This window comes from Polaromonas sp. P1_G1 (assembly GCF_056405595.1).
In genome coordinates, this window is the sequence record NZ_JBFUBU010000044.1 from 1 (window position 1) to 53,495 (window position 53,495).

The following is a 53,495-nucleotide window of genomic DNA, read 5'->3' on the forward strand; positions in this document are numbered from 1 at the left end:
GAGACCCCGCCGTAGTCGAGCACCGCAGGTTGCCCGAAGCGAAGCGTAGGGACCCAGACTGCGGGTCGCCTTTCTTTTGCTTACTTTTCTTTGGCGAAGCAAAGAAAAGTGAGTCGCCGCCGGGCGACCCCGGCCAGCAACACTCAGCAAAGAGCACAGAAGCAGCGCCCCGCCGGCGCAAGACCCAACCAACATCCCTAACCCTTGATACGATGAGCCCCCACCCGCCCGAGGCGCGGCGCGGCGCGGCGCCTCAAAAAGGACACCAAATGAAACTCATCGGAATGCTCGACTCCCCCTACGTCCGCCGCGTAGCCATCTCCCTTCAACTGCTAGGCCTGCGCTTCGAGCACCAATCAATCTCGGTATTCAGCACCTTCGAAAAATTCCGCGCCATCAACCCGGTGGTCAAAGCCCCCTCGCTGGTCTGCGACGACGGCATGGTGCTGATGGACTCCACGCTGATCATCGACTACGCCGAAGCACTGGCAGCCCAGGCACCCGCCGGCAGAAGCCTGATGCCTTCCACGCTGGCCGAGCGCCAGCAGGCCTTGCGCGTGATCGGCCTGGCCCTGGCCGCCTGCGAAAAAAGCGTGCAGATCGTCTACGAGCGCCACCTGCGTCCCGCCGAAAAACTGCACCAGCCCTGGGTGTCGCGCGTGACCGGCCAGCTGCTGGCGGCCTACGGCGAACTTGAAGCGCAACTGCAGCGCAAACCTCTGGCCGTGACGAGCGACACCATGGGGCAGGACGGCGTGACCGTGGGCATCGCCTGGCACTTCACGCAGGCCATGCTGCCCGAGGTGGTCAGCGCGGCGGGCTACCCGGCTTTGCGTGAGTTCTCGGCGCGGGCCGAGCAGTTGCCCGAGTTCATGGCCGCGCCGCACAGCGAGCATGTTTACCAAAACCCTTAGGATGGGCGGCAATTCAATCCAGTCAACTACCATTCTTGAAATTGTTCTTTGAAAGAGTTTATGGAATGTTTTGAACACACCGGCGTACCCGCTATCGGCATCTGCAAATCGTGCAACAAGGCGGCTTGCAAAACGTGCGCGATCATCTTCCCGAAAGGCATTGCATGCTGCGAAGCATGTGTCATGGATGCAAAAGAACTCGTGGAAATGAACGAACGCGGCAAGAAGCTCTATGGCATTGGCCAATACAAAAGCAACAAACTCGCGAGTGGCGTATGGATCTGGCTCTTGTTGACAATTTTGATGTGGTTACTTGCAGGAGTGTCCTATTTCGCCTCCGGTCGGATGGATTACGGCACTCTGATGATGGCTATTGGTTTCTCGGTGGTGACCGGCATCGTCTATCGCTCCAGCAAGCGTAGTGGGCTTCAGTGCTAGTAGACTCCCCGCCCCCCGCCCGCTAGGATGGCACCATGGCCTCCGATCCCATCCCCGACCCGGAACCCAACCCCGAACTCTCCGAGGAAAAAATCAACGAGGCTCGGGATGCCTGGTGCCGTACCTATGTGCATGTCTGGGCCGACCTGTCCAAGGGAAACTACGACAAGGACGCGGTACAGAAAGCCGCCGACGAGCACTGGCAGCGCAGCCCCAGATCGAGCCCGGTGATGGTGGCCACGACCGAGTTCACCAAGGCCACCAAGGCGGCGCCACCGCCCACGAGTCCTTAGAGGCGCCCTAACCCACTTGCAACTGGTGGTCGTAACACCACATCCAGCTCTCGCCCGGCTCAAACGACTGGATCACCGCGTGCCCCGTCGCCGCATGGTGCTTGCTGGCATGCTGGTTCTTGGAGTCGTCACAGCAGCCTATATGGCCGCAATGCWCGCACAAGCGCAGATGCATCCAGGTGTCGCCCGTCTTCAAGCACTCCTCGCAGCCTCTTGAATTCGGTGAATGGATTTCAGCGGGGACGTGGCTGCAGGGTTTGATACGCATGGGGCTTCCTTTCAAGCGGCAGCGGCGGCGCGTTCCATCGCCGCCAGGTGCTGGTGAATCATCGCGACCGCCGCGGCGCCCTCGCCTATCGCGCCGCCCACGCGCTTGACGGAACCGCTGCGCACGTCGCCCACGGCGAACAGGCCGGGGATGTTGGTTTCCAGCGGCGCGGGTTTGTAGTCGGAATGCTTGCAGGTGACGCTCTCGCCGGTGCGCACAAAACCGTGCGCGTCTATGGCCACGCCGCAGCTGTCCAGCCAGCCGGTTTCCGGGTCGGCGCCGACGAAGAGGAAAACGTTGCGCACCTCGGCGTCATGCTCGGTGCCGCGCTGGCGGTGGCGCCAGGTAACGGCGCTCAGGCCGGCGTTGCCGTCGCCGTGCAGCTTGACCACCTCGGTCTGCGGCAGCAGCTCGATATTGGGCGTGGCGCCTATGCGGTCTATCAGGTAGCGCGACATGCTGGCCGCCAGGCTGGGGCCGCGTACCAGCATGTTGACCTTGGCCGCGTGCTGCGACAAAAACACCGCCGCCTGGCCGGCTGAATTGCCGCCGCCCACCAGCACCACTTCGGTCTGGCTGCACATCTTGGCTTCGAGCGCCGAGGCCCAGTACCAGACGCCGCGGCCTTCGAACTCGGCCAGGCGCGGCACCTCGGGCCGGCGGTAGCGCGCGCCGCTGGCCACCACCACGGTCTTGGCGCGCAGGGTCCGGCCGTCGGTCAGCTTCACATGCAGCTCGCCCTTGATGGCCTTGGCCGCGCAGTCAAGCGACTGGGCCTGCGCCGGGATCAGCATCTCCACGCCGAACTTCTGCGCCTGCACATAGGCGCGGCCGGCCAGCGCCTGGCCCGAGATGCCGGTCGGAAAGCCCAGGTAGTTCTCGATGCGCGCGCTTGCGCCGGCCTGGCCGCCGTAGGCCCTGCAATCCAGCACCATCACCTGCAGGCCTTCAGAGGCCGCATACACCGCGGTCGCCAGGCCCGCGGGACCGCCGCCGACCACGATCACGTCGAACAGCTCGGGATGCTCCAGCGTGTCGACCATGCCCATGCAGCGGGCCAGCTGGTTTTCGCCGGGGTTCACCAGCACCGAGCCGTCGGGGCAGACCGCCAGCACGTCGCCCGCGGCGGCGCCGTATTGCTCCATCAGCGCGGCGGCATCGGTGTCCTGCGCGATGTCGACCACGTGGTGCGGTTCGCCGTTGCGGCTCAAGAAACTCTGCAGCCGCACCACGGCGGCCGACTGCGGCCGGCCTATCAGCACCGGGCCGCTGGCGCCGGCCTCGATCAGCGCCACGCGCCGCAAGATCAGCGCGCGCACCACACGCTCGCCCAGGTCGGCTTCGGCAATGATGAGCGCGCGCAACTGGCCGGGCGGCACCAGCAGGGTATCTACGTCGTCCTCGGCATGGCCGTCGACCAGCGCCGGCGCACCCGAGAGCTGGCCGACCTCGGCCAGGAACTGGCCCGGGCCCTGCGTGACGATGGGCACCACATTGCCCAGGCCGTCGCGCTGCGTGATGGTGACCGAGCCCTTGAGCATCACAAACATGCCGGGGCCGGGCTCGCCGGCGGCGAACAGCCTGTCGCCTTTGCGGAAATGCAGCACCGTGCCGAAGCGGTGGATGCGCGCGATCTCCGCCGCGCTGAGCACGGGAAACATCTGGTGGCGCCGGCTTTCGGCCAGCGGCGGTGGTGTGGGGGTCGGGTCGTCAGCCATCAAAACTCCGGTGCGAAGGGGAACATGAGGGGATGCAATGCTTATGCCCGCATGATGCCGGATCAAGCCAGGGATTGGCGAGATGCATGGCGATTGCTACAAATTTTTTCGTACGGCGAAGCGCCCCGAGGCGCCTCAGCTATAAACAGGCATGCCCCAGGAGCCGTTCCCCACGCAAGACCCGACACCCCCACCGCCAGCCAGGCCCCTGCGCTGGGGCCGCTGGCTCGCGCTGCTGCTGTGGAGCGCCCTCGCCACCGGTAGCTACGGCGTCTACACCGACTTGATCCGGATCCCCCCGCAGCTGAACCCCTGGGCGCCGCTGGACGTGATGGCCCAGCCCGGCCTGCTGACCCGCTACAAACTCTCGCGTGCACGCAACGACCCGGAGCRCTGCCAAGCCGCATTGGCAACCACAGGCATGCAGTACGACATCGTGCCCGACCGCAGCACCGGCGACGGTTGCGGTTTCCAGAACGCGGTGCGGCTGCGCACGGCGGCGGTGCGCATGGGCGCGCCGTTTCCGCTCAGCTGCCCGATGGCGCTGAGCTTCTTCATGTGGGAAAGGCATGCGCTGCAGCCCGCGGCGCAAAAGCACATGGGCCAGCGCGTGGCCGGCGTGGACCACCTGGGCAGTTATGCCTGCCGCAACGTGAACCGCGGCGAAGGCGCGCAACCCAATGCCCCGGCCCGCGCGCGCAGCCGCCACGCCACGGCCAATGCACTGGACATCTCAGCCTTCACCCTGGCCGATGGCCAGCGCATCACGGTGCTCAAGGACTGGGCCAGCGAAGACGCCGCCACGCCGCTCAAGCCCAAGGAGATGCTGCTGCGCGAGGCCCACGACGGTGCCTGCAAATATTTCAAAGGTGCGCTGGGCCCCGACTACAACGCCGTGCACCGCGACCACTTTCACCTCGAGACGGGCGGTTACAGCATGTGCCGCTAGAAAAGCCTCACCAGCCGTACAGCCGAGGCCACGTCGCGACTTCGCCAGTCTCGGAAAGCGCATGGTACTCAGGATGCTGCGCACCCGTGGCGCAGGCATGGTTGGGCAAAATGCGCAGCTGCGTGCCGACCGGGAAGCGCGTGGCGATGTCGGTGTCGGGCGCGCCTTCGCGCGAAAGAATGCCGTGCTCCTGGTTGGCGCCGCTGAGCACATAACCCGCCAGCACTTCGCCCTCGGCATCGCAGACCTGGCCGTAGCCGAAGTCGTGGGCCTGCTTCTGCGTGCCGCGGTCGCGGCTCATGGCCATCCAGCCGGCGTCGACGATGGCCCAGCCTTTTTCCACTTGGTGGCCTATCACCGTGGTCAGCACGCTGAGCGCGATGTCGTCGGTGGCGCAGACACCGATGTTGTGCATCACCAGGTCAAAGAACACATACACGCCGGCGCGCACTTCGGTCACGCCCTCGAGCTGCGCCGCCGACAGCGCCGTCGGCGTCGAGCCCACGCTGACCACCGCGCAAGGCAGGCCGGCTTCGCGCAGGCGCTCGGCGGCCTGCACGCAGGCGGCGCGCTCCTGCTCAGCCATGGCCACCAGCGCCTCGGGCGTGTGAAGGTCGTAGCTGGAGCCGGCATGCGTGATCACACCGCCCAGCAACATGCCGCCTTCATGCAGCGCGCGCGCCACGTCAATCAAGGCGGCCTCGCCGGGCTTGATGCCGGAGCGGTGGCCGTCGCTGTCGATCTCTATCCAGGCCTCGAACTTTTCGCCGTGCTCACGGCCGAAATCGGCAATCGCCGCGGCTGAGGCCACGCTGTCGGTGATGATTTTGAGGTCGCAGCCCTGGCGCCGCAGCGCCAGCGCCTGCGGCAGCTTGGCCTGCACCATGCCGACCGCGTAGAGGATGTCGGTGAAGCCGTCGGCGTAAAACTGCGCGGCCTCCTTGAGCGTCGAAACCGTGATGCCCTGCGCGCCGGCTGCCAGCTGCGCGCGCGCCACCGGCGTGCATTTGCTGGTCTTGACGTGCGGGCGGAAGCGCACGCCCAGCGCGTTCATGCGCTGCTGCATGCGTTCGATGTTGCGCTGCATGCGCGGCAGGTCGATCACGGCGGCCGGCGTGTCCAGGGCGGCCAGGGGATGGGATTGGGTGGTGGCGGTCAAGGGAATCTCCAGAACTGTAGTCAAAGGCTTTAAACGGGTCACCAGGGCCAGGCAATGCTCTGGCCCTTGCCGTCAAGGCGCGCACGCTGCTCCAGCATGCGCGCGACCGTGAGGTCTTGCAAGGCGATGCCTGTCATGTCGAACACCGTGATGTCGCCGGCGCCGCGCGCAAAGGCGGCCTTGCCCGACAGTACGTCGCCGATCTCCGTGCAGGCGGTGTCGGGCGCCCATTGCAGCTCGCCTATGCCGCGCGACTGGGCGGCATCGTCCACAAACACGCGCGCCCTGGCGAGCAGGCCTTCGGGCAGCTCGCGTTTGCCCTTGGTGTCGCTGCCCACCGCATTGATATGGGTGCCGGGCTGGACGGCGGCCGCATCGAACAGCGGGCCCTTGCCGGTGGTGGCCGTGATCACCACGTCGCTTTGGGCCACGGCGGCATTCACGTCCGCCGCATGCGTGATAACGCAGGGGCCGGCAAACGCCGCTTCAAACGCGGCTTTGGGCAAGCCGTCGGCCGTGGCGTAAAACACCTGGCGCAGCCCGGGCAGTTGGCGAAGGGCAAAGCGCAACTGCGCCTGGGCCTGCACGCCGGTGCCGAACACGCACACCGTGCGGCTCTCGGGCCGCGCCAGCTGCAGGCCCAGGCCGCCGGCGGCGCCGGTGCGCTCGGTGGTGACGGCGTTGCCGTCGATCAGGCAGGTCGGCCGGCCGGTGGCGGGGTCTATCAGCATGATGGTGGCCTGGTGGGCGTCGGCGCCCCGCGCGGGATTGCCAGGCCAGAAACCTGCGGCCTTGAAGCCCAGTAAGGACTGCGACCCCACGTCGCCCGACTTGATGCCGAACACGCCGCCGGTGGCCAGCTTTTCGCGCACCAGGGAGAACACACGGCCTTCCCCCTGGCTGTGGAGCACAAAGGCCTCGCGCACGGCCGCCAGCACGTCGGCGGGCAGCAGCATGGACTCGACCGCGTGTTTGTCCAGCAGCAGCAGTTGGGCATCGGCCGGCCTGCTTGCCTTGGAGGGCGGGGAACTGGCAGGATGGGGCATGGGTGGCTGCGCGCTAGGTGTCGTCATCTGGAAATATTATCCATTATCAGACAATTTGTCAAACAAGCGCCTCACCTCCAAACCAAGCTCCAGACCAGCAACCGCAGGAGACCCCATGCCCGCCAGCCCACACGCCCCTTGTGATGAAGGCATCATCCGCGCCCAGGCCGGCGACTGCGGCCCGACGGCGCATCCCAAGCTGGCGCTGGCCGCCACGGTGCTGGGCTCGTCCATGGCCTTTATCGACGGCTCGGTCGTCAACATCGCCCTGCCCGCCATCCAGCGCGACCTGGCCGGCGATTCGGCCTCCGGGTTGGCCGAGATGCAATGGGTCATCAATGCCTACCTGCTGTTGCTGGGCTCGCTGGTGCTGGTGGGCGGCTCGCTGGGCGATCGCTTCGGCCGGCGCAAGATCTTCATCATCGGCATCGCGCTGTTCACCGCCGCTTCGGTGGCCTGCGGGCTGGCGCCCGGGCCGCTGGCGCTGATCGCGGCGCGCGCCCTGCAGGGCGTGGGCGCGGCGCTGCTGGTGCCGGCCAGCCTGGCCATCATCGGCAATGTGTTCGAGGGCGAGGCACGCGGCAAGGCGATCGGCACCTGGGCTGCCTGGGCAGCCATCACCGGCGCGGCCGGGCCGGTGCTGGGCGGCTGGCTGGTCGATGCCGTGTCGTGGCGCTCCATCTTCTTTTTGAATGTGCCCATGGCTGTGGCCACGGTGTGGCTGGCGCTCTACGCCGTGCCCGACAGCCGCGATCCCGACGCGCCCCAGCAGCTCGACTGGCCCGGCGTGCTGCTGGTGGCCGGCGGCCTGGGCGGCCTGACCTACGGCCTCACGCTGGCGCCCGAGCGCGGCTGGCAGGCGCTGAGCGTGCTGGGTCCCATCGTGGGGGGCGCGGTGCTGCTGCTGGCATTCGTCTATGTGCAGGCCCGCACGCGCGCGCCCATGATGCCGCTGGGCCTGTTCAAGTCACGCGATTTTGTAGGCACCAACCTGCTCACGCTGCTGCTGTACTTCGCGCTCAGCGGCGCGCTGTTCTTCCTGCCCTTTGTGCTGATAGGCGCTTTCAAGTATTCGGCCACCGCCGCGGGCGCCACCTTGCTGCCCTTCTCCCTGCTGCTGGGTTTTCTGTCGCCGGCCACCGCCAAGTTCACCGAACGTTTCGGCGCACGCGCCATGCTGATGGCCGGGCCGGCCCTGGCTGCCGCGGGTTTTGCGCTGCTGGCCCTGCCCGGCGTGGGCTGGCCTTACTGGGCCGGCTTTTTCCCCGCCATGCTGGTGCTGGGCCTGGGCATGACGATTGCCGTCGCGCCGCTGACCACCACCGTCATGAACGCCGTGCCCGCCACGCACGCCGGAATCGCCTCGGGCATCAACAATGCCGTCGCGCGCGTCGCCGGCCTGCTGGCCGTGGCGCTGCTGGGTGTGGTGTTTGCCGCCGCGCTGCGCGGGCCGGTGCAATCGGCCCCGCCCGAATTGCTGGTCGCGGCCTTTCGCTGGGTGGTGCTGGGCTGCGTGCTGTGCGCGCTGGGCGCCTCGGCCTGCGCGCTGCTGTTTCTGGCGCCGGCCAGGGCCAAAAGCGCGCGGCCTTAAACTTGGGGCTTCAGGCGGCCCTGCCGGGCCCGCCCCACGCGGCCCACACCGCGCCAACACCGCGTCTTCCCACCCACCTCCACACCCACCCATGCCATTTTCTTCACTGGGCTTTTCGCCCGCGCTGCTGCCCCTGCTCCTGCGCGCCCTGGACGAAAAAGGCTATACCGCCCCCACGCCCATCCAGCAGGCCGCCATCCCGGCCGTGCTGCAAGGCCGCGACCTCGTCGCCTCGGCCCAGACCGGCTCCGGCAAGACGGCCGCCTTTGCGCTGCCGCTGCTGCAGCGCCTGGCCACCAGCGCCGCGCCCGCCGGCCACCGGCCCGTGCGTGCGCTCATCCTGGTGCCCACACGCGAGCTGGCCGCGCAGGTCGGCGAAGCCATCATCGGTTTTGCAAAATTTTTGCCGCAGCGCATCAAGGTTGCTGTGGTATTCGGCGGCGTCTCCATCAACCCGCAGATGATGAATTTGCGCGGCGGCGCAGACATCGTGGTCGCCACCCCGGGCCGCCTGCTCGACCTGATAGACCACAACGCCCTGACCCTGGCCGGCACAGCAAGCCTGGTGCTCGACGAAGCCGACCGCCTGCTGGACCTCGGTTTTGGCGAAGAACTCAATCGCATCCTGGCCCTGCTGCCGGCCAAACGCCAGACCTTGTTCTTTTCAGCAACCTTCCCGCCCGCGATTGAAGCCCTTGCCGCCAGCCTGCTGCGCGACCCGCTGCGCATCGCGGTCGCACCCGTGGTGCAAACCGTGCCTGACATCGCCCAGCGCGCGATCGAAGTCGACGCGCCCCGCCGCACCCAGCTCCTGCGCCACCTGGTCCAGACCGAAAAGTGGGAAAGAGTCCTCGTCTTCGTCGCCACCAAACACGCGGCCGAAATCGTGGCCGACAAGCTGCGCAGGGTAGCCATCGAAGCCGAACCCTTCCACGGCGAACTGAGCCAGGGCAAACGCACCCAGGTGCTGCAGGACTTCAAGATCAAGGCCGTGCAAGTCGTCGTCGCCACCGACGTCGCCGCGCGCGGCATAGACATCGTGCAACTGCCCGTCGTCGTCAACTACGACCTGCCGCGCTCAGTGACCGACTACACCCACCGCATAGGCCGCACCGGCCGCGCCGGCGAAGCGGGTGTGGCGGTGAGTTTTGTGAGCGCGGACACCGAGGCGCACTTCAAACTCATCGAAAAACGCCTGGGCATCAAAGTCGCGCGCGAGCAAGTCGCGGGTTTTGAGCAGGTGGAGGTGGCGGCGGTGAACCCGGTCGATCCTGCGGGGACCGGTGGGGTCAAGGGGAAGCGGCCTAGCAAGAAGGATAAGTTGCGGGCTGCGGCGGCAAAGGACACTTTATGAAGATAGTGCAAACAATCAGAATGCCACTGGCGCTCTTCGGCATGATGCTTGGGCTGCTTGCAGCTTCATCGGTGTCCGCAGCGGTTCCGGATCTCCAGGGCTGCTGGCAAGGCGAAAGCGTTGTCATATATCTCAAAGATGGAAGCAGCAGAACCCAGGCCGGCGGCTGCTCCTTCAAGGTCACGTCGGATCGCATCTCCATGCGCTGTCCTCTACCAGCCGGGGACTCCCTTATCGACTACACCTACCGCGTCACAAAGCCAGGCACCTATACCGCCACCATGGTCTCTCACAGCTCCCGCCCGGACCTTGTGGGAGGAAGCCGCGACTATGAATATCGCCTCGAAGGTGAACGGCTCCTTATCAGCACCTATCCGCAAAGCACGATCCCGGCGCTTTCCACGCCCGCGGTCAAGATCGACTCGGTTTCGGTTCGAATGGCCTGCAAATAAGCCCAAGCTGCAATGACAAACCCATCGTCTTCCCCGCACAGCTCAACATCCTTGCGCTCTCGCACCATATTGATCTGGCTGGCATTCTTTTACTTTGCCGTAGGTATTTCAATGGCGCTTATCGGGGATACGCCTCGGACCGAAAACTTCATGAGCTACCTGCTCAGCATCCCGACCATGGCCGCGATCTATTTGTGGTGCAGGGCGGAAGCCGCGGAGCGCGGCGCAGTGGCGCCCGGCAGAGGGCCCTTGTGGGCGACCGTATTTCCGCCGTTGATGCTGCCGGTTTATTTCCTGCGAACCCGTCGCTTCTCCGGCGCGATCAAAGCCACGGCAAAGGCTTTGGGGATTTATCTCTGCCTGCTGGCGATTTTTCTGGCCGGGGTGGCCGTCGCGGCATTTGCTTCCTATTTTTTGCAGGCCCGCTGAGTACCGCACATCCAAGTCTCAATTTCCCTTGCGTCGTACCAGATCCAGCTCCGCATAGGCAGAACCGGTTGCTCCGTCGCCTCCTGCCCTGTCGTGAGGATTTTGAGTTACACGCGAGCAGGTCATGGATTTGAGCCTATAGGGATGGCGATGTTGAATCCGGTCGACCCTGCGAGGACCTCGGGGGGGGGCTGAGGGAAAACGGCCCGGCAAAAAAAGGATGCGCTGCACTCTACGGCCGATCCGGCACTGCGGTGCAAGCAACAACGCATGTAAAAAATCACACACTGCATGTTGTTGCCAAAAGCAATCGACGGTGTTGGAATCACACAGTCAACCGGCAATCATCGACCAATGCGAAGACAAACGCATCCACCGGATGCTTTGTTCGTTCAGCACTAAAACCACAAGGGAGCAGCATGTACGTCACGTTCTTTATGCGGAAAGTAATTCCAGGAATTGCGTTGCTCAGTTTGTCGCTCATGTGTGCGACTGCAAAGAAGGTGGGAGAACAGAGCAGCCCGGACATTTCCAACCCACGAGAAAATAGAGGCAACGTCAACGACTCCCCCCGCGGCCCCAAAGGCTCGCCAAGCGGCCCCAAAAGAAACCCCGTCGGGGAACGTGATGCCACGCCAACCAAAACACCGGTAAAAACGCCGCCCGTAACGGCGCCAGCTATTCCAGCTCCAAGCATGGATGCCAAGGCCCTGGTCGACAATTTTTCTTTACTGGCCGAGAACCTTTCGACCAAATACCAAGACACGATGACACCCGAAACGCGGGCAAGCAAATACATCGGAGGAGTGGGTGCGGCAATTGAGGCTGTGCAATGGACGAAAGATCTCGGCACCGTATTCAAGGCACAAGACGCCATCAACCAGTTCCAGCGAAACATGAAGGCCGGAGAAACAGCCTATGTTTTGGTGTCTGCCAGCCCGGAAGGCAAAGTCAGCGTACTACGCCTTGACAGACCCGACGCACCCGTCATTTCGGACGGCAAACAAAACAGCTTCGTCACAAAGATCGTGGTGCCCGAATTCACTTCCCAGCAATTAATGAAGCCGCCGGAAGACCGGGAAAAAGCCTTGAAGGAATTCTATGACGCTGCTGATGCGGGCCAGAAAGAGATCATCAACAAGGAACGCAAGCGGCTCGGACTGCCCCCTATGGATATCAGCAATGAAAAAAGGCAGGAATTGAAGCGCGCCGTGGGGATTCGCGATGTAGGGATTCGCGATGTAGGAAGAATTCGGCGGTAGTCGTCGTAAATTTGGACTTGCACAGCCGCAAGATGTGCCGCGCTCGGTGACGACTACGTTCACCGCATAGGTCGCATCGGCCGTGGCGGTCAATCAGATGTGGCCGTGAGTTTTGTGAGTGCGGACACCGAGGCGCATTTCAAGCTCATCGAAAAACGAGGTGGGGTCAAGGGGAGGCGGCTTAGCAAGAAGGATAAGTTGCGGGCGACATTAGCTCAAAAATGAAGACTACTCAAAACAGTAAATATCAATTGGCGCTGGACCGCAGATAAATGAGTTTAGCCATCGCGAGCATACATGGTGCGACTGTGCATCTGGTATCAGATACCCAGCTCACTCCGCCCGAGAACCTTGGAAAGCCTCCAGAGTTCGGGCTCAAGATGTTTTTACTTGATCAGCACACGGCCATCGCCTACGCTGGGGAAGGATCTCTAGTTGCACATCCCCGTGTAAATGCCATTTATCGTCAAGGCCATAGAGGTGACATTGAGGTCCTAGCAAAAGAAATCCAGCGAAGCTTCAACGACGAAGTGGATTTTCTGTTGGCTCAAACTATTCCATATCCAGCGATAGCCAAGATATCAAGCGGCTCCATATCGTTTACTAAAAATACCGGCACTTATTGGATTGGGAATCCTGAAGCAGCACAGTACATTTCAAAATCAGAAGAAAACACACCAGATGCTTTAGCTTCGAGACTAGAAATAGCGCTGCTTGAAAGAAGATTCTTGAACGTAGGGGGTGATTTAGTCTCAATTCAAGGCAATGAAAATGGCTTTCGATTTGTGGCCAGAATGCATTTGATATCACCTAGCTACGCTCCTAGCGACGACCAATGGAAAACAGTTGATTTCGGCAATTCTCAGAACGGCGGCTACGGGTATACAACTGTGGTACCTAAAGAGCCGGGCGTGAATGGCTGGGGAATCTTCTACTTTCAAGGGAGGTATGGTCGATACTTCCACGTCGATTTGGATTCAGGTGTATCTGAAATATTAAAAGGATATGCCGCGACAGTAGAGGAGTTTATCCAGCTCCTAAAAGCAGATCTAGGGCTGGAGTTCGAATGCTGTGGATGCCTAGGCTAATTCACATTGACACTTGACTGCATAGCATCTCGTGCGAACTCCTCAGGCGAAGCCCTAAGCATCCCGTCCCAACGCTTCACGCTCCCTCTTCGCCCGCAGAACACCAAACCGCCAGCGGACAAGGCCGATGGCGTAACTGATGTAGTAGCCCGCCAGCAGGCCAAAAACAGCCAGTGTGAGCGGGCTGCGCGCGAAATCACCGACTCCGTTCGGCATCCCCGGTGCGATGAGGTAGACCTCGAACAGGCGATAAAGGATGCGGCCAACGAACAACAGTGACAGCGCAATGCCCAGGTGGGCATTGGGCGTGTAAAACAGGCCTTCGGGCGTCGGCTCGAAGCGCGTCTTGCGCAGCCCGAAGGTGCCGAGCAAAGCGCCAAGGCCCAGGCCGCCGGCAAGCCAGAACAGCCGATCAAGATGCGCATGCGCGGCGAAGCCCAGCAGGCCGATCAGGACGGGAAAGATTGCCAGCGTGATCCAGGGGCGGATCCTCGACAGGCGCTGGCGCCCCACCATGCGGCGAAAACGGGCATAGACCCGCCACGCGACCAGCGGAAGCAGCACAAGCAGTGTGATGGTGGTGGAACCCGGCGCTGGCATGGTGTTAGCCCTTCAGATGTCAGACATGGATGCAGGCGGAGGGACTCATCAGGAGGGTGAGACGGGGACTAACGGTTGAGAAAAGACGCCTGCAAGAAGCGCATCCCCGCCAGTATCTGCTGAACCCGTTCATCCGACAACGTCCCTATGTGCGCGCCCAGCCGGGTCTTGTAAACCGAAGACAGCTGCGACACGACCACCACGCTCTGCTTCTCCAGATTGCCCTCGCCGGGCGCCAGCAAGACATTGCCGGGCTCCGTCGCGCGGTTGAGATTGGAGGTCAGCGCGCAAACAATCACGGTGCTGATGCGGGAGCGGTTGAACACATCGTCCTGCACGACGACATGGGGATGCGGGGAGCCGGGGATGGAGCCGCGTGAGGGGTCGGCCTCAATCCAGAAGATGTCGCCCTGCTTGAAGGTGTCGGGGAATGGGCCTAAAGGGGCTTCGGGGTCTCTGTCCATGGCCTAGTTTCTCATCCCGGAGTGTTTGCATCGGCGGCCAGTGCTTCGCGGAAATCACGCTCACCGTCGGCGCCCCACCACGAAACAGAAACGACCCCACCAAACTCGCGGAGTTGCCGCAGCAGCGCAAGCAAGGACTGGGTTTCCTGCGGTCCCCAATCGGGGCCCATACGGTAGTCGAATGCAAGAGTGTCCGGGAACACGAAGACTCCCAGATCCGGGATTGTTCGGTCAGAGCCGGCGATGCCGCTCAGCACGACGTGGAAGGCCTCTGCCGCTCCAGAGGCAACGAGGGATGCACTTTCCGGGCCGGAAAACGGCGCTTCGGTTTGCGACTCCTTGAGCCAGAGATGTCCACCATCAGCCGTGGCGTTCTGCGCACCGCGGTTGTAGAGATGCTTAAGGGCCAAAGGCATCTGTGACGGGTCGCTGAACGTCACTTCTATTTCAGGCAGCGATCCGTCATCTATTTCGAAGTACTTCGACAGGCTCATACAACGCTCCCTTCACGCGCCCCTGCCCTTGCCTCCAGCTCAGCCCAGGGAATATCGCAATAGCGCTCGGACTCCGGCCACTCCTTCGGACTCAAAACAAGTTCTATTGGGTTGCCGGCCTCCAGCACTTCACCTGAAAAACTCTTGCTGATGACCCAGTCTGACCTGGGGGCCTTCACCATGATCAATGAGGACCTTGGCACAAAACTGCTCTTCAGAGGATCGCCACCCTGAGCCCCCAAGTCCTGGCTCTCGTGGTCAAAGAGTGTGAAAACCTTGTAGTCCGCGGTGCGCAAAAAATAGATGAACCCACCGTACTCGGACTCCTGGAAGCGCTTTGCCGCAGTGAATAGGTAGTGCTCCTCGGCAACCTGCGCCGCATCGATATCGGCTTGCAGCAGGGGGCGATGGTCCTTCCAATCCAAAATCCATCGAACGCTGGAGATGATCGCAAAGATCGCTGTGAGCAGTATCGCGGCTCCCCAAATCCAGACTGCGGCGGAACTGCGGAGGCCGAAATCAACATCGAACAGTTTGCGTGCAAGCCAGGCGATGCCTAACCAGATGACAACAATGGCTAACAAGCTCGAGGCCCACATCACCAATGCATTCTCAATACCCAGTTTCCTTCGGCGTGCTGTGGTGGGGGCCTTTGCATACGTCTCCCGCAGGAAGGCTTGCTCGGCTTCCGTCGCGGGGCGCTGGATGATGTGGCTGGGCATAGGAAGGATTCAGTGCGCCGCGAAAAGTTTGCGGCGGGCGGCTAGAGTTAAAGGGTCGTCCTGCACGATGACGTGGGGATGCGGGGAGCCTGGGATGGAGCCGCGTGAGGGATCTGCTTCAATCCAGAAGATGTCGCCTTGCTTGAAGGTGTCGGGGTAAGGGCCTAAAGGGGCTTGTGGGTCTCTGTCCATGTGCTCAGGAGCCTCTTTCGTACTGGCCAAGAACGGGTTGCTTGGCACGAAATTCAAGCGAGGCTTCCGGGTGCCACGGAAAGAAACCTTCGAGGGAAGGCCACACAATCTGCTCGACCGGGAAACTGTCTCCGTCGTAATACCAGCGGGCGAAACCGACATGCTCCGGATACTCAGCAAGCGGTACCGGCACAAAGACGCATGAATAGCCTTCAAGCAGCGCGTCCGTTGGTTCGTTCAGGTTCATGGCCGTCTCACTTGCAGCAGCATCGGCCACGATAGTGAGGACGGCGTGGGCAACCTCTGTTGGCAAGCCGTAGATCAGCAGTTCAGGATGACCGTATGTTTGGAATAAACCAACGGTATAGCTGAACGGTTCGTATTGGTCTTCCCCAAGGACATGCACGCAATGCCATCCGAACTTGCGAATGTCGTCGAGCAGCTTCTGTTCACCTGCGTCTGTAGCGGTCGTTTTGGGCATTGGTAGGGAGCCCTGAATGTTGTGAGAGTTCGGGTGTCATCCCCTCGGGATTGATGTCTCTAGGGCTGAGCGCTTTTAGGCGCATCGGGTTTGGGTGCATTCTTGACCCGTACAAAGTATTCACGCAGATGAAGACTCTGCGAGTTGTCTTCGCCCCCTGCGTACACCCACAGCATGTCTGGGCTTATGAAGTTATAGACAACGATGGCGTCCCTGCCGGTCACTGGCGCAACGGTTTTGATGGCAACCGAATCCGAAGCAACGCCCAGGACACGATAGGGATGGGTTTCGCGAAAACCTGTGAATGGCCTCTTTCGGCCCTCCTGCGTCCGCGTCTCCAGATCCGGCAGCTCGGACGTCACGGCATCCGCCGTAAAGGTCAGGGTGAGATGACCCATCAGCTGGGAGAGAAACAAGGCCGTTTTGCTCTCCAGCTTTGCGCGCTCGTTATTGAAGCGCATGCTGATCTCGGAGTCAGACTTCCACTGGCCGACAAGATTCGGATCCGCATTCGCCGACGTAGCGCATGCGACCATCAGCAGGAGCGCAAAGAGCCTGCGCATGCTTATTCGACGTCGGCGAAATCGTCATCACCCTCGTTGCGCGCCCGCGGGACTTTGACCCCGCCCTTGGCCAGCACCTCCACATAAAACTGCTCGCCGCCGTCCTTGACGATCTCGTCAATCGACTTGATCAGGTCGGCCACGGAGACCACGGCCGCCGAGGCTTCGCTATAGCCCGACTTGCAATCGAAGTCCCAGAAATCGATGCCCTTGGGCAAGGCCTTGGCGCGTTCGCGTTTGAGGTATTTGCGGATGTCGTGTTTGGCGGCTTCGAGCAGGCGCTCGCGGTTCTTGCCTTCGACCTTCAATTGGAAAGTTTTTTTCATAGTACTTTGGTGTCAGTGCACGGCCTGTTGTGGCCACGCTTGCTACCGATTATCGGGCCGTAGCCACATGGCCCGCAAAACCGTAGGCAAAAGCAGTGCCGCGGGCCACAATCTGCGCGGCATGGCGTTTGCTTGCTGCAAAGGCCTGCTTGTTCAACCCACTGCCTGGCCTTGCCGGGCACCAGGAGATTCCGATGATCTATGGTTTGACCTACCTTGGTGTGATCCACACCGCCATCAGCCTGGTGGCCGTCGCGGCCGCGCTGATCGCCTTTTTTCGCGACAAGGAAATCATCGCCGCGTCCACGCTGGGCAAGGTGTATATCTGGACCACGGTGCTGACCTGCCTCACGGGCTTCGGCATCTTCCAGCACGGCGGCTTCGGCAAGCCGCATGCGCTGGGCATCATCACTTTGCTGGTGCTGGGCATTGCCTGGGTGGCGGGCACCACCAAGGTGCTGGGCCGTGCGTCGGCCTATGTGGAGACGCTCGGTTATTCGATCACTTTTTTGTTCCACATGATCCCGGCGATCACCGAGACCTCGACGCGCCTGCCGCTGGGCGCGCCGCTGCTGGCCAGCCCCGAGGCGCCTGAGCTCAAGGCGGCGACGGGCGTGCTGTTGCTGCTGTACATCATTGGCGGGGCGCTACAGGTGCGGCGCATACGGGCACGGAACGCGGCGCAGGCGGTTTCACTGCCGGGCTCTGCCGCCGTTTAAGCGCCGGGGCTGATGACCAGCAAATAGCGGCAGCCGCTGCGCCCCAAAGTTTTAAACACCAGCGGGCGGTCCACGCCGAAATCCAGGCAGTCGCCGGGCTCGAGCTCAAAGACCTCGTCGCCGTAGTCGATGCGCAGCCCGCCTTCGACCAGCCAGAGGCGCTGGCGGTAAGGCTGGCCTGTCCACCTCGGGTAGGCGACGCGGGTGGAACGCGGCAGTTCGACCTCGACCATCTCGGTGCCCTCCCCGGTGCCGCGCTCGGCGACCTGGCGGCGCAGGTAGCCGGCCTCGGGGTCGCGCCAGGTTTCCTGATCGGCTTTTTTGCGCAGGCGTCGGCCGGCTTCCTTGTCTTCTTCGGTGAGCAGCTGCGCGAGCGGCACGCCCAAGCCGGCGGCGAGGCGGCCCAGGATCATGGCGGTGGGGCTGCTTTCGGCGCGCTCGACCTTGGAGATCATGGCCTTGCTGACGCCCGAGACCTCGGCCAGTTCGGCCAGGCTCAGGCCTTGGGCTTGGCGCAGGGCCAGCAGCCGGGAGGCGATCAGGGCGTCAATCGTCATGGCGTTCCTTGGGTAAAAGCATTCGTCTATCATAAAGGACAAATAATCTCTTATAGTAGACAAATCCTGATCCCCTCTTTCGAAAGGAGCGTCCCATGCATCCCGTCCTGTGCACCGAAGAGCGCCATGCCGGCCAGATCCTGGCCATCTTCAACGAGGCCATCGTGAACTCCACGGCGCTGTACGACTACAAGCCGCGCGCGCCCGAAAGCATGGCGGCCTGGTTTGCGGCCAAGCGCGCGAATGGCTTTCCGGTAATAGGGCTGGAAGACGACGGCGGTAAGCTGCTGGGCTTTGCGAGCTATGGGACCTTCCGCGCGTTCCCGGCCTACAAGTACACGGTCGAGCATTCCGTCTATGTCGAAAAAAGCTGCCGCGGCCAAGGGCTGGGGCGCAGGCTGCTGGAGGCTATCGTCGCCAAGGCGGAAGAGCAAGGCATGCACATCCTGGTGGGCGCGATAGACCTGGACAACGCCGCGAGCATCGAGTTGCACAAGCGGCTGGGCTTTGAGCACTGCGGCACGATCAGGCAGGCAGCTTTTAAATTCGGCCGCTGGCTGGATTTGGCCTTCCTGCAGAAGACCTTGAAGACGCCGCTGCAGCCGGTCGACGGCTAAGCGCTAAGCCTGGGCGGACTGGGCCAGGGCTTTGTCAATCGCTTCATGCAAGTGTTGAAGCCCGAAAGACACGTCGCAAAACACGCCGTTGACGTAAAACGCGGGCGTTGAGCGCACGCCCAGGTGGCGGCCGGTTTGCATGTGCTCCTGCACGCGCTGCAGGTAGACGTGGTCGCTCATCTCGTTCTGGTAGCGCGCCATGTCGAGGCCGACCTGGGTGGCGTAGTCGAGCAGGTTTTTGTCCTTGAGGTGCTGCTGGTGGGTGAACAGCAGCTCGTGCATGGGCCAGAACTTGCCCTGGGCGCCGGCGGCCTCGGCCGCTTCGGCGGCGAGCTCGGCATGCGGGTGCACCTCGCGCAGTGGAAAGTGCCGGAAGACAAAACGCAGTTGCTGGCCGAAGTGCGGCAGCATGACCTTGAGGGCCGAGTGGGCCTGGAAGCAGGAGGGGCACTCAAAGTCGCCGTATTCGACCAGGGTGACCGGGGCGGACGCGCGTCCGCGGATGTGGTCTATGGCGTCGTCGGGTTCAAGCACCGGGTCCGGCGTGGGCAGGGAGGCCATGGAATCACCTTTCTTCAACTGTTCAAGGGAGTATTGGCACAGTATGGCCCCGGGCCGCGGCGTGATCAAGGCGCCACGCCGGCCAAAGGCAGGAAGCGGTGAAACAGTCTGTGTAGGTCAGCCCTGGTTGGCCGCGTTTTCGAGGGCTTCGTCGAGCGCCTTGCAGGAGGGCGAGCACACGGCCTGGGACTTGCCCAGCACCTTGCGCGTGCCCATCAGGGAACGGGCGCGGTGCTTGCCGCACATAAAGCACGACATGGTGGCCGCGCCGAACGAGGTGGTGGCGGCGAACGGGGAGCCCGAGACCTTGGACTTGTAGCGCAGGCCGTCTGCGAGGACAGCGGTTTTGGCGTCAGCTCTTGCCATGGTGTGGATCTTCCTTCGGTTGGGGGTTTGGACGGTTCATGGCCTTGTCGATGGCCGCTTTGGCCTGCTGCTCGGCGGCGAGCGAGGCATCCAGCGCGGACCGGCACAGGCCCGCGTACTGGTAGTTCACGTTTTCATACAGCTCGGCGGCGGCCGGATGGGTGTCCAGCAGCGCGCCCAGCGCCGTACCCGGCTCCACGTCGCCCAGTTCGTTGACGAGGTGCAGCACGACGGAGCGGTATTGCTCGGCGCCTACAGGCACCGCGCTATGCTCCAGGCGCTCGAGCAACTCGGCCAGCACGTGGGTGACCGTGAGGTCGGTCTTGTGGGGATGGGAATGGGTGGCGTTCATGCAGTGAATTTGGGGCTTCCTTCCCCAAAATCAAGCGCCGTGGCCGGCCAGGACGCCGGCCTTGCGGCGGCTGCCGGACCCGTTTGGGCCTAGCCTGGATCAGCCCTGCACGCTATATTTTCTATAGCTGGTGGCGCTTGTCTGCCGTGGGTTGGAGGCTTATTTTAACGCAAAAGGACGGCGACTGCTTTCACCGCCCTCGAGAGGGGGTTTTAAGGGCCTGCGCCGCTCAGGCCGCCGAGGTATCCGCCAGGTGCCTGACCAGCAGCCTGGCCGCGGCCGACAGGCCCGCCTCGTCGCGAAAGCAGATGGCGAAACGGCGCCTGGCCCAGGCATCGGTCAGCGGCAGCACGCGCAGGCCGTAGGTGCGGGCATAGGGCTCGGCGACCTCGCGCGGCACCACGCTGATGGCCAGGTTGGCGCGCACCACGCGCAGCGCCGCCTCGAAGTTGGAGACGATGACGCGATGCACGACGGCCTTGCCCTTGAGCGCTGCCGCGCGCTGCAGCAGCACCTGCACCGCGCTGTGCGCCGGCAGGCTCACGTGCTCGTGGTCCAGCGTCTGCTCGAAGCTCAAACTCTCGTGGCCGGCCAGCGGGTGCGAGGGGTGCAGCACGATGCCGAGGTGGTCATGGCGGTAACCGCAGGATTGCAGGCCCGACAGGTCGGCCGCGTCCCAGCAGATGCCGACCGAAGCCACGCCCTCCTTGATGCCGCGAATCACCTCAGGGCTGACGCGCTCTTCCATGGTGACGCGGATGTCGTGGTGCGCCTGGACCTGCAAAAAAGCCGCCACGTCGTCGGCCAGCGATTCGGCCATGACGGACGCCGTGGCCAGGATGCGCACTTGGCCGCGCACGCCCAGCGCATAAGCACCCATGTCGCGCTCGATCTGGTCGGCGCTGGCGAGAATGGCGCGTGCGTGCTCCAGCAGGCTCTCGCCGGCGGGTGTGGGCTCCACGCCGTGGCGGCGGCGCAGCAGCAGCGGCGTGCCGACCGTGTCTTCAAGCTGGGCCAGCCGCTTGCTGATGGCCGAGCCGACGATGTTGGCCTGCTCGGCCGCGCGGGCGATGCTGCGGGCGTCGCAGACGGCGGCAAAGAGGCGCAGGGTGGTCATGTCGAGATCTCTCATGCCTTGTCTCCTGAAGATGTTTGTGGTGTTTGTGGTGGCCAGATATTCCCAACAGGAACACCATTCATTCCAAAAATGCCAAACCAAACGTTTCGGGAAATTCTAAACTGAGGCACCGAGCCAGAACCCCTGCAGAACCCCTGCATTCTTCGGAGACAAGCCCCCGTGAATACCGCACCCACCCTGCCCCAGCGCGTCAGCATCCGCGAAGTCGGCCTGCGCGACGGCCTGCAAAGCATTGCCGCCGTCATGCCCACCGCCCACAAACTGCAGTGGATCCAGCAAGCCTATGACGCCGGCCAGCGCGAAATCGAGGTCGGCTCTTTTGTGCCCGCGCGGCTGCTGCCGCAACTGGCCGACACCGCCGAACTGGTGGCTTTTGCGAAAACGCTGCCCGGCCTCACGGCCTCTGTGCTGGTGCCCAACCTCAAGGGCGCCGAGCGCGCCATCGAATCCGGCGCGCAGCTGATGCTGCTGCCGATCTCGGCCAGCCATGCCCACAGCCTGGCCAACCTGCGCAAGACGCCCGATGAGGTGGTTGCGGAGATCGCCCGCATACGCGACTTGCGCGATGCCTCGGGCAGCGCCATCCGCATCGAAGTGGGCTTCAGCACCGCTTTCGGCTGCACGCTGCAAGGCCGCGTCGAGCCTGCCGAGGTGCTGCGGCTGCTGCAAGCGGTGCTGGACGCCGGCGCCGACTGCGTGGGCCTGGCCGACACCGTGGGCTACGCCGACCCGGAAATGGTTCGCGCGCTGTTTGAGCAGGCCTTTCCCATCGCCGGCGATCGGCTCAACTGCGGCCACTTTCACGACACGCGCGGCATGGGCATCGCCAATGTGTATGCGGCCCTGCAAACCGGTATCACGCGCTTTGACGCCTGCCTGGCCGGCATAGGCGGCTGCCCGCACGCGCCCGGCGCCAGCGGCAACGTGGCCAGCGAAGACCTGGCGTACATGTTTGCGAGCATGGGCATTAAAACCGGGATTGACTTCGACAAGCTGATGGCCTTGCGCGGCCAGGTCGCGGGCTGGCTGGAAGGCGAGAGCCTGCACGGCACGCTGTGGCGCGCGGGCCTGCCCAAAACCATGCGGCCGGCTGAAAGGGCTTCGGCAACGGCCTAAACTCATCGCTTGCCCACCCGGCCAGCGCCTTGCTTTCCTTACCTGAACACCGCATGCAACACACCGCTTCCTCCACCCCACCCCAGCCGCTGGCCGGCCTGCGCGTCGTGGAGTTCACCCACATGGTCATGGGCCCGACCTGCGGCATGCTGCTGGCCGACATGGGCGCCGAGGTCATCAAGGTCGAGCCCATCGACGGCGACCGCACGCGCCACCTGCTGGGCGCGGGCTCGGGCTTTTTTCCGCTGTTCAACCGCAACAAGAAGAGCATCGGGATTGACCTGCGCGATGCGGCCGGCGCCGAGGTGGCGCGCAAGCTGTGCGCCAGCGCCGACGTGGTGGCCGAAAACTTCAAGCCCGGCACCATGGCCAAGTACGGCCTGGACTACGCCGCACTGAGCGCCGCCAACCCGCGCCTGATCTACGCCAGCCACAAGGGCTTTCTGCCCGGCCCCTACGACCACCGCACCGCGCTCGACGAAGTCGTGCAGATGATGGGCGGCCTGGCCTATATGACGGGCCGGCCCGGCGACCCGCTGCGCGCCGGCAGCAGCGTCAACGACATCATGGGCGGCATGTTCGGCGCCGTCGGCGTGCTGGGCGCGCTGATCCAGCGCGGCATCAGCGGCAAGGGCATGGAGGTGCAGTCGGCGCTGTTCGAGAACAACGTCTTCCTGGTCGGCCAGCACATGCTGCAGTACGCCATCACGGGACAACCGGCCGCGCCCATGCCGGACCGCATCTCGGCCTGGGGCGTATACGACGTGTTCAGCGTGAAGGACGGCGAGCAGATCTTCCTGGCGGCCGTCAGCGACGCGCAATGGGCCACGTTCTGCGACGCACTGGGCTTTGCCGACCTCAAGGCCGACACGCGCTACACAAGCAACAACCAGCGCGTCACCCAGCGCACCACCTTGATGCCGCTGCTGCGCGAACGCCTGGCGCTGCGCAGCGCCGAAGAGCTGGTGGCGCTGTTTGAAGCGGCCGGCCTGCCTTTCGCGCCGATACGCCGGCCCGAGGAGCTGTACGACGACGAACACCTGCTGGCCACCGGCGGCCTGGCCGACATCACGCTGCCCGACGGCGAGCGCGCCGGCCAGACGGCCAAGACCACGCTGCTGCCCTTCACCATGGACGGCCAGCGGCTGAAGGTGCGGCTGAACCCGCCGACGCTGGGAGAACACACCAGCGAACTGCTCGCCGGCCTGGGCTACGGCGCGGCAGACATTGAACGCCTGCACCGAGAGGCCGCGGTGTCATAGGATTTTCGCTTCCCACGACTCACGATAAAAGGAGACAAGCATGAACCCCACAACAAAGAGCCTCATCGCCCCYCACAAGCTTCACCGCCGCCGCACGTTGCAAGGCCTGGGCGCGCTGCTGCTGGGCGGCGGCCTGGTCTGGGCGCCGCGCCGCCTGCTGGCCCAGGCGACGGAACGCGCAGTGCGCTTTATCCTGCCGGTGGGTGCGGGCTCGGGCGTGGACACCATCGTCCGCGCGGCAAGTGTTGCCCTGGGCAAGACGCTGGGCCACCCGGTCGTGATCGAAAACCAGCCCGGCGCGGGCGGCATCGTCGGCACCTCGGCGCTGGTCAAATCGGCGCCCGACGGCATGACGCTGAGCGTGGTGTCGAACAACCACGTGATCTACCCGAGCGTCTACAAGTCGCTGCCGTTTGACCCGATCAACGACATCACGCCGATCACCGTGATCGGCAGCACGCCCATGGTGCTGGTGGTCAACCCCAGCAAGCTGCCGGCCGTCAATGTGAAGGAACTGGTCGCGCTGCTCAAGGCCAAACCCGATGCGTACAACTACGCCTCGTCCGGCAACGGCACCATCCTGCACCTGGCCGCGCAGATGTTTCTCGACGAAGCGCAGGTCAAGGCCAAACACATTCCCTACAAGGGCGTGGGCCCCATGGTGGCCGACATGATAGGCGGGCAGGTGGACATGGGCGTGCTGGCGCTCCCCGCCGTGCAGGCGCACCTGAAAAGCGGTGCCCTGCGCGCCATCGGTGTCGGCGGCAGCGCCCGCTCGGCAGCGGCACCCGAGATCCCGACCATTGCGGAGCAGGGCGTGCCCAACTACAACATGGAAGGCTGGTTCGCGGTGATAGGCCCGGCAAAACTGCCCGCGGCCGATGTCAAGCGCATCCAGGCCGCGGTGGCAGCGGCCTATGCCACGCCCGAGGTGAAGGAAGCCATGCTCAAGCAGGGCAACACCATCAACCCCGGCAGCCCGGAAGCCGCCGCGCAGTACTTTCGCAGCGAGCTGGTGAAGTATGCGCAGCTGGTGAAAAAGGCCGGCGTCGAACTGCAGTAAGGCCTGCGCGCAGCTGCCTTCCCACCTCTTTTTGCAACGCCAACTTGGCGGAGCAAGCTTGTAGTTGCTATCTTTTTATAGCTGCTTGTAGGCAAGCAGAAACGCGTCGGAAGCCACCTGATCGGCCAGCGCCCTCAAGTTCGCCGCCGAGGCAGCACCCAAAACAAGCTCCACCTGGTCGTTGACTGCTGCCCAGTGCACTACGCCTTCTGAAAGCCTGGCCTTGCCAAGCGAGGTGAGAACGCTGTGTTTGGTCCGGCGGTCTTGGGCGTCCTGACGCAACTCCACAATTCCGTCGCGCACCAGAGGCCTTAGCGCATGGGTAAGCGCGGAAAGTTGAATGGCAAGCAGGGCTGCCAGATCCTGTAGCGTCGGTCCTAGTTGATCGGCGCCCGTGAGCCTGTGTATTCCGGCGATGAGCGCAAGTTGCGTGGCTTTGAGGCCCAACGGTGCCAGCGCTTCGTCATACAGCTGCTCAAGTCTGCGAGTCGCGAGCCGCAGCGGCGTGACCGTGCAGGCCCGTCCGCCCAGGATGTCCCACTCATCTGCGGCGGACCTATCCGGGCTGCTTTTCATATCAACAAGGTTTGTGGTAATTCCCATACTAGAAAAATGGTTGAGTACTGCACCATCGACTGATTTCATGCAATCGATCATACATTTGAGCCCTCAACCTTTTTAGTTGAGTGCTCAATTTTATTGGAAAACTATCGATGACAAACCCCAGTTCTCAGAAAGTCGCTCTTGTCACAGGGGCTTCCTCCGGCATCGGAGCCGTCTATGCGGACCGCCTCGCCGCGCGTGGATACGATCTTATCCTCGTCGCCCGGCGCGCTGACCGCCTGGAAGCGCTCTGCGCACGGGTCTCAAAGGCGCACGGTATCAAGGCCGAGCCGATCGTGGCCGACCTGGCCAAAGACGAGGATCTGGCACGGATCGAGACGATCCTGTCCACCCGTGCCGATGTGCGCGTCCTGGTCAACAACGCCGGCATTGCGCGGCTGGGGCCGCTTGCCCAGAGGTCCGCGGACGACGCGCTGTCGCAGATTGCGCTCAACATCACCGCGTTGACGCGCCTGACCCAGGCTGTGGTGCCCGCATTCATCGGCAGAAACCAGGGCGTGATCATCAATATCGCCTCCGTCCTGGCTATCCATTCCCTGCCCATCAGCGCCGTCTACAGCGGCACCAAGGCCTTCGTACTGCAATACAGCCGGGGCCTGCAGGAAGAACTGGCCGGCACCGGGGTGAAGGTCCAGGTGGTGCTTCCCGCATCGACAGCCACCGAGATCTGGGACCTGTCGGGCGTCCCGCTGGCGGCCCTGAATAAGGAGGCCTTGATGACGACCGAGCACATGGTCGATGCGGCGCTCGCGGGCCTGGACCAGGGCGAAACGATCACATGGCCCTCAGTCGCCGATGCAAGCCTGTGGGAAAAGTACGACGCAGCCCGATCCGAACTGTTTGCGAATACCCAGGTTGGAACGCCGGCTCCCCGCTACAAGATTGCGTGAGTCCAGTGAACTGAACGTTGCTGCTCCCTTTTCTCTTCCTTCTCTCCCCCTTCTCTCTTCTCTCTTTTCCCGCTTCCCCAAGGACAGTCCATGCTTTTCGATGCATTCCCCCTGCGCGCGATCCCGCTCAAGAACCGTGCCGTGATGTCACCGCTTACGCGCAGCCGCGCGGTCGACAACAACACGCCCAACAGCCTGATGGCCACCTACTACGCCCAGCGTGCAAGCGCCGGCCTCATCATCACGGAAGGAACTTCACCCTCACCCAACGGCTTGGGCTACGCCCGCATCCCTGGCCTCTTCAACGACGCCCAGGTACAAGGCTGGAGGCTGGTGACCGACGCCGTCCATGCCAAGGGCGGCAAGATCGTCGTGCAGCTGATGCATACCGGCCGCGTAACCCACCAGGCCAACCTGCCGGCCGGCGCCGAAGTGCTCGGGCCTTCACCCGAGACCTGCCCTGGCGAGATGTGGACCGATACGCAAGGCAGCCAGCCGCACTCGCCGCCGCGCGCCATGACCGAGGCCGACATCCAGGCCGTGATCGGCGAATACACCACGGCCGCGCGCCTTGCCATCCAGGCCGGCTTTGACGGCATTGAGTTGCACGCGGCCAACGGTTACTTGCTTGAGCAATTCCTGAACGCCAACGTCAATCGCCGCACCGATGGCTACGGCGGCACAGCCGAAGGGCGCAACCGGCTGGTGCTGGAGGTCGCCCGTTCTGCCGTGAAGGAGATCGGCGCCGAACGAGTCGGCATCCGCCTGTCGCCTTACGGCGTGGTCAATAGCACCGGCACATTCGAAGGCGTGGACGAACAGTACCTGGCGCTGGTGAAGAAACTCTCCGGACTCGGCCTCATGTACGTTCATGTCCTGGACCATTCGGCCATGGGCGCCCCGCCTGTCCCGGCAAAGCTGAAGGCCGACTTGAGAACTGCGTTCGACGGCCCCTTTATCCTTGCCGGCGGACAGAACAAAGCCAGCGCACAACAGGCACTGAGCGACGGCCGTGCGGACCTGATCGCCATAGGCAGGCCTTTCATCGCCAACCCTGACCTGGTCGAGCGCTGGCGCCAGGACGCGCCCTTGAACGCACCTGCCCCGGACACGTTCTACACACCCGGTGCAAAGGGCTACACGGACTATCCGACGCTCGCGGCTTGAGCATCAGACATCCCCAGTCAGCACCGCCAGGCAGGGAGGCCTTGCCTCCCGCATGCCTGCGCGGATTGTCTAAAGCTTGGCGATGGACACCTCGGTCGACTTGACGAGCGCCACGACTTCGCTGCCGACGGCCAGCTCCAGCTGGTCGACCGAGCGCGTGGTGATCACCGAGGTCACGATGCCCCAGGGCGTTTCGACGTCGATTTCGGACACGACGTCGCCGCGGATGATTTCCTTGACCTTGCCGCGGAACTGGTTGCGGACGTTGATGGCTTGGATGGACATAAAGGTTCTCCTGGAACTGGGTTGAAAAATCGTTGAAGGGGTAAAAAACTCAGACCGCCCAGCGCACGCCGTGCACCGGCGTGTTGGGCCACAGCGGCTCGCTCGGGGAAATCGCCTCGCCGGGCTGCTGCAGCACACGGTCCAGGATCCTCTTTTCGATCTGGCCGAACTGCGGATCGCTGCGCTCGCGCGGCCTGGCGATGCGCACCCGTTCGTCGAGCGCGATGCGGCCGTCCTCGATCAGGATCACGCGATCGGCCAGCGCCACGGCTTCCTGCACATCGTGCGTGACCAGCAAGGCGGTGAAACCGTTGCGCTGCCACAGGCCTTCGATGAGCTGGTGCATTTCGATGCGGGTCAGCGCATCCAGCGCACCCAGCGGTTCGTCAAGCAGCAGCAGGCGCGGGTTGTGCACCAGAGCCCGGGCCAGCGACACGCGCTGGCGCTGTCCACCCGAGAGACGCGCCGGCCAGTCGGGCTGGCGGTCGCCCAGGCCCACCTGGGCCAGCACGTCGGCCGCGGCCGCATGGCCGCCGGTCGGCAAACCCAGCGCCACGTTGTCGATCACGCGGCGCCAGGGCAGCAGGCGCGAATCCTGGAACATGATGCGCGTGTCTTCGCGCAGGCCGGTCACGTCCTGGCCGTCCAGCCGGATGCTGCCTTGCGTGGCGGCCTCCAGCCCGGCCACCAGGCGCAGCAAGGTCGATTTGCCGCAGCCGCTGCGGCCCACGATGGCGACGAATTCGCCGGGCTCGATCACGAGTTCGGTGTGCTGCAGTACCTGGCGCTTGCCGTAGCGTTTGGACAGGCCGCGTATTTCAAGGCGCACGCCGCGGTCTTGCGGCAAAGGCCCGGCTTGCGGCGGTAGCGTGTCAGGCGCGGTGGCGGTGCGCCCGGATTCCGCTGCGAGGTAGGCCTGGGAAGATTCAAAAGAGACTTGGGGATGCAGCATGGTGTTTCCTCAGTCGGTTCAGGCTGCAACCGATTGGTAGCCGGGGTGCCAGCGCAGCCAGTAGCGCTCCAGCCCGCGRGCGAAGACGTCGGCCAGCTTGCCCAGCAAGGCATAGAGCAGGATGCCGACCAGCACGATGTCGGTCTGCAGGAACTCGCGGGCGTTCATGGTCAGGTAGCCGATGCCGGCCTGCGCCGAGATGGTTTCGGCCACGATCAGGATCACCCACATCAGGCCCAGTGAAAAACGCAGGCCCACGAGGATGGACGAGAGCGCGCCCGGCAAGATGACCTCGCGGTACAGCTGCCACCGTGTGAGGCCGTAAGTTCGGCCCATCTCGATGAGCCCCGGGTCCACATTGCGGATGCCGTGGAAGGTGTTGATGTAGATCGGGAAGAACACCGAGACCGCGATCAGGAAGAGCTTGGCGGTTTCGTCGATGCCGAACCACAGGATCACCAGCGGGATCAGCGCCAGCGCAGGGATGTTGCGCACCATCTGGATGGTCGAGTCGAGCAGGGTTTCAAAAAACTTCACCGACCCGGTCAGCAGGCCGAAGGCCAGCCCCAGCCCGCCGCCTATGGCCAGGCCCGCGAGCGCCCTGCCCGCGCTGACCTTCACATGCGTCCACAGCTCGCCCGAGGCCGACAGCGTCCAGGCGGCCTTGAGCACCTCTGACGGCGCCGGCAGCACACGGGTCGACAACCAGCCCAGCGAGGAAGCAATCTGCCACAGTGCCACCAGCCCGACCGGTACCACCCAGGGCAGCAGGCGCTGGCCGAGGTCGCGCAGCACGGCGGCAAGTTGAAGGCGCGGCAATACAAAACCCGAGCCCAGCGGCAAAAAGCCCAGGCCGGGGGCGTCCACGGTGTCGGGCACCGGGGTTACCTGGAGTTCACGAAGGGAATCTGTCATGGCGGGGCTCCGGGTTCAGCTTTGCGAGACGCGCGGCAGGTAGTCATTGGCCACGACTTCGCCGAAGGGGCCGTTGAGCACGCGGCCCGGCAGCTTCTGGCGCAGTTTGCGCGGCAGCAGCGGGAAGACCAGCTCGGCAAAGCGGTAAGCCTCCTCGAGGTGCGGATAGCCCGAGAACACAAAGGTGTCCAGGCCCAGGGCCGCATATTCCTCGATGCGCGCGGCCACGGTTTTGGCATCTCCGACAAGCGCGGTGCCGGCGCCGCCGCGCACCAGGCCCACGCCGGCCCAGAGGTTGGGGCTGATTTCAAGCTCCGCGCGCGTGCGCTTGCCGCCGCCCGCATGCAAGGCGGCCATGCGGCGCTGGCCTTCGGAATCCATGCGAGAGAATGCTGCCTGCGCACGGCCCACGGTGTCATCGTCGAGTTTGCTGATCAGGCTTTCGGCGGCGCGCCAGGCTTCATCGTCGGTCTCGCGCACGATGACGTGCAGGCGTATGCCGAACTTGACGGTGCGGCCGTGCCTGGCCGCCCTCGCCTTCACGTCGGCGATTTTTTTGGAGACCTCGGCGGGCGGCTCGCCCCAGGTCAGGTAGGTGTCGACCTGCTCGGCGGCCAACTCATGGGCCGGGGCCGAGGATCCGCCGAAGTACACCGGAGGATGCGGTTTTTGCAGCGGCGGGTACAGCAGCTTCGCGCCTTTGACGCTCAGGTGTTCGCCCTGGAAGTCATAACTTTCGCCGGCATGGCTGCGCGCCAGGATCTCGCGCCAGATGCGGATGAATTCGGCTGACTGTTCATAGCGCTGGGCGTGGTCCAGGTAGACGCCGTCGCCCTCCAGCTCGGCCTGGTCGCCGCCGGTGACGAGGTTGATCAAGAGGCGCCCGCCCGAAAGCCGGTCAAAGGTGGCGGCCATGCGCGCGGCCAGGCTGGGCTGGTGCAGGCCGGGCCGCACCGCCACCAGGAACTTGAGGTTTTTGGTGACGGGCAGCAGGCTGGAAGCCACCACCCAGGGGTCTTCGCAGGAGCGGCCGGTGGGAATCAGCACGCCTTCATAGCCCAGGGTGTCGGCGGCGGTGGCGACCTGTTTGAGGTAGTCGTGGCTGACCTCGCGCGCGCCTTCGCCGGTGCCCAGGTAGCGGCTGTCGCCATGGGTGGGAATGAACCAGAAAACCTGCATGGAAAACTCCTTGTGTCTTGCGTCTTGTGTAGGGCTTATTTACGCGCAACCTGCGTGGCTTCAGGCCGCCAGACGATGTCGGCCACTTTCACGGGCCGCGGGATCAGGCCCAGGCGAAAAAAGGCATCGGCCACGCGTTGCTGGTCGGCAATCGCCGTGGCGTTGAGCGGTCCCACGGGCGACACCGGGCGGCGCTGGATGAACAGGCTCACCACGCCGGCGTCCAGCCCGCTGAACTCGGACACCAGCTTGATGGCCTCCTTGCGGTCGCTTTGCACCAGCGCGTCGGCGCGGCTCAGCTCTTCGAACAAGGCGGACAGCGTCTGCGCATGCTGGGTGACGAAGGGGCGCGAGGCCAGGTAGAAGGAGTTGTTGCTCGACAGCTCGCGCCCGGTGGCCAGCACGCGCGGCTTGATGGCGAGTTCGATCGCGGCGTAGAACGGGTCCCAGATGGCCCAGGCGTCCACGCTCTTGCGCTCGAAAGCGGCACGCGCGTCGGCGGGCGCCAGGTAGATGGGCTGGATGTCCTCCCACTTGAGGCCGGCCTTGTCGACGGCGCGCACCAGCAGGTAATGCGCGCTCGAGCCTTTTTGCAGCGCGATCTTTTTGCCCTTGAGGCCGGCCAGGCTGCGGATGGGTGAATCGCCGAGCACCAGGATGGCCGAGCTGTCGGGCTTGGGCGGCTCGACACCGACGTAGACCAGGTCCTTGCCGGCGGCCTGCGCGAACACGGGCGGGGAATCGCCGGTCAGGCCGAACTCCAGGCTGCCGACCGACAGTGCTTCGAGCAGTTGCGGCCCGGCGGGGAATTCAGCCCAGGTGATTTTGGTCGTGGGAAAGCGCTTTTCGAGCACGCTTTTCTGCTTGAGGATGACCAGGTTGACGGCGGACTTCTGGTAGCCGATGCGCAGTTGCTCGGGGGCTTTTTCGGCCTTGGCGACGGACTGCGCGTTGGCGCGCGGAAAGCCCAGGCCCCACAGCGAGGCGGTGGTGGCGACGATCTGCAGAAAGCGGCGGCGCAGTTGGAGTGGTGTGGAGGTGTTCATGCTGCGGTGTCCTGGTTTCAGGGAGCCGGTTTGTAGGCGGCGTCGCTGACGGCGATGGCCTTGGGGATCAGCTTGAGTTCGAAGAAGGTGTCGGCGAGTTTTTGCTGGTCGGCGATCACACTGGCGGGCACCGGTTGGACCTTGAACTCATAGCGCTTGAGGCTGAGCTCGACCACGTCGACCGGCAGGCCCTGCAGCGGCGCGATCAGCTCGGCCGCCTTTTTGAGGTTGGCCTTGAGCCAGGCGCCGCGCTCCACCGAGTCGTCAAACAGGGCCTGGATGACCTTGGGGTTTTTGGCGACGAAGTTGCGTTCGGCCAGGTAGTACTGGTAGTTGTTGACCACGCCTTTGCCATCGGCCAGCACACGCGCGCCTATGGCTTTTTCAGCGGCGGCAGTGAAGGGGTCCCAGATCACCCAGGCGTCGACGCTTTTGCTTTCAAAGGCGGCGCGCGCATCGGCGGGCGGCAGGTAGACGGGCTGGACGTCGCTGAGCTTGAGCTGGTTTTTCTCGAGCAGCTTGACCAGCAGGTAGTGGACGTTGCTGCCCTTGTTGAGGGCGACTTTTTTGCCCTTGAGTTCGGCTACCGATTTGATGGCGGAGTCTTTCGGCACCAGGATGGCTTCGGCCTCGGGCGCGGCCGGGTCGTAGCCTATGTAGGCGAATTTGGCGCCGGCGGCCTGGGCGAAGATGGGCGGCGCTTCGCCCACATAACCGACGTCGACCGAGCCGAGGTTCAGGCCTTCGAGCAGCTGCGGGCCGGCCGGGAACTCCACCCACTTCACGCTGGCGTTCAGCGGCAGCAAGCGTTTTTCGAGTGTGCCCTGGGCTTTTTGCAGCACAAACAGGCTGGCGGCCTTCTGGTAGCCGATGCGCAGTTCAATCTTCTCTTGCGCATGGGCCACGGGCAGGCTCAGCAAGGTGATGACACCCGCGAGCAGCGCAGCCAGCAACAGAGTCAGGCCGAAGTCGAGCCAGCTGCGTGCCTTGGGCGTTCGTTGATCCGGAATGCCGGGTGAAACACTGGGCTCAATGTTCGATGCGTAGTCGGAAGTAATGCTCATGTTCATGTCCTTTTCAAGGGTGTCTTTTTCCGGGTGCGCGGGGGCGGCAGGCAAAGCCTCTCCCCGGCCGCCTGCGAGGCGGTTTAAAAATCTGCGTCTTGGGATTCGGGGCTGCAGGCTATCCATCAGCCCGCAAGCCCCGGTGCGGCATCAGACGCTACATCGCACCCGGGAAAAGTGCACCGGCTCAAAACCGGCCGTGGCCGGCTGGCGAAAGCTTTCGGCCAGCAGGGTCAGCACCGCGTCGTCCAGCCGCACGGCGATGTCGGGGCCGACCTCGTAGCGCTTGTCGGCCGACTGCGGCACTTGTGAATCGGTGGCGTAAACGCCGGGCAGGATGTGGCGGGCCGCCAGCGCCTGCAGCACCGGGCGCAGGGCGTAGTCCAGCGCCAGCATGTGGTGCGGGCTGCCGCCGGTGGCCAGCGGCAGCACGGTTTTTTCTTTCAGCGCGGTCTGCGGCAGCAAATCAAGCAGCACCTTGAGCAGGCCGCTGTAAGCCGCCTTGTAGACCGGCGTGGCTACCACGACGGCGCGCGCCCTGGCGATCTGCTCAATCGCCTTGACGATGGCCGGGTGACCCCATTCGGCCAGCAGCAGCGCCTGGGCCGGCAGTTCGCGGATGTTGAGGCGCTCGACCACCAGGCCGCCGCGCAGGGCCAGGCGGTGGCTGACCGAGTCGAGCAGCGCGGACGAGCGCGACTGCTCGGATGGGCTGCCGGCAATCAATAAAACGGATTGTTGCGCTGACATTGTTTGAGTTTTCCCTGAAGTGCCCGTGTGATCAGGCGCGATGTGACAGTTCTTAAATTCCAGTGCCGGCGCGGAACCGGCTTAGCCGGGCCGCAGCGGGCGCCCCCTGGGGGGAGGCGGCCAGAGGCCGCTTCGGGGGGAGCTTATTTCTTGGTATAGATCTGGTCGAAGGAGCCGCCGTCGGCAAAGTGCTCCTTGTCGGCCTTGGTCCAGCCGCCAAAGGCCTGGTCGATGGTGAACAGGTTCAGCCTGGGGAACTGCTTGGCGTACTTGGCAATGGCTTTTTGCGAGACGGCCGGGCGGTAGAAGTTCTTGCCGGCGATGTCCTGGCCTTCCTCGGAATACAGGTACTTGAGGTATTCCTCGGCGACGGCGCGCGTGCCTTTTTTGTCCACGTTCTTATCGACCACGGCGACGGCGGGTTCGGCCAGGATGCTCAGCGAGGGCGCGACCACGTCGAACTTGGCGCCGAACTCTTTCTCAAGCAAATACGCCTCGTTTTCCCAGGCGATCAGCACGTCGCCCTGGGCGCGCTGGGCGAAGGTGATGGTGGAGCCGCGGGCGCCGGTGTCGAGCACCGAGACGTTGCCGTAGAGCTTGGCGACAAACTCCTTGGCCTTGGCGTCGCTGCCGTATTTGCGCTTGGCGAATTCCCAGGCGGCCAGGTAGTTCCAGCGGGCGCCGCCCGATGTCTTGGGGTTGGGCGTGATCACGTTGATGCCGGGCTTGACCAGGTCGTCCCAGTCCTTGATGCCCTTGGGATTGCCCTGGCGCACGGCCAGCACGATGGTGGAGGTGTAGGGCGAGGAATTGTGCGGCAGCTTCTTTTGCCAGTCGGCCGACAGCCAGCCGCCGTTTTTGACCAATGCGTCGGTGTCGCCGGCCAGGGCCAGCGTGGCGACGTCGGCGTCCAGGCCGTCAATGATGGAGCGCGCCTGCTTGCCGGAGCCGCCGTGCGACTGCTTGATGGTCACGTCCTGGCCAGTCTTGGCCTTCCAGTATTTGCTGAAAGCGGCGTTGTATTCGACGTAAAGCTCGCGGGTCGGGTCGTAAGAAACGTTGAGCAGCGTGACGGGCGGCTTGGCTGGCTGCTGGGCCTGGGCCGTCAGCAGTGACCCTGCCAGCGTCAAACCCAAACCAAGCGCGGCGGCGGTTCGGGTGGAAACATTGATAAAGTTGCGGCGTGAAGTCATGGTTGCTCTCTTTTCCAGAAAAATGCAGGTAAATGCGAACAAAATGGATTCTGGAAGCAGCACTTGAAAACCGGAACGAATAAAAACTCAGTTCTTTATTCTGTAAACATCCTTAGACTCCTCTTAAATCCCCCCGATACACGAAAGAACTCTCGCCATGGCACGCCTCGTCAAATGCATCAAGCTCGGTAAAGAAGCCGAAGGCCTGGACTTTCCCCCCTACCCCGGTCCCTTGGGCAAACGCCTCTGGGAAGAAGTCAGCAAGGAAGCCTGGGCGGAATGGATGAAGCAGCAAACCATGCTGGTCAATGAAAACCGCCTGAACCTGGCCGACGCCCGGGCCCGCCAGTACCTGGCACGTCAGATGGAGAAACACTTTTTTGGCGACGGCGCCGATGCAGTGCAAGGCTACGTCCCGCCTACCCCCACCCCTTGATGCGGCGGCATGCCTGAGCGCATTGAGTGGCTGGACGATGGCACGGCCGGCGGCAGCCCCTTCAGCCCGCGCTTCGGCGACCGCTACCGCAGCGAACTGGGCGGGCTGGACCAGGCCCGCGAGGTCTTTCTCAAAGGCTGCGGCCTGCCTGAAGCCTGGGACGGCCAGCCGCAATGGACGGTGCTGGAAACCGGCTTCGGCCTGGGCCTGAACTTCCTAGTCACCTGGGCCGCCTGGAAGGCCGACCCAAATCGCCCGCTGCTGCTGCATTTCGTCTCGACCGAGGCCTTCCCGGCCAGCGCCGCCGACGTGCTGCGCAGCGCGCAGACGCATCCTGAGCTGATTCCCTTCGCCGAACAGCTGCGGGCCCAGCTCTGGGGCCTGCTGCCGGGTTTTCATCGCCTGGTGTTTGAAGGCGGCCGGGTCTTGCTGACGCTATGCATAGGTGACGCCAAGGCCATGCTGCGCGAACAGTCGTTCGAGGCCGATTCGGTCTACCTGGACGGCTTCAGCCCGCAGCGCAATCCCGACATCTGGGACCTGCACACCTTCAAGGCCGTGGCGCGTTGCTGCCGGCGCGGCACGCGCATCGCCACCTGGACGATTGCGCGCAGCGTGCGCGACGCACTGGCGCAATGCGGTTTTGTGGTCCGAAAGGTGCCCGGCATACCGCCCAAGCGCGACAACTTGCAGGGAGAGTTCAACCCGGCCTGGGAACCTAAAAAAGCGCAGCCCTCTCCCCAGCGGCGCGCGCCCTCAAGCTGCGTGGTGATAGGCGCGGGCCTGGCCGGCGCGGCCGTGGCGGCCAGCCTGGCGCGCCGGGGCTGGCAGGTGCTGGTGCTCGATGCGGCCGAAGAACCGGCCGCCGGTGCATCCGGCCTGCCCGCCGGGCTGCTGGCGCCGCATGTCTCGCCCGATGACAACCCGCTCTCACGCCTGTCGCGCCACGGCATACGCGCCACACTGCAGCAAGCGGAAGCCGTGCTGCCGGCCGGCGACTGGGGCCGTAGCGGCGTGCTCGAGCACGAAGTGGAGCACCCGCGCAAGCGGCCCGAGGCCTGGCAAGCGGAGTGGGCCGATGCCGCCGGCGATTGGTCACACCCGGCCGACGCGGCGCAGCTGGCCCAATGCGGCCTCCCGGCAGACGCACCCGCGCTGTGGCATGCGCGGGCCGGCTGGGTGCGGCCGGCCGCCCTGGTCGACGCCTGGCTGGCCGTCCCAGGCGTGCAATCGCAGGGCCGCTCGCGGGTGACCCGCCTGAGCCACGCCGCAGGCCAATGGCAAGTTCTGGATGCGCAGGGACGGGAACTGGCCCGCGCCGAGCTGGTCGTGCTGGCGGCCGGGTTTGCGAGCCGGGCCCTGGCCGCCGGCGCGGATGAGGAGGCCAGCGAGCTCGCATTGCAAGCCATACGGGGCCAGGTCAGCTGGGGCCGTCACGAGCCCGGCGCGGCCGGCGCCCTGCCCGCCTTTCCGGTGAACGGCCACGGCAGCCTGGCGCCCGCCGTATCCCTGCCAGGTGAAGCCGGCGGCCTGGCCTGGGTCATGGGCTCCAGTTTTGAACGCGATAACGCCAGGCCCGAGACGCGGCCGGAGGACGACCAGCACAACTTCAGCCGGCTACAGGCCCTGCTGCCGCAAGCGGCCCACGCGCTGGCCCCGCAGTTTGGGGCGGGACAGGTCAAGAGCTGGGCCGGTGTGCGCTGTGCCACGCCCAGCCGCCTGCCCGCGCTGGGGCCACTGGCGCCGGGCTTGTGGGTCTGCAGCGGCATGGGATCGCGCGGGCTGACGTTTGCCGCGCTGTGCGGGGAAGTGCTGGTCGCGAAGCTGCATGCGGAGCCTTTGCCGCTGGAGCAGCGGCTGGCCGATGCGCTGGCGCCGCAGCGCGTGCCAGCCGGTTAATGCCTAGCGCGCGCTGCGCAGCAGGTATTTGAGTTTGCCGGGATGCAGGGGTTTGCTGAGGCTGCCGCGCGCGCCGGCAAACCAGCCGCGCACCGCATCGAGCGGCGACAGACTGTTGCCGGTCAGGATCAGGAACTCCACGGGCGGCCGCGTGGCTGCCACGCGCTTGACCATTTCCCAGCGTTCCATGTCGGGCAGGTCCATGTCGAGGATGACGAGTTTGTAAAGCCGCGTATCCATGAGCTTGAGCGCTTCGGTGCCGGTGGCGGCCTCGTCGACGAGCAGCATCCCGGCCATGGCCAGCCGGGCGCGCAGGTAAAGGCGTGCATCGCGGTCGGCGTCGACCACCAGCACCTGGGCCTGCTCAGGCGGCTCGGTCGGGGGGCCTTCCAGCGGCGAAGGCGCGGTGGGAGCTTCGGAGTCAAAGTCAAGGTCCAGGTCCAGCAGCGCGGTGGACTCGGACAGCAGGTCTAGGTCGAGGTCGGCCCCGGGGGTTTGCGACGAATCGGCCGCGAGCAATATGTCCAGGCCTTCGATCACGGCCGCCCATTGCAGCGGGCGCTTGACCACCAGGCTGGCTCGGGCCGGCGCGTTRTCGCCTATCCAGATCAGTTTGAGCTCGTCGTGGGCGGGGTTGGCCAGTTCCAGCGTGGCTTCCCAGCTGTCGCCGTCTATCAGGGCCATGCCGGCGTCTTCAGGCGCCGCGGCGGTCCACAAAGCGTAAGCCGTGGGCCTGGTTTCGGAAAGGCGAAACACCGTGTTCAGGGCGTGACGCTCGACGTCATCAAACCCAAACACTTTTACAAAAATCCGCTTGACAGCCTCACCACCCGTATTCGTCATTGGGCCTGATTATGCGGGGATTCGGCACGCCCCTTTTCATGATTCCCCTGAAATTGGCGTACGCGTTGCCAAAAGGTCACTTCATGGCTTCGGCCGGACGGCGGGCCTTGACATAGTCGTCATTGGGCAAATAGGCCTTGCCGTCGGCATAACGCCACTGCACCATGGTGCCCTTGTTGCCGCGCAGGTCCAGTTTGCCCACGTAGGCGCCCATGGTGGACTGGTGGTCGATGGCGCGGAATTCGGCCGGGCCGAAGGGGGTGGAGAACTTCAGGCCGCGCAGCGCCGTCACCAGCTTTTCGTTGTCGGTGGAGTTGGCTTTCTTGATGGCGGCAAAAATGGCCTGCATGGTGGCATAGCCCACCACCGAACCGACCTTGGGGTATTCCTTGAAGCGGCGGTAGTAATTGGCGGCAAAGCTGGCGTGCTCGCGCGAGTCGATCTGGTCCCAGGGGTAGCCGGTCACGATCCAGCCCTTGGGCGTCTCGTCCTTGAGCACGTCCAGGTACTCGGGCTCACCCGACAGCAGCGACACCACAGGCGTCTTCGGGAAGATGCCGCGCTGGTTGCCTTCGCGCACCAGCTTGGCCAGGTCGGCGCCGAAAGTCACGTTGAAGATGGCGTCGGGTTTGGTCTGCATGACGGCCTGCAGCGTGGTGCCGGCGTCCAGCTTGCCAAGCGCGGGCCACTGCTCGCCGACGAATTCCACGTCAGGGCGTTTGGCCTTGAGTAGCTCCTTGAAGGCCGCAACGGCACTGGTGCCGTATTCGTAGTTGGGCGCGATCACGGCCCAGCGTTTGGCCGGCAGCTTGGCGGCCTCTTCGACCAGCATGGCGGCCTGCATATAAGTACCAGGGCGCAGGCGGAAGGTGTAACGGTTGCCTTTGTCCCAGATCAGGGCGTCGGTCAGCGGCTCGCTGGCGATGAAGACCCTTTTGTTCTTCTGGGCATGGTCGGCCAGCGCCAGCCCGACGTTGGACAAAAAGCCGCCGGCCAGCACGTCGACCTTTTCCTTGGAGGTCAGCTCAATCGCGTGGCGCAGGGCCTCTTCGGGCTTGCCTGCGTCGTCGCGGGCAATCACCTCTACCTTGCGGCCCAGCAGGCCGCCGGTGACGTTGATCTCTTCCACGGCAAGCTGCCAGCCCTGGCGGTAAGGCTGGGTGAACTGGGGGATGGTCGAATAGCTGTTGATCTCGCCAATTTTGATGGGCGCTTTCGAGCCACCCTGCGCCAGCGCCAGGGCGGCCGTAAAAGCCAGGAACAAACCGCCCAGCAGGGCAGATTTCGCAAATTTCACGGTTTTCTCCAAAAAGTGAGCGATGCCATCCGTCAAGCCGGCGCATACGGATACGGATACGGATACGGATACGGATACGGATACGGATACGGATACGGATACGGATACGGATACGGATACGGATACGGATACGGATACGGATACGGATACGGATACGGATACGGATACGGATACGGATTTTTTATAAGCAGCGCACTTACATTTTCCGGCATGCATGAATTTGCCTTCGTATTTGCCGGCTTTGCCGTAGGTTTGGTGGTGGGCCTGACCGGGGTGGGCGGCGGCTCACTGATGACGCCGCTGCTGATCTTCATTTTCGGCATCAAGCCGCACCTGGCCATAGGCACCGACCTGCTGTTCGCCGCCTTCACCAAGATGGGCGGCACGGTGAGCCTGGCGCGGGCGCGCGTGGTCGACTGGAAAATCGTCGGCCAGACCGCCGCGGGCAGCATCCCGGCCTCGCTGGCCACTCTCTATATGTTGCAGCGCCTGGGCCCGGCCAATCCGGCCACCCAGGCCATCATGACTACCACGCTGGGCCTGGCGCTGCTGCTGACGGCCGGCGCCACCTTCTACAAGGTTTTGCGCGGCAAGACCGCCCCCACCAGCATCGCCCCTGAACAAATCGTCGAGGCCACGCGCGCGCGCCACTGGGCCCTGCCCCTGCTGTTCGGCGCGGTCATCGGCACGCTGGTCACGCTGACCTCGGTCGGCGCGGGCGCCATCGGCGTGATCGTGCTGATGCTGCTTTACCCCACCCTGCCCCTGCCGCGCATCGTAGCGGCCGACATCGCCCACGCGGTGCCGCTGACGCTGGTGGCAGGCCTGGGCCACGCTTCCATCGGTTCGGTGGACTGGTCGCTGCTGATCAAGCTGCTGGCCGGCTCCCTGCCCGGCATCTGGCTGGGCTCGCACCTGGTGCACAAGACGCCGGACCGCGTGATCCGCTCGCTGCTCTCGGTGCTGCTGGCCTATGCCGGCGTGAAACTGATCTCGATCTGACTTTGATCCGGGCAGCCTGAAACTGTTTTCCCCAATAAAAATCCCACGTTTGAATCCCGACAGCCATGTACCAATACACAGAATTTGACCGAGAGTTCGTCCAGGCCCGCGCCAACCAATACCGCGACCAGCTGAGCCGCTGGCAGGCCGGCAAGCTGCCCGAAGACGAGTTCCGCCCGCTGCGCCTGCAAAACGGCTGGTATGTGCAGCGCTACGCGCCCATGCTGCGCGTGGCCGTGCCTTACGGTGAACTCTCCAGCGCGCAGGTGCGCGTGCTGGCCAGGATCGCCCGCGAATACGACCAGCCCAACGCCGCGCTGTTCAAGGAAGCGCAGGCCAAGCAGGACCAGCTCGGCCCCGTCAACCTTAAAAGCGGCCTGTCGGTCAGCTCCAAGCTGACGACCGGCTACGCCCACTTCACGACGCGCCAGAACGTGCAGTACAACTGGATCCCGCTGGACAAGTCGGCTGACGTGATGGACCTGCTGGCCAGCGTCAATATGCACGGCATCCAGACCAGCGGCAACTGCATACGCAACATCACCAGCGACGAGCGCGCCGGCATTGCCGTCGACGAGATCGCCGACCCGCGCCCCTTCGGCGAAATTCTGCGCCAGTGGAGCACGCTGCACCCCGAGTTCGCCTTCCTGCCGCGCAAATTCAAGATCGCCATCAGCGGCGCCCGCGAAGACCGCGCCGCCACGGCCTGGCATGACGTGGGCCTGCACCTGGTCCGCAACGCCGAGGGCGAGCTGGGCTTCAAGGTGCTGGTRGGCGGKGGCATGGGCCGCACGCCSGTCATCGGCACCRYGATCCGCGARTTCCTGCCCTGGAACCAGATCATGAATTACCTGGAAGCCGTGGTGCGCGTGTACAACCGCTACGGCCGGCGCGACAACATCTACAAGGCCCGCATCAAGATCCTGGTGAAGGCCGAGGGCCAGCGCTACATCGACGACGTCGAGGCCGAATACAAACAGATCCTCGAGCACGACGGCGCGCCGCACACCATCACGCAGGAAGAACTCGACCGCGTGACGGCCTCCTTCGTGCCGCCCCCCCTCAACTGCGACCGCAAGAGCGCCGACGCCAAAATCGCCAACATCCTGCGCGCCGCCGCCGAGGACGACGTGGAGTTCGGCCGCTGGCTGCAGCGCAACGTGGCACCGCACCAGAATCCCGACCTGCGCGCCGTGACGCTGTCCTTCAAGCGCCTGGGCCAGGCCCCCGGCGACGCGACGGCCGACCAGCTCGACATCGCCGCCGACCTGGCCGACCAGTTCAGCGCCGGCGAGGTGCGCGTCACGCACGACCAGAACCTGCTGCTGCCCTGGGTGCGCTGCGACGAGCTGCCCGAACTCTGGCGCGCCGCCCGCAAAGCCGGCTTTGCCAAACCCAACATCCACCTGCTGACCGACATGATCGCCTGCCCCGGCGGCGACTTCTGCTCGCTGGCCAATGCGCGCTCCATCCCCATCGCCGAGGCCATTACCGAGCGCTACCAGGACATGGACGAGCTGCACGACCTGGGCGAGATCGACCTGCACATCAGCGGTTGCATCAACTCCTGTGGCCACCACCACAGCGGCCACATCGGCATCCTGGGCGTCGACAAGGACGGCCTGGAGTGGTACCAGGTTTCGCTGGGCGGCTCCGACGGCTCCACGCTGAGCGGCGCCTCGGTGCCCGGCAAGGTCGTGGGGCCCTCGTTCACGGGCGCCGAAGTGCCCGAAGTCATTGAAGCAGTGCTGGATACCTACCGCCAGCTGCGCGAGGACGGTGAAACCTTCATCGCCACCTTCCGCCGCGTCGGCATCGAACCGTACAAGGCCGCCGCCAAGGCCGCGCGCTTTGCCCCCAACACCGTTGCGCACTGAAAGGAGCCACGATGAAACTACTGCCTTTCGCCGAACACCATGGCGCCGACCAGGCCGGCGTGCTGGTGCTTGCCAACGATAGCGATCCCTTTGAAGTCTCCTTGGACGGCATCGCGCGTATCGACCTGCATTTCCCGAAGTTCACCGACGGCCGCGCCTACAGCCAGGCTTTCCTGCTGCGCCGCCGCCGCGAGTTCAAAGGTGAAATCCGCGCCACCGGTGACGTGCTGGTGGACCAGCTGGCGCAAATGGAGCGCAGCGGCTTTGACACCGCGGTGCTGCGCGCCGACCAGGACATGGCCATCGCGCAGCGCGTGCTGGCCAGCTACCCCGGTTACAGCGCGGGCAAATACCAGGGCGATGCGGTCGACGTGCAACCCCACTTCAAGGAAGCGGCTACCGCCTGAACACCATGAGCCTCGACCTTGCAAAAATCAACGCAGAACTCGGCCACAACGCGCAGGACCTGGTGGGCTGGGCCGTGGGACTGGGCCGGCCCGCCATCGTCACCACCAATTTCCGCCCTTTCGAGGCGGTGATACTGCACATGGTGACGCGCGCCAATCCCCGCGTTCCCGTGGTCTGGATGGACAACGGCTACAACACCGAGGCCACCTACCGCTTCGCCGACGAAGTGACGAAGCTGCTCAAGCTGGACCTGCATATTTACCTGCCGCGCCGCTCACGTGCGCACCGCGAGGCCGTGGAAGGCCCGACCCCGGCGCTGGACGATCCACGCCATGCGGCCTTCACGGAAGAAGTGAAACTCGAGCCATTTGCCCGCGCCCTGCGTGATACCGCGCCCCAGGTCTGGTTCACGGCCTTGCGCGCCACCGACACCGCGGTACGCGCCCAGATGGACCCGGTCAGCGTCAACCCCGACGGCCTGATCAAGGTCGCGCCGCTGCTGCACTGGTCGTCCAAGGACCTTTACCAATACTGCGAAATCAACGGCCTGCCCAACAATTTTGACTATGTGGACCCTACCAAGGGCGAAGACAACCGCGAATGCGGCCTGCACCTTGCGCACTGACTGACCTATGAACGCCCGCACACCCTCCCACCTGCTGCCAGCCGACCCGGCGACCTCCATCGCGCGGCTGTCCAACTCCCACCTCGATGCGCTGGAAGAAGAAACCATCTTTATCCTGCGCGAAGTGGCCGCCGCTTTTGAGCGCCCGGCCCTGCTGTTTTCGGGCGGCAAGGACTCGCTGGTGATGCTCAAGTGCGCCGAAAAAGCCTTCGGCGTGGGCCGCATCCCCTACCCGCTGCTGATGATAGACACCGGCCACAACTTCCACGAAGTGACCGACTTCCGCGACCTGCGCGCGAAAGAACTGGGCGCCGAGCTGATCGTGCGCAACGTCGAGGACTCCATGAAACGCGGCACCGTGCGCCTGGCCCACCCGGGTGAGTCGCGCAATGTGCACCAGTCGGTCACGCTGCTGGAGGCGATTGATGAATTCCGCTTTGACGCGCTGATCGGCGGCGCGCGCCGCGACGAGGAAAAAGCCCGCGCCAAGGAACGCATTTTTTCGCACCGCGACAGCTTCGGCCAGTGGCAACCCAAGGCCCAGCGCCCCGAACTCTGGACGCTATTCAACACGCGGCTGCAGCCCGGCGAGCACTTTCGCGTGTTCCCGATCTCCAACTGGACCGAACTCGACGTCTGGCAGTACATCGAACGCGAAAAGATCGCGCTGCCTTCGCTTTACTACGCGCACCAGCGCAAGGTGGTGGAGCGCAAGGGCCTGCTGGTGCCGGTGACCGAGCTCACGCCCGCGCGTGACGGCGAACAAGTCGTTGAAAAGACCGTGCGTTTTCGCACCGTGGGCGACATCACCTGCACCTGCCCGGTAGACAGCCCTGCCGCGACGGCCGCCGAGATCGTGATTGAAACACTAGCCGCCGACGTGAGTGAGCGCGGCGCCACGCGCATGGACGATAAAACTTCTGACGCTTCGATGGAAAAGCGCAAGAAAGACGGATATTTCTGATGAGCACGACTGATTTGATCACCGGCGACGCCAAGCTCGCAACGGTTCCCGGCCAGAACGACCTGAAGCCGGCGCTGAAATTCATCACCTGCGGCTCGGTCGACGACGGCAAGAGCACCTTGATCGGCCGCCTGCTGGTGGACAGCCGCGCGGTGCTGCAGGACCACCTGGCCGGTGTGCAGCGCGGCGGCGAGACCGACCTGGCCCTGCTGACCGACGGGCTTTCCGCAGAACGCGAGCARGGCATCACCATCGACGTGGCCTACCGCTACTTCGCCACCGAAAGCCGCAARTTCATCATYGGCGAYGCSCCCGGCCAYGAGCAGTACACCCGMAACATGGTSACSGCCGCCWSCAGCGCCSAYGCSGCCGTGGTGCTGGTMGAYGCCACCAAGCTAGACTGGAAAAACCCCGCGCTCGAGCTGCTGCAGCAAACCCGCCGCCATTCGCTGCTGGTCAACCTGCTGCGCGTGCCGTCCATCGTGTTCGCGGTGAACAAGCTCGACGCGGTGGAAGACCCGGTGCAGGCCTTCAAGAACATCGCCGCGGCGCTGGCGGCTTTCGCCCAGGCCGCGCGCATTCCCGTCAAGGCGACCGTGCCGGTGTCGGCCCTGAAGGGCTACAACGTGGTCGATGCCAAACCAGGCTGGTGCGGCTATGAAGGCCTGTCGCTGCTGCAGCTGCTGGAGCACCTGCCCGCCACGAGCGCCGAGAGCACCGAAGCCTTTTCGTTCCCGGTGCAGTGGGTCGAGAAATTCTCGTCCTCGTCCGACACCTCGCAAGGCCGCCGCGTCTTCTGGGGGCGCGTCGCCACCGGCGGCGTTCAGCCGGGCCAGAGCGTGACCATCCTCCCCAGCGGCAAGACGGCGGTGGTGGCCCAGGTGCTGGACCACACCCGCGAGCCCAGGACCATCCTGGCCGGCCACAGCGCGGGCATCGTGCTGGACCGCGAAGTCGACGTGTCGCGCGGCGACTGGCTGCTGGCTGTGGACACTTTCGAGCCCTCGCGCGAGATCTCGGCCACCGTGGCCTGGATGGACGACGAGCCGCTGGTGGCGGGGCGCGTCTACTGGACGCTGCACGGCCACCGCTGGGTCAAGGCCAAGGTCAAGCGCATCGTGCACAAGCTCGACGTGAACACCCTGGCCGAGGAAGACGCCAGCGAGCTGCCGCCCAATGCCATTGGCCACATCGAGTTGAGCCTGCAGGAACCGCTGGCCACCCTGCCCTACGCGCGTTCGCGCATCCTGGGCTCGCTGGTTCTGGTGGACACCGCCTCGCACAGGACCTCGGGTGCCGCGCTGGTCATTTGAGCCGGTCTTCATGCGGGGCGCCCGTCGCTTCGCGTCTTTGATAACCCTGTTGGCGGAAACCTCTTAAAATCAAGGGTTTCCACCGATTAGCCTAGAAAAACATGACTCACATCGTCTCCGAATCGTGCATCCGCTGCAAATACACCGACTGTGTGGACGTCTGCCCGGTGGACTGCTTCCGTGAAGGCCCCAACATGCTGGTGATCGATCCGGACGAATGCATAGACTGCGCGGTCTGCATTCCCGAATGCCCGGTCAACGCCATCTATGCCGAGGAAGACGTTCCAGCCGACCAGCTCGCCTTCATCAAGCTCAATGTCGAATTGAGCCGCGCCGAGGGCTGGAAAAGCATTACCAAGCGCAAGGACGCCCTGCCGGACGCCGAGGAATGGAAAGACAAGACGGGCAAACTGTCCGAACTGGTCCGCTAAGCCAGCCCAGGCCCTCCCCGGGGCCGCCATGCGCTTCGCCAGGCGCCCCAGGAACCATGGAACCCCAACTGAACCAAGAAGTGATCAACACCGCAGCGCAGCACGATGGCCCCATCGAAACCGATGCGGTCATCGTGGGCGCCGGTCCGGTGGGCTTGTTCCAGGTGTTCGAGCTGGGCCTGCTGGAGATCAAGGCCCATGTGATCGATTCGCTGGCCTACCCCGGCGGCCAGTGCATAGAGCTCTACCCCGACAAGCCGATCTACGACATCCCCGCCGTGCCCATGTGCACAGGCAGGGAACTGACCGACAACCTGCTCCGGCAGATCGAGCCCTTCGGCGCGACCTTTCATTTCGGCCAGGAAGTCAGCGTGGTCGAAAAGCAGCAGGACGGCCGCTTTTTTGTCGAAACCTCCAAGGGCACGCGTTTCCTGACCAAAACCATTTTTATCGCGGCGGGTGTGGGCGCCTTCCAGCCCAAGCTGCTGCGCGTCGACGGCCTGGAGCAGTTTGACGACAGCCAGCTGTTTTACCGCGTCAAGAACCCGGCCGACTTTGCCGGCAAAAACCTGGTGGTCGTGGGCGGCGGCGATTCCGCGCTCGACTGGGCCTTGAATTTCGCCGCCGAAGGCCCGAACAAGGCCGAGAGCGTGATCCTGATCCATCGCCGTGACGGCTTCCAGGCCGCACCCGCCAGTGTGGCCAAAATGCGCGAGTTGTGCGACGCCTACGAGATGCAGTTCATCGTCGGCCAAATCACCGGCTACGAAGAAAAAGAAAGCCGCCTGACAGGTGCCAAGGTTACCGGCGCCGACGGCGTCACACGCGTGGTGCCGCTGGACGTGCTGCTGGTGTTCTTCGGCCTGTCGCCCAAGCTCGGGCCCATCGCCGGCTGGGGCCTGGACATCGAGCGCAAGCAGATCCAGGTGGACACCGAGAAGTTCTCCACCAACATTCCCGGCATCTTCGCGGTGGGCGACATCAACACCTATCCCGGCAAGAAAAAACTGATCCTCAGCGGCTTCCACGAGTGCGCATTGGCGGCCTTCGGCGCCGCGCCCTTCATCTTCCCCGACAAGAAGATCCACCTGCAATACACCACGACCAGCCCCAAATTACACAAGGTACTCGGGGTAGAGTCTCCGGTATTCGACGACTGAGCCGTTTTAATGCTCCCTGCCAAAAAGCCCGCCTCGCGCGGGCTTTTTGCCGTCAAGCCGGCGGCACGGTACCGGCCGGATCGAGCGGCGCCAGCAGCGCCTGCAAATCTTCGGGCGTAAATTTGGCCGCACCGGCCGCATCGCTGCCCAGCACCCCTTCAGCCAGGGCCGCCTTGCGCGCCTGCAACTCCAGCATGCGCTCCTCGATRCTGCCTTCGACCACAAGTTTGTAGACAAACACCGGCTGGTCCTGGCCCAGCCTGTGGGCGCGCGCCGTGGCCTGGGCCTCGACCGCGGGGTTCCACCAAGGGTCCACATGGATCACGGTGTCCGCCGCGGTGAGGTTGAGGCCGACGCCGCCGGCCTTCAGGCTGACCAGCAGGATGGGCACAGCCTTCGCCTGGAATTTGCGGACCAGCGCGCCGCGCTTTTGCGGCGAGGTGTCGCCCGTCAATGAAAGCCAGGGCAGCTGAAGTGCGTCGAGTTCGGCCTCGATCAGCGACAGCATGCCGGTGAACTGCGAAAACACCAGAACGCGCCGGCCTTCCGCGACCAATTCGGGCAGCATACCCCGCAGCAATTCGAGCTTGGCGCGCGTCATGGTCCTGACGGGCTTCACACCCTTGAGCAGGTAGGGGTCGCAGCAGACCTGGCGCAGCTTGAGCAGCGCATCCAGGATGGTGATCTGCCCGCCGGCAAAGCTGTTGCGCGCCAGCACGCGGCGCACCTGGATGTCTGCCGCCACCCGCACGCTCTCGTACAGCTCGCGCTGGCGGCCCTGCAACTGCACGCGTTTGACGACTTCGGTGCGCGCCGGCAGTTCGGCCGCGACGTCTTCCTTGCGCCGGCGCAGGATAAAGGGRCGCACGCGCTGGGCCAGCARCKSGGCGCGCAGSGTTTCGCCGTTGGTTTCTATAGGCTTGCGCCACTGGCGCGCAAAGCTGCGGGCATCGCCCAGGAAGCCGGGCATCAGGAAATCGAACTGCGTCCAGAGTTCACCCAGATGGTTCTCGAGCGGGGTTCCCGTCAGGCACAGGCGATGCCGGGCGTGCAAACGCCGCAGCGCACGCGCACTACGGCCGGCGGCATTCTTGACCCACTGGGCTTCGTCCAGGACCAGCAGGTGAAATCGCTGGCGTTCCAACGCATCCACGTCGCGCCACAGCAGCGGATAGGTCGTCAGCACCACGTCGTGTTCCGCCATGCGTGAAAACGCGGTGTCCCGGGCCGGCCCCTGCAAGACCAGCAGGCGCAAGCCGGGTGCCATGCGGGCGGCCTCGGCCTGCCAGTTGAAGACCAGCGAGGTGGGCACCACCACCAGCGAAGGCTGCGTCATGCGGCCTGCATGCTTTTCGAGCAGCAGGTGCGCCAGGGCCTGCGCGGTTTTGCCCAGGCCCATGTCGTCGGCCAGGATGCCGCCCAGTTGCTGGGCGCGCAGGTACTGCAGCCAGGCCAGGCCCTCGAGCTGGTAGGGCCGCAAGCTGACACCCAGGCCTTCCGGCGCCGGCACGGACTGCGGCTCACCCGCYTGTTTGAGTTGCCGCGCCAGCGTGCGCAGACCGGCATCGCCCTGCCACTGCCAGGCGCCCTGCAGGCCGGCGCGTCCGGCCCCGGTGTCCAATGAGTCAAGGCGCCAGGCGTCCCAAGGCGACAGCCGCAGCGGCCCCTCCCCGTGTCCGCGTTGCGGGTCGGTCAGCAAATCCAGCATGGCGCCCACAATGGCCTTGAGCAAGGCGGCCGGCGCCTCGATGCGCTTGCCACCGGGCGCGCGCAGCAGGATCACGGCCGCGTCGTCGATCGCAAAGACCTGGCGGGTATTGAGCCAGCGCTGGTCGCGCCGCAGCAGGTCGGCCAGCATGGGCGCCAGGTCCAGGGTCTGGCCGTCGACCTCCACGCCCAGCGTCAGCAACCATGAGCCTTCACGTGCCGGCAGGCCCAGCGCGGTCACGGCGGGCGCGCGGCCGCGCAGGGGCGCCGCCACCTCCTTGCCCAGCACCTCGCCGGTGTCCGGGCTGACGATGAGGCGCCAGGCGTCCACGGGCACACTCTCATGCGCAAAGCCGGGCCGGACCACGACCGCCCAGCCCTGGGCCTGCAAGGCGGGCAGCCGCTCGGCCCAGAAATCACCGAAAAAATCTTCCTGCAGCAGCGACCACAGGTGTTCATGGCCGACGGCGGCCTCCTCGCTGCGCCATTGCAAGGTGTCGGCCGGCACGGGATGAAGGCCCAGTGTCCAGAGGCTGTCCAGCGCCTCGGCCTCGGCCGCCAGGTCACGCTGCATCAGGACTTCCCTGCCCTGCGCGTCCTCCAGGGCCTGGAGGGGCGCGGCACGGCTGTTGAGCACCGTGTTGGGAGCAGGCGTTTCCCAACGCAGGCCGGCCCCGGTGGCATAGGTCCAGTCCACACGCGCCACGGTGACGCTGTCGCCGCGCGGGCCGAAGGGGCCGGCGGGTTTCATGCCCAGCAGGCCGTCGCCGCGCGTAAGGGTCTGCAACGTGAGGCGCGGGCGAAACCGGCCCGGCGCCGGGGGCTGGCGTTTCACCGCGGCCATGGCATGTGTTGGCAAAAATGCATGGGCCTGATTGTCCACGCGGCCGTGGCATGCCGGGCGTAGTCAAGACCACCGGAATGAATCCGCCTACAATTTGCGCAGTGCCCGCAAGGGCGCTTTCGCTGGGGGTGTTGCTGTGGTTCGCAAGAGCGGACGGCGGCGGCTGAGAAAGTCCCTTTGAACCTGATTGAGGTAATCCTCGCGCAGGGAAGCATGTTCCAAAGGCCCGCTGTTCTTGCGGGCTTCAGGCAGGCCGACCTCGCATTGACGACGATCGGAAACGCTGATGACCACAACTTCCACTTCCGCCGCCGGCAACACCGCGCTCGCGCCATTGCCCGCGGGCGACCGCCTGTTCGGCTGGAGCGACCATGCGGCGCTCTGGCTCAGCCTGGGCGTGGGCCTGCTGGTGATGCAGATAGGCGCCTACCTGGTGCCGGCCCTGGGCACGCAGACGGCGCTGGCGGTGATCGTCTGCGGTTCCATCCTGGGCGCAGGCCTGCTGGCCTGGACGGCCAAGATCGGCTGCGACAGCGGGCTTTCGAGCGCCGGGCTGATGCATGCCACCTACGGCAGCAGTTTCGCGCGCCTGCCGGTGCTGCTCAACATCGTGCAGCTGATAGGCTGGACCACCTTTGAGCTCGTGGTTATGCGCGACGGCACGCTGGCCATCGCACGCCAGTCCGGCGGTTTTACTGGAGTCCTGTGGCCTCTGCTGGCTACCTTGCTCTGGGGCGCGGTGCTGCTGGCGCTGCTGTCGGGCTCCATGGTCAAGCTGGTGCGCAAATTCATAGGCCGCTATGGCTTGCCGCTGGTCATCGCTTCATTGTTCTGGCTGAGCTGGCAGTTCCTCGTCAAAGCCGATGCGCAAGGATTGGCCGCGCTCTGGAACCGCCCCGGCACAGGCGGCATGAGCACGCTCTCCGCATTGGACCTGGTGATCGCGATGCCGGTCTCGTGGCTGCCGCTGGTGGCGGATTTCGCGCGCCATGGGCGTGACGGCAAGAGCGCACTGCGCGGCACCTGGCTGGGTTATGCCATCGCCAATATCTGGTGTTACGCGCTGGGCGTGCTGGTGGCCGTCACCACACCCAGTACCGACCTGGTCGCGGCGCTGCTGCTGGCGCAGGGCGGGCTGATCGCGCTGGGACTGATTTTGATCGACGAGGTCGACAACGCTTACGGCGACCTGTACTCGGGCTCGGTGGCGGGCCACAGCCTGAAGCCGGCCTGGAGCGTGCGCCGCTGGGGCGTGGGCTTGGCCCTGCTGTGCACCGCGCTGGCGCTGGTGCTGCCCATGCACAGCCTGGAGCCGTTTTTGCTGATGCTCAGCTCGGTGTTCGTGCCCCTGTACGGCGTGATTCTGGCGCGGCTGGCCGGCACGGCCAATATCGCCTCGCTGGTGGCCGGGTGCAAGGTGAACACCAGTGCCGTCGCGATCTGGCTGCTGGGCATTGCCTGCTACCACCTGTGCGCGAAGTTCGCGCCCGACTGGGGCGCTGCGCTGCCGACGCTGGTATTGACTTTTGCCTTGGCGCGATTCACCCGCGCCAACTCCCTGGGAGTTACCGCAGCGGCTTGAGCCGCATCGCGATGGGCGCGTAGCCGTGGTTCAGCGGCCCGCTGCCCGCGCCTGTGCGCACCCTGGCGCCGGCCGCCATCGCCCCGCGCACAAAGTCGCGCGCCAGCTGCACGGCCTCCAGCAGGGGTTTCCCGAGCGCCAGGTGTGCGGCAATCGCGGACGACAGCGTGCAACCGGTCCCGTGGGTGTTGGGGCTGGGAATGCGCGGCCCGCGCATCCAGTGCAGTTCGCCGCTTTGCGTCGCCAGCAGGTCGCTCACCACGTCGCCGGGCAAGTGCCCGCCCTTGAGCAGCACGGCGCGTGCGCCTTTGGCCAATAGTTCCTGCGCCGCGGCTTGCATAGCCTCTTCGTTCGTCAGCGGCCGGCCGACCAGCAGCGAAGCTTCATCGAGATTGGGAGTGATCAGGACGGCGCGCGGAAACAGCTCGCGCACCAGGACGGCAATCGCCGGGTTGTCGATCAGCACCGCGCCGCTGGTCGCGACCATGACCGGGTCCAGCACCACGTTCGGCAGTGCGTGGCGGTCAATCGCCTCGGCCACCGTCAACACGATGTCGGGCGCATGCAGCATGCCTATCTTCACCGCGTCCGCGCCTATATCTTCGATGACGGCATCTATCTGGTCGCGCAGCATTTGCGGCGGCACGCCGTGGATGGCGCGCACCCCGCGCGTGTTCTGGGCCGTCAGCGCGGTGATGGCCGTCATGCCGTAGCAGCCCAGCGCGGCAAAGGTCTTGAGGTCGGCCTGGATGCCGGCCCCGCCGCCGCTGTCGGATCCCGCGATGCTCAGCACGCGGGGGTATTCGTGGTCAAAAAGAGAGTCCGTCATTCGTTTGTCCATGGCCTCAAGCTGGGTTGGGGTGCGCCAGCTACATCATGTGTACTGCGTGACTGGTCGCGCCGATGAAGGCTATGCGCGGTCGATTATCGCGGCATGACCCACAAGTTATGGGAGCGCTCGTCTCCTCGGCGGGACTGCGGCCATCGCGATGCGCTCCGATTGATATCACGAATGCCGAGAACATGCATGTTTTTTTTGCGGGCACAGCTTGCTTCCCGTCGTGAAGCCGCGACAGGAAACATAGAATGAACCTCCTCCAGGCTTTGCGTTATGCTTTTCAAAGTTTGTTCGCAACTCCCCTCCAGATAGCTGGCCGCACTTAGAGTCCAAACTTATGAGTCAAACCCCGGTTCACGAATTTCACAATCCCGACCTTCTGGATATTATTCCTTGGGGAGCCAAAAAGTTGATTGAAGTGGGATGCAGTTCGGGCGCCCTGGCAAGGGAGTTCAAGAAACTATCGCCAAGCTGCCACTACCTTGGCATTGAGATAGATCCAGCCTACGCAGAACTTGCACAGCGCTACTGTGACCAAAGCCAGGTCCTTGACATCGAAACCGCAGGCGATGCTTTCTGGAAGGAAAATGCAGACAGGGACTGCTGGATCTTCGGTGACACGCTCGAGCACCTCAGGGACCCCTGGAAGGTCCTGCGCCAGGTTCGCAGCGTCATGCCGAAAAACGCGTGCATTGCCGCTTGCATTCCCAATGTGCAGCACTGGTCCTTGCAAGCCAAATTGAGCATTGGCGATTTTCGCTACGAAGACACCGGCCTTCTGGACAGAACCCATTTGCGGTTTTTCTCCAGGCAGACTATTCTGGAAATGTTCCATGACACCGGGTTTACCGTCACCGCCTGTATACCCAGGATCTTTGCGGACCCTAGCAGGGAGCAGTTTCTGCCCCTCATTGGAGAGCTTGCAAGGCTGACAGGCGCCGACCCGCAAATGGCGGTGAACGATGCAATGCCGGGGCAATACGTTATCAGCGCCATACCCCGATAACTGGCCGTGGTGCCTTCAAATCAGGAAACGGCTAAGCCCAGACTTTCCACATTTGTGCGTGGGTGACATTTCGATAGTTGGACTGCTCGCATATGCCGTCACTCGTTTCTTCGGGCAGGTGATCCTTGTATTTTTCCCGGAATTTACCCGCATAGGTCTTATAACTGCCCGCGAAATCTCCGACGGATTTATGGGCAAGCAAGATGTCCTTGCACACGGCTAAGCTGAAGCCGTGCAAAAAAGCAGCATACGTAAAGTCCGTGTCGTACACATGAAAGCCGTCAAACGTTTCTTCATCGAAACGTATCGACTCGACGACACGGCGATTGGCGGCGATAAAAACCCCGTCCAATGCCTGGACACCGCCAATCTGCGTCACCTCCGGGCCACCCCACATCGACACATGAAAAAGATCACTCGGCCATGCCTTGGTAGCGGGATAGGCGACCGCGCCGCAGATATAAGGGTCACCGCTGCTCATCCATCGACTGTCCTTCAGCCGAACCGTGCCGCTACATCCGATGACATCAAAGGTTCGCAAATGCTCGCGAACCAGGCTGACAAAATTCAGTGAAATGATCTCAATGTCATCATGGCAAAAAATCAGAATCTCGCCCCGGCTTTTCGCAACACCCCTGTTGTAA

At 64.2% G+C, this 53,495-nt stretch carries 60 protein-coding genes, 1 pseudogene and 1 riboswitch (1 of these 62 running past the window's edge); of the genes and pseudogenes, 30 read left to right on the forward strand and 31 right to left on the reverse strand.

Features of this window, described 5'->3' with window-relative positions:
- Positions 1-269: 269 nt before the first annotated feature.
- The 3 genes from AC1D1Y_RS20210 to AC1D1Y_RS20220 are packed head-to-tail and all read left to right on the forward strand — an operon-like array spanning position 270 to position 1,645.
- Positions 270-914 (forward strand): glutathione S-transferase, encoded by a 645-nt coding sequence (locus tag AC1D1Y_RS20210; protein ID WP_477683910.1) that lies wholly within the window; start codon positions 270-272, stop codon positions 912-914.
- A 48-nt stretch (positions 915-962) separates the two neighbouring features.
- Positions 963-1,352 carry a hypothetical protein gene (locus tag AC1D1Y_RS20215; protein ID WP_477683911.1) on the forward strand — a complete coding sequence of 130 codons (390 nt, stop codon included), beginning with the start codon at positions 963-965 and terminating at the stop codon, positions 1,350-1,352.
- 35 nt (positions 1,353-1,387) lie between these two features.
- Positions 1,388-1,645, forward strand: coding sequence for a hypothetical protein (locus AC1D1Y_RS20220; protein ID WP_477683912.1), 258 nt, complete (start codon positions 1,388-1,390; stop codon positions 1,643-1,645).
- A gap of 7 nt (positions 1,646-1,652) precedes the next feature.
- Here the strand turns inward: AC1D1Y_RS20220 and AC1D1Y_RS20225 are convergent, their stop codons facing one another.
- Both AC1D1Y_RS20225 and AC1D1Y_RS20230 read right to left on the reverse strand, forming a co-directional pair.
- Positions 1,653-1,913, reverse strand: a complete 261-nt coding sequence (locus AC1D1Y_RS20225; RefSeq protein WP_477683913.1) for a UBP-type zinc finger domain-containing protein — start codon at positions 1,911-1,913, stop codon at positions 1,653-1,655.
- 11 nt (positions 1,914-1,924) lie between these two features.
- The gene (locus tag AC1D1Y_RS20230) at positions 1,925-3,631 is read right to left on the reverse strand and encodes an FAD-dependent oxidoreductase (RefSeq protein ID WP_477683914.1); all 1,707 of its coding nucleotides are present in this window, start codon (positions 3,629-3,631) and stop codon (positions 1,925-1,927) included.
- A gap of 151 nt (positions 3,632-3,782) precedes the next feature.
- On the opposite strand from AC1D1Y_RS20230, the gene AC1D1Y_RS20235 reads away from it, so the two are divergent.
- A complete protein-coding gene (locus AC1D1Y_RS20235) occupies positions 3,783-4,580 on the forward strand; it encodes an extensin-like domain-containing protein (RefSeq protein ID WP_477683915.1) in 798 nt (265 codons plus the stop codon).
- Between the two features lie 7 nt (positions 4,581-4,587).
- On the opposite strand, the gene AC1D1Y_RS20240 is transcribed toward AC1D1Y_RS20235, so the two are convergent.
- Positions 4,588-5,739: a DSD1 family PLP-dependent enzyme gene (locus tag AC1D1Y_RS20240; protein ID WP_477683916.1), complete on the reverse strand. Its 1,152-nt coding sequence runs from the start codon at positions 5,737-5,739 to the stop codon at positions 4,588-4,590.
- A gap of 38 nt (positions 5,740-5,777) precedes the next feature.
- On the reverse strand, positions 5,778-6,785 hold the full coding sequence (locus AC1D1Y_RS20245) for an ornithine cyclodeaminase family protein (protein ID WP_477683917.1): 1,008 nt from the start codon (positions 6,783-6,785) through the stop codon (positions 5,778-5,780).
- 115 nt (positions 6,786-6,900) lie between these two features.
- On the opposite strand from AC1D1Y_RS20245, the gene AC1D1Y_RS20250 reads away from it, so the two are divergent.
- The 7 genes and pseudogenes from AC1D1Y_RS20250 (at position 6,901) to AC1D1Y_RS20280 (ending at position 12,961) form a co-directional block, all read left to right on the forward strand.
- Positions 6,901-8,376 carry an MFS transporter gene (locus AC1D1Y_RS20250; RefSeq protein WP_477683918.1) on the forward strand — a complete coding sequence of 492 codons (1,476 nt, stop codon included), beginning with the start codon at positions 6,901-6,903 and terminating at the stop codon, positions 8,374-8,376.
- Between the two features lie 91 nt (positions 8,377-8,467).
- Complete coding sequence (locus tag AC1D1Y_RS20255; protein WP_477683919.1) at positions 8,468-9,730, forward strand: DEAD/DEAH box helicase; 1,263 nt, start codon at positions 8,468-8,470, stop codon at positions 9,728-9,730.
- Positions 9,727-10,182, forward strand: a complete 456-nt coding sequence (locus AC1D1Y_RS20260) for a hypothetical protein (protein WP_477683920.1) — start codon at positions 9,727-9,729, stop codon at positions 10,180-10,182. The genes AC1D1Y_RS20255 and AC1D1Y_RS20260 overlap by 4 nt, the downstream gene beginning before the upstream one ends.
- A 150-nt stretch (positions 10,183-10,332) precedes the next feature.
- Positions 10,333-10,611 carry a hypothetical protein gene (locus AC1D1Y_RS20265; RefSeq protein ID WP_477683921.1) on the forward strand — a complete coding sequence of 93 codons (279 nt, stop codon included), beginning with the start codon at positions 10,333-10,335 and terminating at the stop codon, positions 10,609-10,611.
- A 419-nt stretch (positions 10,612-11,030) separates the two neighbouring features.
- On the forward strand, positions 11,031-11,873 hold the full coding sequence (locus AC1D1Y_RS20270; RefSeq protein WP_477683922.1) for a hypothetical protein: 843 nt from the start codon (positions 11,031-11,033) through the stop codon (positions 11,871-11,873).
- A 51-nt stretch (positions 11,874-11,924) separates the two neighbouring features.
- Positions 11,925-12,098, forward strand: a pseudogene (locus AC1D1Y_RS20275) (DEAD/DEAH box helicase); the annotation flags it as partial.
- 47 nt (positions 12,099-12,145) lie between these two features.
- A complete protein-coding gene (locus AC1D1Y_RS20280; protein ID WP_477683923.1) occupies positions 12,146-12,961 on the forward strand; it encodes a hypothetical protein in 816 nt (271 codons plus the stop codon).
- A 54-nt stretch (positions 12,962-13,015) separates the two neighbouring features.
- Here the strand turns inward: AC1D1Y_RS20280 and AC1D1Y_RS20285 are convergent, their stop codons facing one another.
- The 8 genes from AC1D1Y_RS20285 to AC1D1Y_RS20320 all read right to left on the reverse strand — a co-directional run bounded on the left by AC1D1Y_RS20285 (position 13,016) and on the right by AC1D1Y_RS20320 (position 16,803).
- Positions 13,016-13,561 (reverse strand): CcdC protein domain-containing protein, encoded by a 546-nt coding sequence (locus tag AC1D1Y_RS20285; protein WP_477683924.1) that lies wholly within the window; start codon positions 13,559-13,561, stop codon positions 13,016-13,018.
- Between the two features lie 68 nt (positions 13,562-13,629).
- Positions 13,630-14,025, reverse strand: a complete 396-nt coding sequence (locus AC1D1Y_RS20290; RefSeq protein WP_477683925.1) for a type II toxin-antitoxin system PemK/MazF family toxin — start codon at positions 14,023-14,025, stop codon at positions 13,630-13,632.
- Between the two features lie 11 nt (positions 14,026-14,036).
- Positions 14,037-14,519, reverse strand: a complete 483-nt coding sequence (locus tag AC1D1Y_RS20295) for a hypothetical protein (RefSeq protein ID WP_477683926.1) — start codon at positions 14,517-14,519, stop codon at positions 14,037-14,039.
- Complete coding sequence (locus tag AC1D1Y_RS20300) at positions 14,516-15,241, reverse strand: hypothetical protein (RefSeq protein WP_477683927.1); 726 nt, start codon at positions 15,239-15,241, stop codon at positions 14,516-14,518. Before AC1D1Y_RS20300 ends, AC1D1Y_RS20295 begins: the two co-directional genes overlap by 4 nt.
- Before the next feature lie 9 nt (positions 15,242-15,250).
- Positions 15,251-15,433, reverse strand: a complete 183-nt coding sequence (locus tag AC1D1Y_RS20305; RefSeq protein WP_477683928.1) for a type II toxin-antitoxin system PemK/MazF family toxin — start codon at positions 15,431-15,433, stop codon at positions 15,251-15,253.
- Positions 15,434-15,437: 4 nt separating this feature from the next.
- Positions 15,438-15,914, reverse strand: coding sequence for a DUF4262 domain-containing protein (locus AC1D1Y_RS20310; protein ID WP_477683929.1), 477 nt, complete (start codon positions 15,912-15,914; stop codon positions 15,438-15,440).
- A gap of 59 nt (positions 15,915-15,973) precedes the next feature.
- Complete coding sequence (locus tag AC1D1Y_RS20315; protein WP_477683930.1) at positions 15,974-16,477, reverse strand: hypothetical protein; 504 nt, start codon at positions 16,475-16,477, stop codon at positions 15,974-15,976.
- Between the two features lie 2 nt (positions 16,478-16,479).
- Positions 16,480-16,803 (reverse strand): DUF6172 family protein, encoded by a 324-nt coding sequence (locus AC1D1Y_RS20320; protein WP_477683931.1) that lies wholly within the window; start codon positions 16,801-16,803, stop codon positions 16,480-16,482.
- A 194-nt stretch (positions 16,804-16,997) separates the two neighbouring features.
- On the opposite strand from AC1D1Y_RS20320, the gene AC1D1Y_RS20325 reads away from it, so the two are divergent.
- Positions 16,998-17,522, forward strand: coding sequence for a hypothetical protein (locus AC1D1Y_RS20325; RefSeq protein WP_477683932.1), 525 nt, complete (start codon positions 16,998-17,000; stop codon positions 17,520-17,522).
- Here AC1D1Y_RS20325 and AC1D1Y_RS20330 read toward each other — a convergent pair.
- Positions 17,519-18,079 carry a helix-turn-helix domain-containing protein gene (locus AC1D1Y_RS20330; RefSeq protein ID WP_477683933.1) on the reverse strand — a complete coding sequence of 187 codons (561 nt, stop codon included), beginning with the start codon at positions 18,077-18,079 and terminating at the stop codon, positions 17,519-17,521. The genes AC1D1Y_RS20325 and AC1D1Y_RS20330 overlap by 4 nt on opposite strands.
- Positions 18,080-18,174: 95 nt before the next feature.
- Between AC1D1Y_RS20330 and AC1D1Y_RS20335 the strand changes: the two genes are divergently transcribed.
- Positions 18,175-18,696 carry an N-acetyltransferase family protein gene (locus AC1D1Y_RS20335; protein WP_477683934.1) on the forward strand — a complete coding sequence of 174 codons (522 nt, stop codon included), beginning with the start codon at positions 18,175-18,177 and terminating at the stop codon, positions 18,694-18,696.
- Between the two features lie 3 nt (positions 18,697-18,699).
- On the opposite strand, the gene AC1D1Y_RS20340 is transcribed toward AC1D1Y_RS20335, so the two are convergent.
- The 4 genes from AC1D1Y_RS20340 to AC1D1Y_RS20355 all read right to left on the reverse strand — a co-directional run bounded on the left by AC1D1Y_RS20340 (position 18,700) and on the right by AC1D1Y_RS20355 (position 21,107).
- Positions 18,700-19,257 carry a DsbA family protein gene (locus tag AC1D1Y_RS20340; RefSeq protein ID WP_477683935.1) on the reverse strand — a complete coding sequence of 186 codons (558 nt, stop codon included), beginning with the start codon at positions 19,255-19,257 and terminating at the stop codon, positions 18,700-18,702.
- Positions 19,258-19,374: 117 nt separating this feature from the next.
- Positions 19,375-19,623, reverse strand: coding sequence for a hypothetical protein (locus tag AC1D1Y_RS20345; protein WP_074574576.1), 249 nt, complete (start codon positions 19,621-19,623; stop codon positions 19,375-19,377).
- Complete coding sequence (locus AC1D1Y_RS20350; protein ID WP_477683936.1) at positions 19,610-19,975, reverse strand: hypothetical protein; 366 nt, start codon at positions 19,973-19,975, stop codon at positions 19,610-19,612. The genes AC1D1Y_RS20345 and AC1D1Y_RS20350 overlap by 14 nt, the downstream gene beginning before the upstream one ends.
- A 229-nt stretch (positions 19,976-20,204) precedes the next feature.
- On the reverse strand, positions 20,205-21,107 hold the full coding sequence (locus tag AC1D1Y_RS20355; protein WP_477683937.1) for a LysR family transcriptional regulator: 903 nt from the start codon (positions 21,105-21,107) through the stop codon (positions 20,205-20,207).
- A 165-nt stretch (positions 21,108-21,272) separates the two neighbouring features.
- On the opposite strand from AC1D1Y_RS20355, the gene AC1D1Y_RS20360 reads away from it, so the two are divergent.
- The 3 genes from AC1D1Y_RS20360 to AC1D1Y_RS20370 are packed head-to-tail and all read left to right on the forward strand — an operon-like array spanning position 21,273 to position 24,554.
- Entirely contained in the window at positions 21,273-22,229 is a 957-nt protein-coding gene (locus AC1D1Y_RS20360) for a hydroxymethylglutaryl-CoA lyase (RefSeq protein ID WP_477683938.1), read from the forward strand.
- A gap of 53 nt (positions 22,230-22,282) precedes the next feature.
- Complete coding sequence (locus tag AC1D1Y_RS20365; RefSeq protein ID WP_477683939.1) at positions 22,283-23,491, forward strand: CaiB/BaiF CoA transferase family protein; 1,209 nt, start codon at positions 22,283-22,285, stop codon at positions 23,489-23,491.
- A gap of 40 nt (positions 23,492-23,531) precedes the next feature.
- Complete coding sequence (locus tag AC1D1Y_RS20370) at positions 23,532-24,554, forward strand: tripartite tricarboxylate transporter substrate binding protein (protein WP_477683940.1); 1,023 nt, start codon at positions 23,532-23,534, stop codon at positions 24,552-24,554.
- A 75-nt stretch (positions 24,555-24,629) separates the two neighbouring features.
- Here the strand turns inward: AC1D1Y_RS20370 and AC1D1Y_RS20375 are convergent, their stop codons facing one another.
- A complete protein-coding gene (locus AC1D1Y_RS20375) occupies positions 24,630-25,199 on the reverse strand; it encodes a MarR family winged helix-turn-helix transcriptional regulator (protein WP_477683941.1) in 570 nt (189 codons plus the stop codon).
- Positions 25,200-25,267: 68 nt separating this feature from the next.
- Between AC1D1Y_RS20375 and AC1D1Y_RS20380 the strand changes: the two genes are divergently transcribed.
- Positions 25,268-26,068, forward strand: coding sequence for an SDR family NAD(P)-dependent oxidoreductase (locus AC1D1Y_RS20380; RefSeq protein ID WP_477683942.1), 801 nt, complete (start codon positions 25,268-25,270; stop codon positions 26,066-26,068).
- 90 nt (positions 26,069-26,158) lie between these two features.
- Positions 26,159-27,235 carry an alkene reductase gene (locus tag AC1D1Y_RS20385; protein ID WP_477683943.1) on the forward strand — a complete coding sequence of 359 codons (1,077 nt, stop codon included), beginning with the start codon at positions 26,159-26,161 and terminating at the stop codon, positions 27,233-27,235.
- A gap of 69 nt (positions 27,236-27,304) precedes the next feature.
- Here the strand turns inward: AC1D1Y_RS20385 and AC1D1Y_RS20390 are convergent, their stop codons facing one another.
- The 8 genes from AC1D1Y_RS20390 to AC1D1Y_RS20425 all read right to left on the reverse strand — a co-directional run bounded on the left by AC1D1Y_RS20390 (position 27,305) and on the right by AC1D1Y_RS20425 (position 34,619).
- A complete protein-coding gene (locus tag AC1D1Y_RS20390; RefSeq protein ID WP_007869745.1) occupies positions 27,305-27,520 on the reverse strand; it encodes a TOBE domain-containing protein in 216 nt (71 codons plus the stop codon).
- Positions 27,521-27,569: 49 nt separating this feature from the next.
- Complete coding sequence (locus tag AC1D1Y_RS20395) at positions 27,570-28,472, reverse strand: ATP-binding cassette domain-containing protein (RefSeq protein ID WP_477683944.1); 903 nt, start codon at positions 28,470-28,472, stop codon at positions 27,570-27,572.
- An 18-nt stretch (positions 28,473-28,490) separates the two neighbouring features.
- The gene (gene ssuC, locus AC1D1Y_RS20400) at positions 28,491-29,387 is read right to left on the reverse strand and encodes an aliphatic sulfonate ABC transporter permease SsuC (RefSeq protein ID WP_477683945.1); all 897 of its coding nucleotides are present in this window, start codon (positions 29,385-29,387) and stop codon (positions 28,491-28,493) included.
- Positions 29,388-29,402: 15 nt separating this feature from the next.
- Positions 29,403-30,566, reverse strand: a complete 1,164-nt coding sequence (gene ssuD, locus AC1D1Y_RS20405) for an FMNH2-dependent alkanesulfonate monooxygenase (RefSeq protein ID WP_477683946.1) — start codon at positions 30,564-30,566, stop codon at positions 29,403-29,405.
- 35 nt (positions 30,567-30,601) lie between these two features.
- Positions 30,602-31,612 carry a sulfonate ABC transporter substrate-binding protein gene (locus AC1D1Y_RS20410; RefSeq protein ID WP_477683947.1) on the reverse strand — a complete coding sequence of 337 codons (1,011 nt, stop codon included), beginning with the start codon at positions 31,610-31,612 and terminating at the stop codon, positions 30,602-30,604.
- A 17-nt stretch (positions 31,613-31,629) separates the two neighbouring features.
- Entirely contained in the window at positions 31,630-32,676 is a 1,047-nt protein-coding gene (locus tag AC1D1Y_RS20415) for a sulfonate ABC transporter substrate-binding protein (protein ID WP_477683948.1), read from the reverse strand.
- A 150-nt stretch (positions 32,677-32,826) separates the two neighbouring features.
- The gene (ssuE, locus tag AC1D1Y_RS20420; protein WP_477683949.1) at positions 32,827-33,426 is read right to left on the reverse strand and encodes an NADPH-dependent FMN reductase; all 600 of its coding nucleotides are present in this window, start codon (positions 33,424-33,426) and stop codon (positions 32,827-32,829) included.
- 143 nt (positions 33,427-33,569) lie between these two features.
- Positions 33,570-34,619, reverse strand: coding sequence for a sulfate ABC transporter substrate-binding protein (locus AC1D1Y_RS20425; RefSeq protein ID WP_477683950.1), 1,050 nt, complete (start codon positions 34,617-34,619; stop codon positions 33,570-33,572).
- A gap of 157 nt (positions 34,620-34,776) precedes the next feature.
- Here AC1D1Y_RS20425 and AC1D1Y_RS20430 point away from each other — a divergent pair, with 157 nt between their 5' ends.
- Both AC1D1Y_RS20430 and mnmC read left to right on the forward strand, forming a co-directional pair.
- Positions 34,777-35,055: an oxidative damage protection protein gene (locus AC1D1Y_RS20430; RefSeq protein WP_411883929.1), complete on the forward strand. Its 279-nt coding sequence runs from the start codon at positions 34,777-34,779 to the stop codon at positions 35,053-35,055.
- 9 nt (positions 35,056-35,064) lie between these two features.
- Positions 35,065-36,954 carry a bifunctional tRNA (5-methylaminomethyl-2-thiouridine)(34)-methyltransferase MnmC2/FAD-dependent 5-carboxymethylaminomethyl-2-thiouridine(34) oxidoreductase MnmC1 gene (gene mnmC, locus AC1D1Y_RS20435; RefSeq protein WP_477683951.1) on the forward strand — a complete coding sequence of 630 codons (1,890 nt, stop codon included), beginning with the start codon at positions 35,065-35,067 and terminating at the stop codon, positions 36,952-36,954.
- A gap of 3 nt (positions 36,955-36,957) precedes the next feature.
- On the opposite strand, the gene AC1D1Y_RS20440 is transcribed toward mnmC, so the two are convergent.
- Positions 36,958-37,710 carry a response regulator gene (locus tag AC1D1Y_RS20440; protein WP_477683952.1) on the reverse strand — a complete coding sequence of 251 codons (753 nt, stop codon included), beginning with the start codon at positions 37,708-37,710 and terminating at the stop codon, positions 36,958-36,960.
- A gap of 163 nt (positions 37,711-37,873) precedes the next feature.
- A complete protein-coding gene (locus AC1D1Y_RS20445) occupies positions 37,874-39,094 on the reverse strand; it encodes an ABC transporter substrate-binding protein (protein ID WP_477683953.1) in 1,221 nt (406 codons plus the stop codon).
- Positions 39,095-39,304: 210 nt separating this feature from the next.
- Between AC1D1Y_RS20445 and AC1D1Y_RS20450 the strand changes: the two genes are divergently transcribed.
- From AC1D1Y_RS20450 to AC1D1Y_RS20485, 8 genes are all read left to right on the forward strand, one after another.
- Positions 39,305-40,096, forward strand: a complete 792-nt coding sequence (locus tag AC1D1Y_RS20450) for a sulfite exporter TauE/SafE family protein (RefSeq protein WP_477683954.1) — start codon at positions 39,305-39,307, stop codon at positions 40,094-40,096.
- A gap of 65 nt (positions 40,097-40,161) precedes the next feature.
- Complete coding sequence (locus AC1D1Y_RS20455; RefSeq protein ID WP_477683955.1) at positions 40,162-41,973, forward strand: nitrite/sulfite reductase; 1,812 nt, start codon at positions 40,162-40,164, stop codon at positions 41,971-41,973.
- Between the two features lie 11 nt (positions 41,974-41,984).
- Positions 41,985-42,380 (forward strand): DUF934 domain-containing protein, encoded by a 396-nt coding sequence (locus AC1D1Y_RS20460; protein WP_477683956.1) that lies wholly within the window; start codon positions 41,985-41,987, stop codon positions 42,378-42,380.
- 5 nt (positions 42,381-42,385) lie between these two features.
- The gene (locus tag AC1D1Y_RS20465) at positions 42,386-43,006 is read left to right on the forward strand and encodes a phosphoadenosine phosphosulfate reductase domain-containing protein (RefSeq protein WP_477683957.1); all 621 of its coding nucleotides are present in this window, start codon (positions 42,386-42,388) and stop codon (positions 43,004-43,006) included.
- Positions 43,007-43,013: 7 nt separating this feature from the next.
- Positions 43,014-43,970 (forward strand): sulfate adenylyltransferase subunit CysD, encoded by a 957-nt coding sequence (gene cysD, locus AC1D1Y_RS20470; RefSeq protein WP_477651623.1) that lies wholly within the window; start codon positions 43,014-43,016, stop codon positions 43,968-43,970.
- The gene (locus AC1D1Y_RS20475) at positions 43,970-45,283 is read left to right on the forward strand and encodes a GTP-binding protein (protein ID WP_477683958.1); all 1,314 of its coding nucleotides are present in this window, start codon (positions 43,970-43,972) and stop codon (positions 45,281-45,283) included. Before cysD ends, AC1D1Y_RS20475 begins: the two co-directional genes overlap by 1 nt.
- 101 nt (positions 45,284-45,384) lie before the next feature.
- The gene (gene fdxA, locus AC1D1Y_RS20480) at positions 45,385-45,714 is read left to right on the forward strand and encodes a ferredoxin FdxA (protein ID WP_477651621.1); all 330 of its coding nucleotides are present in this window, start codon (positions 45,385-45,387) and stop codon (positions 45,712-45,714) included.
- A 56-nt stretch (positions 45,715-45,770) separates the two neighbouring features.
- Entirely contained in the window at positions 45,771-46,874 is a 1,104-nt protein-coding gene (locus AC1D1Y_RS20485) for an NAD(P)/FAD-dependent oxidoreductase (RefSeq protein WP_477683959.1), read from the forward strand.
- 52 nt (positions 46,875-46,926) lie between these two features.
- On the opposite strand, the gene AC1D1Y_RS20490 is transcribed toward AC1D1Y_RS20485, so the two are convergent.
- Positions 46,927-49,425, reverse strand: a complete 2,499-nt coding sequence (locus AC1D1Y_RS20490; protein WP_477683960.1) for a DEAD/DEAH box helicase — start codon at positions 49,423-49,425, stop codon at positions 46,927-46,929.
- 114 nt (positions 49,426-49,539) lie between these two features.
- A riboswitch (TPP riboswitch) is annotated at positions 49,540-49,652 on the forward strand.
- Positions 49,653-49,711: 59 nt separating this feature from the next.
- On the opposite strand from AC1D1Y_RS20490, the gene AC1D1Y_RS20495 reads away from it, so the two are divergent.
- Positions 49,712-51,007, forward strand: a complete 1,296-nt coding sequence (locus tag AC1D1Y_RS20495) for a purine-cytosine permease family protein (RefSeq protein ID WP_477683961.1) — start codon at positions 49,712-49,714, stop codon at positions 51,005-51,007.
- Here AC1D1Y_RS20495 and thiD read toward each other — a convergent pair.
- Positions 50,991-51,836, reverse strand: coding sequence for a bifunctional hydroxymethylpyrimidine kinase/phosphomethylpyrimidine kinase (thiD, locus tag AC1D1Y_RS20500; protein WP_477683962.1), 846 nt, complete (start codon positions 51,834-51,836; stop codon positions 50,991-50,993). The two genes, AC1D1Y_RS20495 and thiD, sit on opposite strands and share 17 nt — an antisense overlap.
- 346 nt (positions 51,837-52,182) lie before the next feature.
- On the opposite strand from thiD, the gene AC1D1Y_RS20505 reads away from it, so the two are divergent.
- Entirely contained in the window at positions 52,183-52,851 is a 669-nt protein-coding gene (locus AC1D1Y_RS20505; RefSeq protein WP_477683963.1) for a class I SAM-dependent methyltransferase, read from the forward strand.
- Between the two features lie 31 nt (positions 52,852-52,882).
- Here AC1D1Y_RS20505 and AC1D1Y_RS20510 read toward each other — a convergent pair whose 3' ends face one another.
- On the reverse strand, positions 52,883-53,495 hold the 3' portion of the coding sequence (locus AC1D1Y_RS20510) for a glycosyltransferase (RefSeq protein WP_477683964.1). 389 nt of this gene lie beyond the right edge of the window; 613 of the gene's 1,002 nt are visible here — the last part of the coding sequence; the start codon falls outside the window, past its right edge — the gene reads right to left on this strand; it ends in the stop codon at positions 52,883-52,885.

Bases quoted from the DNA above. Each gene is read 5' to 3' on its own strand.
- AC1D1Y_RS20210 (WP_477683910.1), top strand. From the start codon at position 270: ATGAAACTCATCGGAATGCTCGACTCCCCCTACGTCCGCCGCGTAGCC.
- AC1D1Y_RS20220 (WP_477683912.1), top strand. From the start codon at position 1,388: ATGGCCTCCGATCCCATCCCCGACCCGGAACCCAACCCCGAACTCTCC.
- AC1D1Y_RS20230 (WP_477683914.1), bottom strand. From the start codon at position 3,631: ATGGCTGACGACCCGACCCCCACACCACCGCCGCTGGCCGAAAGCCGG.
- AC1D1Y_RS20245 (WP_477683917.1), bottom strand. From the start codon at position 6,785: ATGCCCCATCCTGCCAGTTCCCCGCCCTCCAAGGCAAGCAGGCCGGCC.
- AC1D1Y_RS20250 (WP_477683918.1), top strand. From the start codon at position 6,901: ATGCCCGCCAGCCCACACGCCCCTTGTGATGAAGGCATCATCCGCGCC.
- AC1D1Y_RS20255 (WP_477683919.1), top strand. From the start codon at position 8,468: ATGCCATTTTCTTCACTGGGCTTTTCGCCCGCGCTGCTGCCCCTGCTC.
- AC1D1Y_RS20260 (WP_477683920.1), top strand. From the start codon at position 9,727: ATGAAGATAGTGCAAACAATCAGAATGCCACTGGCGCTCTTCGGCATG.
- AC1D1Y_RS20265 (WP_477683921.1), top strand. From the start codon at position 10,333: ATGAGCTACCTGCTCAGCATCCCGACCATGGCCGCGATCTATTTGTGG.
- AC1D1Y_RS20270 (WP_477683922.1), top strand. From the start codon at position 11,031: ATGTACGTCACGTTCTTTATGCGGAAAGTAATTCCAGGAATTGCGTTG.
- AC1D1Y_RS20280 (WP_477683923.1), top strand. From the start codon at position 12,146: ATGAGTTTAGCCATCGCGAGCATACATGGTGCGACTGTGCATCTGGTA.
- AC1D1Y_RS20285 (WP_477683924.1), bottom strand. From the start codon at position 13,561: ATGCCAGCGCCGGGTTCCACCACCATCACACTGCTTGTGCTGCTTCCG.
- AC1D1Y_RS20290 (WP_477683925.1), bottom strand. From the start codon at position 14,025: ATGGACAGAGACCCCGAAGCCCCTTTAGGCCCATTCCCCGACACCTTC.
- AC1D1Y_RS20295 (WP_477683926.1), bottom strand. From the start codon at position 14,519: ATGAGCCTGTCGAAGTACTTCGAAATAGATGACGGATCGCTGCCTGAA.
- AC1D1Y_RS20300 (WP_477683927.1), bottom strand. From the start codon at position 15,241: ATGCCCAGCCACATCATCCAGCGCCCCGCGACGGAAGCCGAGCAAGCC.
- AC1D1Y_RS20305 (WP_477683928.1), bottom strand. From the start codon at position 15,433: ATGGACAGAGACCCACAAGCCCCTTTAGGCCCTTACCCCGACACCTTC.
- AC1D1Y_RS20310 (WP_477683929.1), bottom strand. From the start codon at position 15,914: ATGCCCAAAACGACCGCTACAGACGCAGGTGAACAGAAGCTGCTCGAC.
- AC1D1Y_RS20315 (WP_477683930.1), bottom strand. From the start codon at position 16,477: ATGCGCAGGCTCTTTGCGCTCCTGCTGATGGTCGCATGCGCTACGTCG.
- AC1D1Y_RS20320 (WP_477683931.1), bottom strand. From the start codon at position 16,803: ATGAAAAAAACTTTCCAATTGAAGGTCGAAGGCAAGAACCGCGAGCGC.
- AC1D1Y_RS20325 (WP_477683932.1), top strand. From the start codon at position 16,998: ATGATCTATGGTTTGACCTACCTTGGTGTGATCCACACCGCCATCAGC.
- AC1D1Y_RS20330 (WP_477683933.1), bottom strand. From the start codon at position 18,079: ATGACGATTGACGCCCTGATCGCCTCCCGGCTGCTGGCCCTGCGCCAA.
- AC1D1Y_RS20335 (WP_477683934.1), top strand. From the start codon at position 18,175: ATGCATCCCGTCCTGTGCACCGAAGAGCGCCATGCCGGCCAGATCCTG.
- AC1D1Y_RS20340 (WP_477683935.1), bottom strand. From the start codon at position 19,257: ATGGCCTCCCTGCCCACGCCGGACCCGGTGCTTGAACCCGACGACGCC.
- AC1D1Y_RS20345 (WP_074574576.1), bottom strand. From the start codon at position 19,623: ATGGCAAGAGCTGACGCCAAAACCGCTGTCCTCGCAGACGGCCTGCGC.
- AC1D1Y_RS20350 (WP_477683936.1), bottom strand. From the start codon at position 19,975: ATGAACGCCACCCATTCCCATCCCCACAAGACCGACCTCACGGTCACC.
- AC1D1Y_RS20355 (WP_477683937.1), bottom strand. From the start codon at position 21,107: ATGAGAGATCTCGACATGACCACCCTGCGCCTCTTTGCCGCCGTCTGC.
- AC1D1Y_RS20365 (WP_477683939.1), top strand. From the start codon at position 22,283: ATGCAACACACCGCTTCCTCCACCCCACCCCAGCCGCTGGCCGGCCTG.
- AC1D1Y_RS20375 (WP_477683941.1), bottom strand. From the start codon at position 25,199: ATGAAATCAGTCGATGGTGCAGTACTCAACCATTTTTCTAGTATGGGA.
- AC1D1Y_RS20380 (WP_477683942.1), top strand. From the start codon at position 25,268: ATGACAAACCCCAGTTCTCAGAAAGTCGCTCTTGTCACAGGGGCTTCC.
- AC1D1Y_RS20385 (WP_477683943.1), top strand. From the start codon at position 26,159: ATGCTTTTCGATGCATTCCCCCTGCGCGCGATCCCGCTCAAGAACCGT.
- AC1D1Y_RS20390 (WP_007869745.1), bottom strand. From the start codon at position 27,520: ATGTCCATCCAAGCCATCAACGTCCGCAACCAGTTCCGCGGCAAGGTC.
- AC1D1Y_RS20395 (WP_477683944.1), bottom strand. From the start codon at position 28,472: ATGCTGCATCCCCAAGTCTCTTTTGAATCTTCCCAGGCCTACCTCGCA.
- ssuD (WP_477683946.1), bottom strand. From the start codon at position 30,566: ATGCAGGTTTTCTGGTTCATTCCCACCCATGGCGACAGCCGCTACCTG.
- AC1D1Y_RS20410 (WP_477683947.1), bottom strand. From the start codon at position 31,612: ATGAACACCTCCACACCACTCCAACTGCGCCGCCGCTTTCTGCAGATC.
- AC1D1Y_RS20415 (WP_477683948.1), bottom strand. From the start codon at position 32,676: ATGAGCATTACTTCCGACTACGCATCGAACATTGAGCCCAGTGTTTCA.
- ssuE (WP_477683949.1), bottom strand. From the start codon at position 33,426: ATGTCAGCGCAACAATCCGTTTTATTGATTGCCGGCAGCCCATCCGAG.
- AC1D1Y_RS20425 (WP_477683950.1), bottom strand. From the start codon at position 34,619: ATGACTTCACGCCGCAACTTTATCAATGTTTCCACCCGAACCGCCGCC.
- AC1D1Y_RS20430 (WP_411883929.1), top strand. From the start codon at position 34,777: ATGGCACGCCTCGTCAAATGCATCAAGCTCGGTAAAGAAGCCGAAGGC.
- mnmC (WP_477683951.1), top strand. From the start codon at position 35,065: ATGCCTGAGCGCATTGAGTGGCTGGACGATGGCACGGCCGGCGGCAGC.
- AC1D1Y_RS20450 (WP_477683954.1), top strand. From the start codon at position 39,305: ATGCATGAATTTGCCTTCGTATTTGCCGGCTTTGCCGTAGGTTTGGTG.
- AC1D1Y_RS20460 (WP_477683956.1), top strand. From the start codon at position 41,985: ATGAAACTACTGCCTTTCGCCGAACACCATGGCGCCGACCAGGCCGGC.
- AC1D1Y_RS20465 (WP_477683957.1), top strand. From the start codon at position 42,386: ATGAGCCTCGACCTTGCAAAAATCAACGCAGAACTCGGCCACAACGCG.
- cysD (WP_477651623.1), top strand. From the start codon at position 43,014: ATGAACGCCCGCACACCCTCCCACCTGCTGCCAGCCGACCCGGCGACC.
- fdxA (WP_477651621.1), top strand. From the start codon at position 45,385: ATGACTCACATCGTCTCCGAATCGTGCATCCGCTGCAAATACACCGAC.
- AC1D1Y_RS20485 (WP_477683959.1), top strand. From the start codon at position 45,771: ATGGAACCCCAACTGAACCAAGAAGTGATCAACACCGCAGCGCAGCAC.
- AC1D1Y_RS20495 (WP_477683961.1), top strand. From the start codon at position 49,712: ATGACCACAACTTCCACTTCCGCCGCCGGCAACACCGCGCTCGCGCCA.
- thiD (WP_477683962.1), bottom strand. From the start codon at position 51,836: ATGACGGACTCTCTTTTTGACCACGAATACCCCCGCGTGCTGAGCATC.
- AC1D1Y_RS20505 (WP_477683963.1), top strand. From the start codon at position 52,183: ATGAGTCAAACCCCGGTTCACGAATTTCACAATCCCGACCTTCTGGAT.